Source organism: Bacillus gaemokensis, from assembly GCF_001590835.1.
Classification (GTDB): domain Bacteria; phylum Bacillota; class Bacilli; order Bacillales; family Bacillaceae_G; genus Bacillus_A; species Bacillus_A gaemokensis.
Genome location: NZ_LTAQ01000056.1, coordinates 69,316 through 124,490, shown reverse-complemented (window position 1 = coordinate 124,490; position 55,175 = coordinate 69,316). Strand labels below are relative to the sequence as shown.

The 55,175-nt window shown below is 40.3% G+C and carries 77 protein-coding genes and 1 pseudogene; 8 read left to right on the top strand and 70 right to left on the bottom strand.

Annotated elements, in window-relative coordinates; genetic code table 11:
- Positions 1–1,145: 1,145 nt before the first annotated feature.
- Together AZF08_RS30240 and AZF08_RS23790 are read right to left on the bottom strand one after the other, a co-directional pair.
- Positions 1,146–1,271, bottom strand: a complete 126-nt coding sequence (locus AZF08_RS30240; protein ID WP_153019587.1) for a DUF3961 domain-containing protein — start codon at positions 1,269–1,271, stop codon at positions 1,146–1,148.
- A complete protein-coding gene (locus tag AZF08_RS23790; protein ID WP_033677302.1) occupies positions 1,256–1,582 on the bottom strand; it encodes a hypothetical protein in 327 nt (108 codons plus the stop codon). Before AZF08_RS23790 ends, AZF08_RS30240 begins: the two co-directional genes overlap by 16 nt.
- Positions 1,583–1,756: 174 nt before the next feature.
- Between AZF08_RS23790 and AZF08_RS23785 the strand changes: the two genes are divergently transcribed.
- Together AZF08_RS23785 and AZF08_RS23780 are read left to right on the top strand one after the other, a co-directional pair.
- Entirely contained in the window at positions 1,757–1,942 is a 186-nt protein-coding gene (locus AZF08_RS23785; protein ID WP_235190097.1) for a helix-turn-helix domain-containing protein, read from the top strand.
- Between the two features lie 77 nt (positions 1,943–2,019).
- A complete protein-coding gene (locus AZF08_RS23780) occupies positions 2,020–2,346 on the top strand; it encodes a hypothetical protein (protein WP_033677306.1) in 327 nt (108 codons plus the stop codon).
- A gap of 47 nt (positions 2,347–2,393) precedes the next feature.
- Here the strand turns inward: AZF08_RS23780 and AZF08_RS23775 are convergent, their stop codons facing one another.
- The 23 genes from AZF08_RS23775 to terL all read right to left on the bottom strand — a co-directional run bounded on the left by AZF08_RS23775 (position 2,394) and on the right by terL (position 22,826).
- Positions 2,394–3,482, bottom strand: coding sequence for a peptidoglycan recognition protein family protein (locus AZF08_RS23775; protein ID WP_033677307.1), 1,089 nt, complete (start codon positions 3,480–3,482; stop codon positions 2,394–2,396).
- Positions 3,479–3,742: a BhlA/UviB family holin-like peptide gene (locus tag AZF08_RS23770; RefSeq protein WP_033677407.1), complete on the bottom strand. Its 264-nt coding sequence runs from the start codon at positions 3,740–3,742 to the stop codon at positions 3,479–3,481. The genes AZF08_RS23775 and AZF08_RS23770 overlap by 4 nt, the downstream gene beginning before the upstream one ends.
- Positions 3,743–3,760: 18 nt before the next feature.
- On the bottom strand, positions 3,761–4,006 hold the full coding sequence (locus AZF08_RS23765; RefSeq protein ID WP_033677308.1) for a hypothetical protein: 246 nt from the start codon (positions 4,004–4,006) through the stop codon (positions 3,761–3,763).
- Complete coding sequence (locus AZF08_RS23760; RefSeq protein WP_033677309.1) at positions 4,006–4,452, bottom strand: hypothetical protein; 447 nt, start codon at positions 4,450–4,452, stop codon at positions 4,006–4,008. Before AZF08_RS23760 ends, AZF08_RS23765 begins: the two co-directional genes overlap by 1 nt.
- Before the next feature lie 39 nt (positions 4,453–4,491).
- Positions 4,492–4,986 (bottom strand): hypothetical protein, encoded by a 495-nt coding sequence (locus AZF08_RS23755; RefSeq protein ID WP_033677310.1) that lies wholly within the window; start codon positions 4,984–4,986, stop codon positions 4,492–4,494.
- 77 nt (positions 4,987–5,063) lie between these two features.
- Positions 5,064–7,139 carry a phage tail spike protein gene (locus AZF08_RS23750; RefSeq protein ID WP_033677312.1) on the bottom strand — a complete coding sequence of 692 codons (2,076 nt, stop codon included), beginning with the start codon at positions 7,137–7,139 and terminating at the stop codon, positions 5,064–5,066.
- Positions 7,139–9,151, bottom strand: coding sequence for an SGNH/GDSL hydrolase family protein (locus AZF08_RS23745; RefSeq protein ID WP_033677314.1), 2,013 nt, complete (start codon positions 9,149–9,151; stop codon positions 7,139–7,141). The genes AZF08_RS23750 and AZF08_RS23745 overlap by 1 nt, the downstream gene beginning before the upstream one ends.
- A gap of 12 nt (positions 9,152–9,163) precedes the next feature.
- Complete coding sequence (locus AZF08_RS23740) at positions 9,164–9,997, bottom strand: phage tail domain-containing protein (protein ID WP_033677316.1); 834 nt, start codon at positions 9,995–9,997, stop codon at positions 9,164–9,166.
- A complete protein-coding gene (locus AZF08_RS23735; protein ID WP_082246171.1) occupies positions 9,994–13,575 on the bottom strand; it encodes a phage tail tape measure protein in 3,582 nt (1,193 codons plus the stop codon). Before AZF08_RS23735 ends, AZF08_RS23740 begins: the two co-directional genes overlap by 4 nt.
- Before the next feature lie 62 nt (positions 13,576–13,637).
- Complete coding sequence (locus tag AZF08_RS23730) at positions 13,638–13,892, bottom strand: hypothetical protein (protein WP_033677318.1); 255 nt, start codon at positions 13,890–13,892, stop codon at positions 13,638–13,640.
- An 89-nt stretch (positions 13,893–13,981) separates the two neighbouring features.
- A complete protein-coding gene (locus AZF08_RS23725) occupies positions 13,982–14,356 on the bottom strand; it encodes a tail assembly chaperone (protein ID WP_033677320.1) in 375 nt (124 codons plus the stop codon).
- 64 nt (positions 14,357–14,420) lie between these two features.
- On the bottom strand, positions 14,421–14,906 hold the full coding sequence (locus tag AZF08_RS23720; protein WP_033677321.1) for a phage major tail protein, TP901-1 family: 486 nt from the start codon (positions 14,904–14,906) through the stop codon (positions 14,421–14,423).
- Between the two features lie 12 nt (positions 14,907–14,918).
- Positions 14,919–15,332, bottom strand: a complete 414-nt coding sequence (locus AZF08_RS23715) for a hypothetical protein (protein ID WP_033677324.1) — start codon at positions 15,330–15,332, stop codon at positions 14,919–14,921.
- Between the two features lie 2 nt (positions 15,333–15,334).
- Positions 15,335–15,694, bottom strand: a complete 360-nt coding sequence (locus tag AZF08_RS23710; RefSeq protein WP_033677326.1) for a hypothetical protein — start codon at positions 15,692–15,694, stop codon at positions 15,335–15,337.
- The gene (locus tag AZF08_RS23705) at positions 15,694–16,068 is read right to left on the bottom strand and encodes a hypothetical protein (RefSeq protein WP_033677328.1); all 375 of its coding nucleotides are present in this window, start codon (positions 16,066–16,068) and stop codon (positions 15,694–15,696) included. The genes AZF08_RS23710 and AZF08_RS23705 overlap by 1 nt, the downstream gene beginning before the upstream one ends.
- A gap of 3 nt (positions 16,069–16,071) precedes the next feature.
- On the bottom strand, positions 16,072–16,878 hold the full coding sequence (locus tag AZF08_RS23700) for a phage protein (RefSeq protein ID WP_033677330.1): 807 nt from the start codon (positions 16,876–16,878) through the stop codon (positions 16,072–16,074).
- Positions 16,875–17,231, bottom strand: a complete 357-nt coding sequence (locus tag AZF08_RS23695) for a hypothetical protein (protein WP_033677332.1) — start codon at positions 17,229–17,231, stop codon at positions 16,875–16,877. The genes AZF08_RS23700 and AZF08_RS23695 overlap by 4 nt, the downstream gene beginning before the upstream one ends.
- A gap of 14 nt (positions 17,232–17,245) precedes the next feature.
- Positions 17,246–17,452 (bottom strand): hypothetical protein, encoded by a 207-nt coding sequence (locus tag AZF08_RS23690; RefSeq protein WP_033677333.1) that lies wholly within the window; start codon positions 17,450–17,452, stop codon positions 17,246–17,248.
- A complete protein-coding gene (locus AZF08_RS23685) occupies positions 17,452–18,480 on the bottom strand; it encodes a major capsid protein (protein ID WP_033677335.1) in 1,029 nt (342 codons plus the stop codon). Before AZF08_RS23685 ends, AZF08_RS23690 begins: the two co-directional genes overlap by 1 nt.
- Positions 18,481–18,543: 63 nt before the next feature.
- Positions 18,544–18,930 (bottom strand): hypothetical protein, encoded by a 387-nt coding sequence (locus AZF08_RS23680; RefSeq protein ID WP_033677336.1) that lies wholly within the window; start codon positions 18,928–18,930, stop codon positions 18,544–18,546.
- Positions 18,931–18,952: 22 nt separating this feature from the next.
- A complete protein-coding gene (locus tag AZF08_RS23675) occupies positions 18,953–19,531 on the bottom strand; it encodes a hypothetical protein (protein WP_051725886.1) in 579 nt (192 codons plus the stop codon).
- Positions 19,532–19,819: 288 nt separating this feature from the next.
- Positions 19,820–21,316 (bottom strand): phage portal protein, encoded by a 1,497-nt coding sequence (locus AZF08_RS23670; RefSeq protein WP_235604086.1) that lies wholly within the window; start codon positions 21,314–21,316, stop codon positions 19,820–19,822.
- Between the two features lie 67 nt (positions 21,317–21,383).
- Positions 21,384–22,826: a phage terminase large subunit gene (gene terL / locus AZF08_RS23665; RefSeq protein WP_051725888.1), complete on the bottom strand. Its 1,443-nt coding sequence runs from the start codon at positions 22,824–22,826 to the stop codon at positions 21,384–21,386.
- Between the two features lie 444 nt (positions 22,827–23,270).
- Here terL and AZF08_RS23660 point away from each other — a divergent pair, with 444 nt between their 5' ends.
- Positions 23,271–23,819, top strand: a complete 549-nt coding sequence (locus AZF08_RS23660) for a site-specific integrase (protein WP_033677342.1) — start codon at positions 23,271–23,273, stop codon at positions 23,817–23,819.
- A gap of 440 nt (positions 23,820–24,259) precedes the next feature.
- Here the strand turns inward: AZF08_RS23660 and AZF08_RS23655 are convergent, their stop codons facing one another.
- The 31 genes from AZF08_RS23655 to AZF08_RS23525 all read right to left on the bottom strand — a co-directional run bounded on the left by AZF08_RS23655 (position 24,260) and on the right by AZF08_RS23525 (position 44,487).
- The gene (locus AZF08_RS23655; RefSeq protein WP_033677344.1) at positions 24,260–24,664 is read right to left on the bottom strand and encodes a phBC6A51 family helix-turn-helix protein; all 405 of its coding nucleotides are present in this window, start codon (positions 24,662–24,664) and stop codon (positions 24,260–24,262) included.
- A gap of 512 nt (positions 24,665–25,176) precedes the next feature.
- Positions 25,177–25,662: a winged helix-turn-helix domain-containing protein gene (locus AZF08_RS23650; RefSeq protein ID WP_033677346.1), complete on the bottom strand. Its 486-nt coding sequence runs from the start codon at positions 25,660–25,662 to the stop codon at positions 25,177–25,179.
- Between the two features lie 61 nt (positions 25,663–25,723).
- A complete protein-coding gene (locus AZF08_RS23645) occupies positions 25,724–25,906 on the bottom strand; it encodes a hypothetical protein (protein ID WP_033677348.1) in 183 nt (60 codons plus the stop codon).
- A gap of 63 nt (positions 25,907–25,969) precedes the next feature.
- Positions 25,970–26,221, bottom strand: coding sequence for a hypothetical protein (locus AZF08_RS23640; RefSeq protein ID WP_235190098.1), 252 nt, complete (start codon positions 26,219–26,221; stop codon positions 25,970–25,972).
- Positions 26,222–26,281: 60 nt separating this feature from the next.
- Positions 26,282–28,006, bottom strand: a complete 1,725-nt coding sequence (locus AZF08_RS23635) for a hypothetical protein (RefSeq protein WP_153019585.1) — start codon at positions 28,004–28,006, stop codon at positions 26,282–26,284.
- A 365-nt stretch (positions 28,007–28,371) separates the two neighbouring features.
- Positions 28,372–28,905, bottom strand: a complete 534-nt coding sequence (locus tag AZF08_RS23630) for a hypothetical protein (RefSeq protein WP_033677354.1) — start codon at positions 28,903–28,905, stop codon at positions 28,372–28,374.
- A complete protein-coding gene (locus tag AZF08_RS23625; RefSeq protein ID WP_033677355.1) occupies positions 28,905–29,309 on the bottom strand; it encodes a sigma factor-like helix-turn-helix DNA-binding protein in 405 nt (134 codons plus the stop codon). Before AZF08_RS23625 ends, AZF08_RS23630 begins: the two co-directional genes overlap by 1 nt.
- Before the next feature lie 60 nt (positions 29,310–29,369).
- Positions 29,370–29,639, bottom strand: a complete 270-nt coding sequence (locus tag AZF08_RS23620; RefSeq protein ID WP_051725889.1) for a DNA cytosine methyltransferase — start codon at positions 29,637–29,639, stop codon at positions 29,370–29,372.
- Between the two features lie 26 nt (positions 29,640–29,665).
- Positions 29,666–29,899 carry a glutaredoxin family protein gene (locus AZF08_RS23615; protein ID WP_033677357.1) on the bottom strand — a complete coding sequence of 78 codons (234 nt, stop codon included), beginning with the start codon at positions 29,897–29,899 and terminating at the stop codon, positions 29,666–29,668.
- A gap of 2 nt (positions 29,900–29,901) precedes the next feature.
- Positions 29,902–30,057: a hypothetical protein gene (locus AZF08_RS30920; RefSeq protein ID WP_167332928.1), complete on the bottom strand. Its 156-nt coding sequence runs from the start codon at positions 30,055–30,057 to the stop codon at positions 29,902–29,904.
- 523 nt (positions 30,058–30,580) lie between these two features.
- On the bottom strand, positions 30,581–31,237 hold the full coding sequence (locus tag AZF08_RS23610) for a nucleoside/nucleotide kinase family protein (protein WP_033677358.1): 657 nt from the start codon (positions 31,235–31,237) through the stop codon (positions 30,581–30,583).
- A 1-nt stretch (position 31,238) separates the two neighbouring features.
- Positions 31,239–31,868 (bottom strand): hypothetical protein, encoded by a 630-nt coding sequence (locus AZF08_RS23605; protein WP_033677360.1) that lies wholly within the window; start codon positions 31,866–31,868, stop codon positions 31,239–31,241.
- 13 nt (positions 31,869–31,881) lie between these two features.
- Positions 31,882–32,034, bottom strand: coding sequence for a hypothetical protein (locus AZF08_RS30915; RefSeq protein WP_167332929.1), 153 nt, complete (start codon positions 32,032–32,034; stop codon positions 31,882–31,884).
- Positions 32,035–32,736, bottom strand: coding sequence for an FAD-dependent thymidylate synthase (thyX, locus tag AZF08_RS23600; RefSeq protein WP_033677362.1), 702 nt, complete (start codon positions 32,734–32,736; stop codon positions 32,035–32,037).
- Positions 32,737–33,048, bottom strand: coding sequence for a hypothetical protein (locus AZF08_RS23595; RefSeq protein ID WP_033677364.1), 312 nt, complete (start codon positions 33,046–33,048; stop codon positions 32,737–32,739).
- On the bottom strand, positions 33,048–33,485 hold the full coding sequence (locus tag AZF08_RS23590; protein WP_033677365.1) for a dUTPase: 438 nt from the start codon (positions 33,483–33,485) through the stop codon (positions 33,048–33,050). Before AZF08_RS23590 ends, AZF08_RS23595 begins: the two co-directional genes overlap by 1 nt.
- Positions 33,482–33,640, bottom strand: coding sequence for a hypothetical protein (locus tag AZF08_RS30910; protein ID WP_167332930.1), 159 nt, complete (start codon positions 33,638–33,640; stop codon positions 33,482–33,484). The genes AZF08_RS23590 and AZF08_RS30910 overlap by 4 nt, the downstream gene beginning before the upstream one ends.
- Complete coding sequence (locus AZF08_RS30595) at positions 33,637–33,807, bottom strand: hypothetical protein (protein ID WP_156029165.1); 171 nt, start codon at positions 33,805–33,807, stop codon at positions 33,637–33,639. The genes AZF08_RS30910 and AZF08_RS30595 overlap by 4 nt, the downstream gene beginning before the upstream one ends.
- Positions 33,804–34,331, bottom strand: a complete 528-nt coding sequence (locus AZF08_RS23585; RefSeq protein WP_033677367.1) for a crossover junction endodeoxyribonuclease RuvC — start codon at positions 34,329–34,331, stop codon at positions 33,804–33,806. Before AZF08_RS23585 ends, AZF08_RS30595 begins: the two co-directional genes overlap by 4 nt.
- A 2-nt stretch (positions 34,332–34,333) precedes the next feature.
- Positions 34,334–34,681: a hypothetical protein gene (locus AZF08_RS31590; protein ID WP_235190099.1), complete on the bottom strand. Its 348-nt coding sequence runs from the start codon at positions 34,679–34,681 to the stop codon at positions 34,334–34,336.
- A 692-nt stretch (positions 34,682–35,373) separates the two neighbouring features.
- Positions 35,374–35,634, bottom strand: coding sequence for a hypothetical protein (locus AZF08_RS23575; RefSeq protein ID WP_033677369.1), 261 nt, complete (start codon positions 35,632–35,634; stop codon positions 35,374–35,376).
- Between the two features lie 19 nt (positions 35,635–35,653).
- A complete protein-coding gene (locus AZF08_RS23570; RefSeq protein ID WP_051725891.1) occupies positions 35,654–36,289 on the bottom strand; it encodes a macro domain-containing protein in 636 nt (211 codons plus the stop codon).
- Positions 36,273–36,467 carry a hypothetical protein gene (locus AZF08_RS23565; protein ID WP_033677371.1) on the bottom strand — a complete coding sequence of 65 codons (195 nt, stop codon included), beginning with the start codon at positions 36,465–36,467 and terminating at the stop codon, positions 36,273–36,275. Before AZF08_RS23565 ends, AZF08_RS23570 begins: the two co-directional genes overlap by 17 nt.
- 11 nt (positions 36,468–36,478) lie before the next feature.
- Positions 36,479–36,631, bottom strand: coding sequence for a BC1881 family protein (locus AZF08_RS30235; RefSeq protein WP_033677373.1), 153 nt, complete (start codon positions 36,629–36,631; stop codon positions 36,479–36,481).
- A complete protein-coding gene (locus AZF08_RS23555; protein WP_033677375.1) occupies positions 36,628–36,813 on the bottom strand; it encodes a hypothetical protein in 186 nt (61 codons plus the stop codon). The genes AZF08_RS30235 and AZF08_RS23555 overlap by 4 nt, the downstream gene beginning before the upstream one ends.
- Positions 36,810–38,990 (bottom strand): DNA polymerase, encoded by a 2,181-nt coding sequence (locus tag AZF08_RS23550; RefSeq protein ID WP_033677377.1) that lies wholly within the window; start codon positions 38,988–38,990, stop codon positions 36,810–36,812. Before AZF08_RS23550 ends, AZF08_RS23555 begins: the two co-directional genes overlap by 4 nt.
- A gap of 172 nt (positions 38,991–39,162) precedes the next feature.
- Positions 39,163–40,608 (bottom strand): hypothetical protein, encoded by a 1,446-nt coding sequence (locus AZF08_RS23545; RefSeq protein WP_156029168.1) that lies wholly within the window; start codon positions 40,606–40,608, stop codon positions 39,163–39,165.
- A complete protein-coding gene (locus tag AZF08_RS31585; protein WP_235190100.1) occupies positions 40,580–40,792 on the bottom strand; it encodes a hypothetical protein in 213 nt (70 codons plus the stop codon). The genes AZF08_RS23545 and AZF08_RS31585 overlap by 29 nt, the downstream gene beginning before the upstream one ends.
- A 209-nt stretch (positions 40,793–41,001) precedes the next feature.
- Complete coding sequence (locus AZF08_RS23535) at positions 41,002–41,760, bottom strand: hypothetical protein (protein ID WP_033677380.1); 759 nt, start codon at positions 41,758–41,760, stop codon at positions 41,002–41,004.
- 552 nt (positions 41,761–42,312) lie between these two features.
- Complete coding sequence (locus AZF08_RS23530) at positions 42,313–42,987, bottom strand: sigma-70 family RNA polymerase sigma factor (RefSeq protein ID WP_235190101.1); 675 nt, start codon at positions 42,985–42,987, stop codon at positions 42,313–42,315.
- 282 nt (positions 42,988–43,269) lie between these two features.
- On the bottom strand, positions 43,270–44,487 hold the full coding sequence (locus AZF08_RS23525; RefSeq protein ID WP_033677384.1) for an AimR family lysis-lysogeny pheromone receptor: 1,218 nt from the start codon (positions 44,485–44,487) through the stop codon (positions 43,270–43,272).
- Positions 44,488–44,601: 114 nt separating this feature from the next.
- Here AZF08_RS23525 and AZF08_RS23520 point away from each other — a divergent pair, with 114 nt between their 5' ends.
- Together AZF08_RS23520 and AZF08_RS29265 are read left to right on the top strand one after the other, a co-directional pair.
- The gene (locus AZF08_RS23520; RefSeq protein WP_033677385.1) at positions 44,602–44,805 is read left to right on the top strand and encodes a helix-turn-helix domain-containing protein; all 204 of its coding nucleotides are present in this window, start codon (positions 44,602–44,604) and stop codon (positions 44,803–44,805) included.
- Between the two features lie 31 nt (positions 44,806–44,836).
- A complete protein-coding gene (locus AZF08_RS29265; RefSeq protein WP_082246173.1) occupies positions 44,837–45,064 on the top strand; it encodes a helix-turn-helix transcriptional regulator in 228 nt (75 codons plus the stop codon).
- A 24-nt stretch (positions 45,065–45,088) separates the two neighbouring features.
- On the opposite strand, the gene AZF08_RS32055 is transcribed toward AZF08_RS29265, so the two are convergent.
- The 4 genes from AZF08_RS32055 to AZF08_RS23500 form a co-directional block, all read right to left on the bottom strand.
- Positions 45,089–45,637 (bottom strand): toprim domain-containing protein, encoded by a 549-nt coding sequence (locus AZF08_RS32055; RefSeq protein WP_321141628.1) that lies wholly within the window; start codon positions 45,635–45,637, stop codon positions 45,089–45,091.
- Positions 45,638–46,105: 468 nt separating this feature from the next.
- Positions 46,106–46,300: a hypothetical protein gene (locus AZF08_RS23510; RefSeq protein WP_235190102.1), complete on the bottom strand. Its 195-nt coding sequence runs from the start codon at positions 46,298–46,300 to the stop codon at positions 46,106–46,108.
- A 20-nt stretch (positions 46,301–46,320) separates the two neighbouring features.
- On the bottom strand, positions 46,321–47,664 hold the full coding sequence (locus AZF08_RS23505; protein ID WP_033677389.1) for an AAA family ATPase: 1,344 nt from the start codon (positions 47,662–47,664) through the stop codon (positions 46,321–46,323).
- A 240-nt stretch (positions 47,665–47,904) separates the two neighbouring features.
- Entirely contained in the window at positions 47,905–48,183 is a 279-nt protein-coding gene (locus tag AZF08_RS23500; RefSeq protein ID WP_033677391.1) for a hypothetical protein, read from the bottom strand.
- Between the two features lie 292 nt (positions 48,184–48,475).
- Between AZF08_RS23500 and AZF08_RS23495 the strand changes: the two genes are divergently transcribed.
- Positions 48,476–48,859: a hypothetical protein gene (locus AZF08_RS23495; protein ID WP_033677392.1), complete on the top strand. Its 384-nt coding sequence runs from the start codon at positions 48,476–48,478 to the stop codon at positions 48,857–48,859.
- A gap of 160 nt (positions 48,860–49,019) precedes the next feature.
- Here the strand turns inward: AZF08_RS23495 and AZF08_RS30905 are convergent, their stop codons facing one another.
- The 10 genes from AZF08_RS30905 to AZF08_RS31580 form a co-directional block, all read right to left on the bottom strand.
- Positions 49,020–49,175, bottom strand: a complete 156-nt coding sequence (locus AZF08_RS30905; RefSeq protein ID WP_167332931.1) for a hypothetical protein — start codon at positions 49,173–49,175, stop codon at positions 49,020–49,022.
- A gap of 193 nt (positions 49,176–49,368) precedes the next feature.
- Positions 49,369–50,133 (bottom strand): P-loop NTPase family protein, encoded by a 765-nt coding sequence (locus tag AZF08_RS23485; RefSeq protein WP_033677396.1) that lies wholly within the window; start codon positions 50,131–50,133, stop codon positions 49,369–49,371.
- Positions 50,130–50,924, bottom strand: a complete 795-nt coding sequence (locus tag AZF08_RS23480; RefSeq protein ID WP_033677397.1) for a hypothetical protein — start codon at positions 50,922–50,924, stop codon at positions 50,130–50,132. The genes AZF08_RS23485 and AZF08_RS23480 overlap by 4 nt, the downstream gene beginning before the upstream one ends.
- On the bottom strand, positions 50,917–51,414 hold the full coding sequence (locus AZF08_RS23475; protein WP_033677398.1) for a hypothetical protein: 498 nt from the start codon (positions 51,412–51,414) through the stop codon (positions 50,917–50,919). The genes AZF08_RS23480 and AZF08_RS23475 overlap by 8 nt, the downstream gene beginning before the upstream one ends.
- A gap of 15 nt (positions 51,415–51,429) precedes the next feature.
- Positions 51,430–51,816, bottom strand: coding sequence for a hypothetical protein (locus AZF08_RS23470; RefSeq protein WP_051725895.1), 387 nt, complete (start codon positions 51,814–51,816; stop codon positions 51,430–51,432).
- Positions 51,813–51,986 (bottom strand): hypothetical protein, encoded by a 174-nt coding sequence (locus tag AZF08_RS30590; protein ID WP_156029171.1) that lies wholly within the window; start codon positions 51,984–51,986, stop codon positions 51,813–51,815. The genes AZF08_RS23470 and AZF08_RS30590 overlap by 4 nt, the downstream gene beginning before the upstream one ends.
- Positions 51,983–52,132: a Fur-regulated basic protein FbpA gene (gene fbpA, locus AZF08_RS29260; protein ID WP_082246174.1), complete on the bottom strand. Its 150-nt coding sequence runs from the start codon at positions 52,130–52,132 to the stop codon at positions 51,983–51,985. Before fbpA ends, AZF08_RS30590 begins: the two co-directional genes overlap by 4 nt.
- Before the next feature lie 223 nt (positions 52,133–52,355).
- Positions 52,356–52,802 carry a hypothetical protein gene (locus tag AZF08_RS23465; protein WP_153019583.1) on the bottom strand — a complete coding sequence of 149 codons (447 nt, stop codon included), beginning with the start codon at positions 52,800–52,802 and terminating at the stop codon, positions 52,356–52,358.
- Entirely contained in the window at positions 52,753–52,968 is a 216-nt protein-coding gene (locus AZF08_RS23460) for a hypothetical protein (RefSeq protein ID WP_033677401.1), read from the bottom strand. The genes AZF08_RS23465 and AZF08_RS23460 overlap by 50 nt, the downstream gene beginning before the upstream one ends.
- 246 nt (positions 52,969–53,214) lie before the next feature.
- Positions 53,215–53,553: a helix-turn-helix domain-containing protein gene (locus AZF08_RS31580; protein WP_265184970.1), complete on the bottom strand. Its 339-nt coding sequence runs from the start codon at positions 53,551–53,553 to the stop codon at positions 53,215–53,217.
- A 299-nt stretch (positions 53,554–53,852) separates the two neighbouring features.
- Between AZF08_RS31580 and AZF08_RS23450 the strand changes: the two genes are divergently transcribed.
- Together AZF08_RS23450 and AZF08_RS29255 are read left to right on the top strand one after the other, a co-directional pair.
- Positions 53,853–54,983 carry a site-specific integrase gene (locus AZF08_RS23450; protein WP_033677405.1) on the top strand — a complete coding sequence of 377 codons (1,131 nt, stop codon included), beginning with the start codon at positions 53,853–53,855 and terminating at the stop codon, positions 54,981–54,983.
- Between the two features lie 88 nt (positions 54,984–55,071).
- Positions 55,072–55,175 (top strand): annotated as a pseudogene (locus AZF08_RS29255) (DUF3900 domain-containing protein); the annotation flags it as partial.

Below are 55,175 nucleotides of genomic sequence, written 5' to 3'. Positions count from 1 at the left end.
GTGTCCCTATAACGTATAAAATTATGGCCTAATATTGAATAAAAACTTCCATATCACGGTTTATGATTAGAGCACTTTTTACTAGTGCTCTTTTATTTTACTCGAAACCATGTGTCCAATCACTGGTCACTAAAAATATACGGATACCAAAACGCCCTTATTTACGCTCTTTTATATCGCTGACCAACCGAATGTCTGACCACTTCCTTCTATTATATATTCCTTCTGTCCTCCACCTCTTATTTACCGACTGTACTCTAGCGAATACTCTCGATATTCTACGTTAACTCTCCTCCCCTTACCGTAATCCCCATTCGCTTATCCTCCTCCAATTTATCAACGTATTATCTCGTTATTTCCACTTAAAACTCACGTTAGTATTTACGGCCTCTCCCTCCACCATCTTACTGATCACTTTCGTCCTCCACTTCGCTTAGTTAGCGGTAGTCACTTCCGTCCTCCATCTATCTTAGTTAGTGGCGTTATTTTTTCATTTTATCCCTTGACTTTAAGGTCTTAAGGTTTTTATCATGCTGAAGCGAAGTTAGGAAAACGGCTGGCAGGCGGACTTGTCCCCTACGTCGCTACGTTAAAAAATAAACGAAGCGCGTAAGAGGGACAAGCGTCTACGTTTTATTTCATGGTCTTCGCCATGCCTTGCTTCGTCAGTGTTCCGTATGTATAGACCCTATTCGCCTGTCGGTCTTCACCGCCACGTCCTTTAACAATGACCTGTCCACTACACAAAGCCACCCCTGTGCGACAAGCTGAACGTGTTCCCTAACGCCGTAACGTTAATGGCTACCACCCGAGCCGTTATAGGTCGCTCTCACCTTCCCGCAACGTACGAATAGGAATACGTTGCGGGTTGCCTACTTTGTAGAAGCGTACTCTGCACTTCCTGCACGAACGTAGGCGATCCAAGCCGTTAAGCGTTTTGTGAACACATAACGGGAAACAGTTTTTAGCGTGGTTTACAGGCAATTCCACGTTCGGAAATTACCTCCGTAGCTCCTAAAAAAGACAATAGAAAACTAAGCCTCTTGAATCTCGCTTTTTAAAAACGAATGATTGCATGAGGCTAGACGGATAATTTCCGTTATTTAGTTGTCATTTAACTACGTGAATTTACGTATACAAGTCCGTTAAAGTATATAAGCAATAAACATATCGACGGTATATAATAACCCGCCTACGCCGAAAACTCCGTAATACCAAATGCGATCGGATGTCGTATCAAGACCGAAGTAGCCGTTTAGTTTTGCGAACATAGTCTCACGCCCTCATCCTCTTCATCTTCGTTCCGTAACAATTGAAACATGCTAATCGTCGTTTTGCTTATCGACTGCTTCTTAATCGATGTCCCATTGCGATATTCTAAATAAGTGAATACGTAATAATCTGATACAGTTTCAATGTAAACAACCATGTGTAAGCGTCCATTAAGTTCGAACGAGCGAGTTTTAAATAACTCTATTTTCTCGTAATCGGAAACGCTATTAATCTCATTTTGTAATTCTGCGGGTAATTCTTCGAAGGTTAAAAGTTGTGGAGCGTTAAGTAACGTTTTGAACTTTGACATTCCGTTTATCCCCTTTCACATTACTCATTACGTATGTGTAATTCGTTATTTATGATTTCATCTTACACTTGTGTAATTCGCAAGTCAATAGTTATTGACGAAATAATTACGAAACTGTAAGATGTAACTAAGGATAATTAGGACGGAGGTACTACTATGAAAGTAACGCCACGTTTGTCGGAGATTTTAGCGGAACGTAACTTACGGCAAAAGGATTTAGCGGAGATGGCTGGTACGACAGAGGCTACGATTAGTCGATTCAGTCGTCAGTCTCGATACGAAATCGAAACATTGATCCGTATCAGCAATGCGTTAGAATTGAAAATCGAAGATTTATTCGTTGTGGAGGACGCTGAATAAGGCGTTCTTTTTTATTGGAGAAATTTACTGTTTATTTTGATATACTTGACGTAGGGAAATTATGGGGAGGTTTTACTATGGAGTTACGAAAAACCGCGGACGGTCAATCGTTTATAATTGAGGTAGAACGTGAGAAATCATCTAATACTAAACGTGCTATGCGCTTAATATCGATGCTATTAGGTATCGGTGGGTTTTTACTTTCGATGGTACTATTTATTACTATAATAGGAATTATCGTTGCTATTCCGTTAGCCGTTACGTCAATTGGACTGATTGCTGCATCACTAGGGTATCAGCGGGTAGAATGTCCGAACTGTAATCGAAAACAGGTAATTAAGAAAGGTATCGGAAGTTACCAGTGCGGTAGTTGTAAGAAGAATACACTAATTGAATGGAAATAAACAAAAAAAAAATCGACCGCCCGTAATAAGCGGTCTTTTTCGTCATGTTATCGTACATTCACATACGCATCACTAGCCGTAATGTAGAACGTATTTCCTTTCGAATTGTGCACTTTATATTGCGGTGAACCATTTACGTCAACTTTTCCATCGATAGTAAAGCCGAGACCAATGTCAACAGTACCGGCTAGGTATGATTTATCCCACGTTGCTTTCGTATAGAAATTCAAGTCGTCCACTTTCGATACTACACGTTTGTCTACTACGCTATCGCTTACAGGCGCACTTCCGTTATCATAACGAATATAAGACGAATCGTATTTCACCCACTGGTCGTTACCTAAGCATAGCCATTTACCGTTATGTCCGTTTACTTCGCCCCATACTTGGTATGCTTCCGGTTTATTTAACTTACGTAGTTTAGAGTAGTCAGCGCCTGGGCCTTTGCGTAAGTTAACGTTTGTTCCGTCGATGTATGCAACGCCATTAGTTGGTTTAACTTCGGCAGGCACTTCCGGCTTAGGTTCCGTCGGTTTTACTACGATAGGAGCTTCGTTATCATCGTACGCGCGTTTCACGTCAGCACGTAATTGGGCGATAGATACACCGTGAGAAGCTAAGTATGCGCGTGGGTCTTCGTGATCTGTTCCGCCTAGTTTCTTCGTTACATCTTCGTGAGTCCATAGCCCTTGTTCGACTGATAAGCCGTTATCCTTTAGAATCTTCGCTAGTAGTTTAACGTATCGTTCGTATGAAGATTTAAACTTTGCTGGGTCTTTCGACTCAGATAATTCAACGTGAACGAATCGTTTATTCGCATATTGCCCTGCGCCGTAAGCGATGTATTTCGTATCGGCGATTTGAATCGTTTCGTTCCAATCCGTTGCAAAATGAACGAATGCGTTGTGCCAAGTTCTAGCTTCATAGTTTCGAATATTAATAGCGGGTGCTTCCGGAGTAGCTGTCGAGTGAGCTACGACACCCTCGTATGCGCCGACTCCGTAACGATATGACTGTTTCGGTAAATCTGGAATAAGCATACGGTTAATCGAATCCGCTAAAGCACCGCCCATGAACGAAAAAAAGACTACCATTACGGTAGCCATCGAGATTAATAGTTTTGTAATACGTTTCATTTTACGTCCTCCTTCGTATTTAAAATCTGTTTGATTTCCGTTACATCTTTCGATAACGAACCGAAGGCTTTCGCTTGCTCTTCAATTACCTCCTGGTTCTTCTCGATAACCGCTTGTAATTTACCTTCGCGCTTTTCATTTTCAACACGTTGCTTTTCTTCACGCTCCTTATTCTCTTTACGTGAATCGAAAAGTAGCCAAACAAAAAGGACTGCTAAGAGTCCTTGTGATATCGCTAATTTAAAGATTTCTTCCGGCATAAACATCGTCGCCCTCCTTTAAATAAATTCGTGATGTGCAGTGTGATCGTGTTTAGGAATTGTTATCGGGTAGCTACTTGATGTTTGAACCGAGCCACCGCCGCTTGTCGTTGAATACACCGTACTACTTTCGCTCGTTGTCGATACAGGACCGTAGGACTTACCGCCACAATCACGGATTAAACGAAACTTGTACCAATCTACAAACTTAGTGATTTCTTCCGTCGTACCTTCGAGTTGAATTTCACCGATTGTACATTTCATTAGCTAGCCACCTCCGTAGATGTTTCCGTCGTACCGCTTCCGTCCGGATTCTCTTCTACTGGCGGAGGAGTTGGTTCGGTCGGTTCGACTTTTACCGGAACAATTTGCTTGATATCTAAACGTGAAAAGATATAATCGCCAATTACAACCGTGATTGTATTCGAGCTATTTAACTGCTCGTTAATATATACGGGATCGTAATCGTCAGTTGTAATCTCGAATATTTTACCGTCACTTGTACGAACTTCAATCTTACGCGCGCCTACTCCGTTCTCTTTTTGAGGTAATACGCATTTAATATCGAGACGCGAATAAATTAAATCACCGATAAGAACGGTCACCAAATCCTTGTTATTAATTTGTCCGTTAAGTAAATCAGCATCGTACGATTCCATTTGCACGAGCCTTTTAGCACCGCTTTTCGCATAAATTTCAATTGTTTGCATTAGACGCCCTCCTCGGAAAAAATAAAAAAGAGAAACGAATTATTTCGCTTCCCTTAGTTTCTTCGCTTCTTCAATTTTCGTTTTTGCGCCGTCAATATTAACGGCTTTCATATCATTAACAGCTTCAGACATTTTATCGAAATATTCTTTTTGGTCTGGCTTTTGTTTCTTCACTTCAGCGATAAATAGATGAACATATTCCGCTGATCTAGGTAAATCCTCTTGTTTATGTTTATTTTCACGTGTTATTTCTTTAGTTATATACTCCTCTATAGCATTGGCATCTGACCATAGGTAGACTGTTTCGCCTTTGTTCTGCCAATCTTTAATAATATCGCGAGAAGCAAAACGCCAAGGATATGTTTCGGACTTTAAATCAACTGTCCTTTTCGTAGGCGCTTCCCTTGTTTCACTTGTCGAACTAGTACTTTCGACTTTTGACTCAGTTTTATCAGCGGCTTTATCCTCGCTACATGCTACTAAACTACCTACCGATAATGTAAACGCTAGTGTAAGAATCAGACGTTTTTTCATCCCCCGAACCCCTCATTCACTTTTTCCTACATTTTACCACACCTCCTTTCTTTTGAATATTAATAGTTTAGAATATTTTAGAAAGTTCCTCCGATTTGAGACGAAATAAAAAGACGTGAAATGATATTCGCATTTACACGTCCTAATTTATCTGGATATATTTCTACCGTGTGCCATTGTCCTCGATTGATTTTGCCGCTATTATCTTTCGATAGGTACGGAATCAAGTTAATATTTTGCGCTGAAATAGAATCGCCTGGAACTGGATTCCCGTCTACTAATATTGTTACCTTACTCGGACGTTCTGATAGTTTGTAAATACCGTGCTCAATGGCGTGAACATGGTCGGGCAATGTTAGCGTATGTTGGTGGTCTTTAATCTCCACTACATGTTGGTGATCTTTAATTTCGATATCATGTTGATGCGGGGATAAGTTAATATCATGTTGATGTGGAGATAAGTTAATATCATGTTGATGTGGATTCAATTGCACTTCATGGGCATGAGAGGGCAGTTGGACTGAGTGACTGTGCGGCGCCATAGTTATCGTATGGTCATGATTGAATTGATCTTCGAATATTGTCTCGTGGCGATGGTTGTCTAAATCGCCTCCGGTTGAAGGAGTCGTCTCAATGCGTAATGTACCAAAAATCTTAGATGCAGTGGTTTGCGTTGTACCTCCGCCTGCACTAGAAGTATAACTACCTTGCCCACCACTCGTCGTACTAGTAACTGTACCTCCGCCTGCACTCGTACTACTTACTACCCCACCGCCTGCACTCGTACTACTTACTACTCCGCCACCTGCACTCGTACTCGTAACTACAGCCCCCCCTGCGCTCGTACTTGTAACTTCTGCACCCCCTGCCGAACTAGAAACGGTAGTCGCTCCGCCGCCTTCTGTAGCTCGTCCGTACGTACGAAATTCTTCGGTCTCATACGTTAACTCTAACGTATTTACGTTCACTAAATCGTCCGGTAAAAAGAACATAATTTTCGCTGGATTCTCCGGATCACAGTTATCGCAATAGTTATGCGAGTCAATTCCCGTACTTCCCTGCGCATACACTTCGTTAACCTGCTGCCGTTTCTCAATATCCGCTTGCGTCGTCCCTAAGTCATCCGTCTTATTAGCAATATCGAACGTCACATCTAACGGATTTCCAGTTACATCGCCCTTACCTTTACGCATGACCCTTACGTCTTCTAGAATACCGAGTTCTTCGTCATGTACTCGTACTAGTTTACCTATTTCGTATTTTTCTAGTTTATATGGATCGATAAGCTCGTAATCTACTGCTTGGACTTCGTATGTTATTTTCGGTACACATCGCTCGTCCAATAACGCTTTAGCCGAATCATATAGAGATTGCGCGACAGTAAAACGACGGTCAGCCCAAATGTATTTATGCATGCCGTACTTTTCGATAATATTCGCCGGCGCTTCGATGTAGTGCTGACCGGTAGGGTTTACGTCCTTAATCGTTAATTGGTTAACGCCTTCTCCGTAACCCAACGGATAGATGCGAGTCATAATATTCGAAGGGTCGACGTTCTTTTTAATACCTCGTAAGTTCTTACGGTAACGAATTTCACCGGTTATTTCATCGCTTGCTCGTACTAAATTAAGCGTCCACGGATAAGTCGTATCGTCCCACGTCCATTGGTACGACTCATTAAACGGTTTCGGGATACTTAGCAACGGACCGAGCAACGTATTTTCGTTCTCCCAACCGTAATGGAAATACCGCGTGAAGTCGACTTGACCGAGTTTCCACCGTTTAGTCTCTTGCTTCGATAGGATATACTCGAGTACTTGTACCGTCGTATGATTCGAAAGCTGGTGATAACCAAAAAGCACGTCGTCCAATAGCGTGGACAAGACGTGCTCACAGTTATATCGTATGGTTCGCTCCTCTTCGTTTCGTTCAGTGGCATTCGGCATAATACGAAACATACCGATGCGTTTATCCTGGTCGAATATTTCAACGAAGTCTAGTTCGACGATTTCTAGCCGTTTCTCGTCGTCAAAGGGTAAAGAAAAAGCAGCGTCCCAAGTTTCGTTGAGTCGCTGCTCGTAAGAGATTTTATATGCGTTTTCTAAGTACGCTTTTAGGCGTAATTGTTTATCGTATAGTTTTATGTGTTTCATTATGCATTAGTAACTCCTTCCCTTAACAATGTTAAACCAAGTCCCTTCGCTACAAGTTCAAACATTAATTCGTACCCTGGATCATTAGGATGTAGTTTATCGAAAAGAAAGGAATCAACAGTTGTTCCTGTGTTAACCGCATGTTCCATGAAACCTTTATAATTCGAAATATAATCCATCTTGAATTCTTTTGTTACTTGATGAATAGCTCGATCCACATCGTCCATTTTAAAATTTCTAACAGATTCCATATCATTTTCTACTCCGACAGGGTTAGCTGACATAACAATTACATCTTTTCCTAAAGAGCGAATGTACTTAATTAGCTCTCTATGGTAACTTTTCGTTACGGCTGTTGTTTTGAAATTATGACGGTCATTTGTACCGATTTGCATAATAACAACACTGTCAGTTGATTCAATTAACTGGTCCCTTTGTTGGTATAGATATTGCGAATGTTTACCACTAATTCCAAAATTGATAACATCTGCCGTCTTAGGTATCTTTAACCCTTGAATATAGATTGAATTGCCGGATGCACTAGCGTTTTTTCGGTTTGTTTCACGAATTTCCACTAAATGATCACCTAATGTTAATCCAATAACTTGTTTTTCTACATTGTCGGCATATGTGCCATACGTATCTAATTCTCCCCACTTCACACCATCAACATAGATGTCCATAATACCGCCACCACCAACAGTCGCATGATAAATACTGAAATGGTCACCGTAGAAATTAAACTGAATGCCGTTATTTGTGGTTGTATTAGAGAAGAAAGCTTGCCATTTAAATGTTGCAGCGTTATTTTCTACAATTTGATGTGTTGCTGCTAAGAAAGTAATATTCGGATCGTTTACCGAGACATCGAATTCACGATTGTACTCAGCTAAAACATGATCCCTGAGCATATTAGCCCAACAAACTGCGGTTGTTACGTTTGTTTTATACCCGGTATTACCAATAGGTTTATCTGTAGCGCTATATCCTGTGCCACATAACCCTGCCGTAATGGAGTCTCCAATTAACTTAATGATTGTTCGAACAAATGGGTTATTCAAGTGTTTGTGAATGATTTCCTTAATTGTTAGGATCTCGCCCATTTCTCCTATTACCTTAATAAAGCTTGTATTTTTCCCTAGAGGAACATTGTTGTAATAATAAAATAATAGCCTTTTATTCTTAAATTTAGCCTTGTCGTTATACACTTCAAACGAGACTGTATAAGGAGATTTTGTTATATCTACCACAAATGCATATAATCTTGCGTCAGAAGGGAGATCAACGTAAAGATTTGTCCCTGTTTGATTTAAATTAAAAATATCGTTACCCATCGTAGAAAATGCATTGGGTTTAATAATTAGCTTTTTACTCTTCAAATCAACTGTAATTTTATCTTTTTCTATAATCGTCGTCTCATACATATTGATACGAGTGTAATCTAATGTATCCGAGGCGATATTTTGATTTGTAACAGGTATTTTTCTATCAGTTAGATAGTTGTAATTATCATCATCGCTAATGAATGTAATAAATTCGTAGTTTTGACCATACACTTTCTTTCCATAAAAACGAGCGATTGATAATTCATTATCTCCTGCTGAAGTATATGGCTTACAACTTAGTTCGCTTGTTATATGGTTATAAACTAATAAATGTAATATACCGTCATTACTTGAATCCGGTAATGATAATTCAATTTGTGACGGCGATATATTAAATGCGTATTTTTCAATAGAGATATAACAATTCTTTAGAACTGTGATTTTTCTAGTTTTATAATTAACCTCAATATAGTTTCGATTGAGTACTTGAGCCTCAGGAACATACATTTTTTCAAAGTTCACAGCATTGTCAGCAATACGACTCCGTGGCGTTGGTTGCATTGCTGTATTAGAGTTACGAATTGCTTGGTTTATCTTCGGATAACCTTCCCGTAACTTGTCCGTTGGTAACAGTTCCTGTGCCGGTGTAAAATTCGTGTCTATGTTCAATTCAGGCGCATCAGCCATATTCGTCACCACCTATATATATTTTGCGCGGAATTTCAATGCAATGTTGACGTTTAGGTTTGAACCGCCTATGCTCACTGCATTTGCGCCTGGTACTAGTTCTAGTTTTTCTAAGTTTCCTTGCATTTGAAATAAGTAGTTTTTTCCGTCCTTCATTACGGAATAACGCTCCGCATCTATTACGAATGAAGAGTTCGTAAAACTACCAATTAAAAAACGCTCACCGTTTAAAGTGAGCGCTAGATTCTCCGCACTGCCCGAAATTTCTACGATTGGGCGTACGATTAGTGAACCAACATTATCTATACTAATCGTTTGCGGAGATGTAACTACGTAACTAGAATCGCCAATCCCTAGTAAAATATCTGACATAAAAGTTACTACGTCGCTTCCCCACAATACATCGTCCGTACTCTCCGAAGTAGAATAAGCGTGTGGATCATACGCTTTTAACGGCAAAGAAAAAAGCCCGAAATGGGCTATCCTTTCAATCGGCACTCTGCCGTTATATTCCACGTAATAAAACTTGTCCGGCTCGGATTCAAACCGGAGTTTCACTCGTTTTGGTCTTCCGTAACCATCGATAAACAACTTTTTAAACTCTCGTATTTGATACGCTAAATCCGTATATGTTTCTTGCCTATCAAAAGCGCACTTCAATTCGAACTCTAACGGTTGTAAATATGAACCGAAGTTATATGCGCCGTGTCTACCTGGTATCACTACGCTATTCTCACGGACGTCAGGAAAGAGAGGTTCGTCCGAATCTAGTAGCGCCATAACTCCGATGTCTTGTAGTTTCACGTCGTCAATAAATACGCCGCTTTCTACCGTTTCTAATTTCATCGAATCCCCTTCCTTCTTTTCGTCGCTTCTGTTAGTCCGTGTAATTCGCGTGCAACGCCTTTAATATCGCTATCATTACGAACATTAAACACTGCGCCTTCAAACATACGCTCAAAGTTAACTGTTTGTCCGCCTTGGTCGTATTGATTATTCCGTTGAGGCTTAGCCCCCTCGTTAACAATACGATATTCCAATTGATTCGCTGGTCCGACTTGTAATCTACGTCTCGCTAAACTATTAACTTCCGTTTTCGTTAAACCTTCGAAACGTTCCATTTGCTTACCGATGTCTCTTACAGCGCCTTGAATTGATTCCGGTATGTGCGTAATCCAATCGTTAAGGTAATCGCCGTCTTCGAAAATAGCGTTAAAATAGTTAGCGAGTGGGTTGTCGCCTTTAAACTGGAATAACTCCGAAGGTGCAATCGTTTCGTATCTCGGGCTCGCCGCCGCCGCGATTTTCTCCGTTGCTTTTCCAACCGCTCCAACCATACTTTCTATACCGTTGACTAACCCTTCTCCAATGTATACACCGTAGTCGCGGAAAACACGTGACGGTGAGTGAATCGACATTATACTTGTAAATTTTTCCTTAATACCGCTTCCGAGCTCTTTCATCTTGCTCCATACCGAACTGAACATTGAACCGATACCATTAATCAAACCTTTAATAATATTTGCGCCGATATCAAATAAGTTGACTTCTTTAAGCGTATCTATTATCTTTCTACCTAGTTCTAGCGCGGCACTACCTAGCGATCCTAAAAGTGATAGAATACCTTTGATTAGCGCTTCTATTAATTTAACGCCTGCTTCTAGTAATTTCGGTAAATTCTTAATCAATTCGCCGACTAGCGTTACAATTAATTTAAGTCCCGCTGCTATTAACTGAGGAATTATCTTGAATATACCGGCTATTAACGCCATTAGAATTCTCACACCAGCTTCGATAATTTTCGGTAAATTAGCAATCAATGTTTCTGCGACTTTAACAATTAACGTCAGGGCTGCGTTAATTAACTGAGGTAATACTTTAGCGATACCGTCGATTAGCGCCATTAGAATTTTAACGCCTGCGTCGATAATTGCCGGTAAATTCGCTAGAATCGTTTCAGCAACTTTCGTTATTAAACTAACTGCTAAGTCGATAAGTTGAGGCAACGTTTGGATAATACCGTTAATCAGTGTCGTCAATACCGTAATACCAGCCTGAATAATCGCTGGTAAATTCGCTGTAATCGCATCTATCAGCGTTGTAATTACCGTGATAATAGCTAGTGCAATCATTGGGAGAGCTTGTGTGATTCCGGTGATTAATGTAGTCAGTAAATTAATACCCATTTCGATTAGCTGCGGTAAAAACGTCATGATTCCGTTAATAATCGTCTGAATAATTGTTATGGCTACTGGGATTAACGTAGGTATCATTTGCATAATTCCTTGAATCAACGTAAGAATTAGCTGTAGACCCGTCTCGATAATCGTAGGTAGTACTTGTACAATCCCGGTAATTATCGCTTGTAAAATTTGCATACCGGCTTCGATAAGGATCGGTAGATTCACTGCAATCGACTGCATTACCGTATTGATTACGCCGACCATCGCTTCTAGTATCGAAGGTGCCGCTTGGACTAGACCGTTAACGAGAGACATAATAATCTGCGAGCCTACTTCGATTAGTTGTGGTAGAGTCGTAGTTAAAAATCCCTTTATAGAATTAAACACGTTCGTAATAGCCTCTACGATAATTCCTTTATTTGCGTTAAGATGTTCGGCTATTGCCGGTAAGAAACGAGACACTGAAATAATAATGCCGGGGATGCCACCGATAATAGCGGCTGCAATAGACGGACCGATTGTTTTAAAAATCTCACCTAGTTGACTGAAGTCTCCGGAAAAAGCTGCCATAATAGCCGATTTCAAACGATTAAAACCTGCGACTACTGCATCGATTGCTGGACCTGCGAAATTCATGAACGCGGATGATAATTCGGTCACTTTCGATTTTATGGAGTCCCAAGCGCTATTGACTCCGTTACGAAATGCTTCGTTTCGTTTATACAATTGGACTAATGCGATTCCCATTGCTGACAATGCCATGATGACTATGCCGATAGGACCCGTTAGGAATGCGAAAGCTGCTCGTAAGCCAACCATTGCTGCGCTCGCTATCTTCGCAACTACTGCGCTTCTTCCTAACCAACCGACTAGTTTACCGATCATAATAATACCGCCACCGATAGAATTAATCATAATACCTAACACCGTACCGAAAATTAAGAACGCTGTTGTGAAAGCTACCGTAGCTGCTATCGCGGTCTGTACAGGTTGAGGTAATCCCGTAAAAGCGTTCGCTAATTTTTCAATACCTCCTGCAACCGCAGTAATGGCTGGCGCTAAAGCATCCGTAAACGCGCGTGCTGCTACGTCTAATGCGGATTCCATCTTCGACATCGCACCCGCCCAACCTTCAAGCATCGAATCTGCCGCCTTTTTCGAAGCTCCATCAGATTTAACGAGTGACTGCGTTAATTTATCGATTTTCTCCGGTCCTGCGGATACAAGCGCCATCATACCTGAAACGGCTTCCGTACCGAAGATTGTCGCTAATGCTGCGCCTTTTTGAGCGCTCGTCATTCCTTCCATGCCTTTTTGTAATTCGCCAATAATTTGAGATAGCGACTTCATGTTACCAGCGCTATCAGTAGTAGTGACTCCAAGCTCTTCCAACATATTAGCGGCTGCTCTTGGTGGTTTAACCAAACGTAACATTGCCGACCTTAAAGCCGTACCGGCCGTCTCTCCCTTAATACCTGCGTTAGACATAATTCCGACTGAAGCTGCTAATTCTTCCATTCCGATACCTAACTGTGCTGCCGGACCTGCCGCGTACTTAAAGGCGTATTGCATATCGTACACACCCGCTGCCGTCGCGTTGGCCGCTTGTGCTAACACGTCCGCCACGTGACCGCTATCTTTCGCCTCCATGCTGAACGCATTTAATGCGGAAGTAATTGTATCGGCTACCATTCCGAGATCTTCTCCGGAAGCTGCTGCCGCTGATAAAACGCCAGGTAATGCGTCAGTTGCCTGCGCCGCTTCGAATCCTTTCGCACCAAGTTCGGCGTAGGCAGCAGCTACTTCGCCTGTTGAATACACGGAAGTCTTCGCCATCTCTAAAATATCGGATTTTACCTGGTTATATGCCCCACCGGTAAGTACCGCTGCTTTGCGAGTTTGAGATTCGAATTCACGAGAGTCTTGAATCATTCTTCCTAATGCGAATCCCGAAGCGGCTGCGGCAGGTGCGAATGCGTTCTGCATCGTTTGACCTGTCTGCTGTACTCTATTCCCCATCTCCTGCACTCGATTTCCTACATTCTGAAACGTAGATTGCCAGGAGCTCATGTTTGGCGGAGGTGGTGGCGTCACATGTTGGAGTTGGCTGTTTAATTGTTGTACATGTTGCCCAGCGCTCTGAACGGCTGAATTCCAACCGCTCATATTAGGCGCTGGTATGTTTATCGGCTGACTGACTGTTTGATGAAAATTACGCCAAAGTTGTGTCGCTTGTGTCAAATTACTCCTTAACGACGATATATCCGCTAATAACTGTACTTCTACACGATTTTGACTAATAGTTATTCACCGTCCTTTCCGTTCTGACTTCGTAATGCTCGTTCGATGTCGTCAAATAGAGCTTCATTAGCGTGTATCTTTTCGGTGATACGCTCACGTTCTTTTTCTTTCGCATCTATCATCTGAGCATTTTCAGGACGTTTATATATGTCGTCTAAAGACTTAACTTTCTCGCTTTGGGCATTTCGGTTAAATAACGCTTGGATACTAGCAATCTCGTAAGTATCTAAAAGACGCTCATGATATCCGGTAAGCATGATGTGATATTCTTTGATGCTTAATCGTTTTGCTCGTAACGCATCCATACCAAAATACCGAAAGCAATCGGCTTTTAAGTCGTCGACGTTTATTCGTACAGGCTCTCGAATGATTTCTTCTGTTCCTCCGTCATGCTCGCCAGTAACTTGTTCACTGTTTTCTGGAAGAAAAAACTATTGAGAACAACCGCCTTATTAAACTTTAGAACGTCATCGAATGACAATTCTTCAGATGCTAACTGACGTTTAATTTCTTCCTCAACGTCTTTTCTCGTAATTCCTTGTTCTGTGTGAATCAATGCGTAATAAATAACAGATACGAAATCGCCAATTTTCCCTTGCATCGCTTTCTGAACGAATTCAAAAGGGCCGCCATTTTCATCGATTAATTCAATCGCCTCTAATCCGTATTTAAGTTCGTACTCTTTTCCTTTTACTTCAAAACGCGTATATAATTTAGCCATATATAAAACCCTCCGTTATTTTTATTTTCGAAATTAAAAAGACGAGCAATTAAGCTCGTCCTATTTATGCGCTAGGTTTATCTGCAATATCTCCGTTTGGTGCTCCTGGTGGAACTGTTGCGACCGTTCCTACTGATAACGCGCCATTTAATTTCGCTTCAATAGAATACTTCGAGAATTCTTCGTTCTCATGCGATAACTCAACGCTACTTAGCATGAAAGTTCCGCTTTTTGCTTTAAAGGATGTTGTTGTAGCACTACGCAATGAAACCTCGTGAATTTTAACAAGTTTCTTATTCGTAATTGCTTCCTCGATATAATCTAACGCCTCGTCGCCCTCTGTACTAACGCCCTCGATAGATACTGCTTGTGTTACATCTCCGTAGTCACTACCGGATTTATCCTTCGTTTTTAACTCGATTTCGCCCGCTTCAATAGAACGTGAGCCTGACGTTTGGTTAAACAAGCGAACTGTTTTACTTGCGCCTTCTGTTTGTGGAATATCGATAAGGTACAACGTTTCTTTACCTTTAAACTCTGGTGATGGCATTTATATTCCTCCCTAGTTTTGTATAGTTATCGTGATAAAACTGCGATGTTTCGCCGTTATTTGTGTCCCGTCTTCTTGCGGAATTGGTTCGAACGATGAAACTTCCGCATATAAAAAACCGACTAGCGTAGGCGCTTTCGAACTTGTGTCGTACAAGTCGATAGGTCGCCTTTCTAGTCGGTCGATGATTCTATCTTGTAATTCATTTCGGTTAGATACTGTATCGGAATAAACTCCGATTTGTATTAGGTGGTTTCGTACGTAATTGTCTTTCGAATACCTGTCGATAGTTCCCGTTAAAGATTCAATCGTCAGAAACGGCTTTGCTTTTCCCATTAAAGAAACGCCGTCATATACCCAAGTAGTAGGTGCGAACTCCTCTAACGATTTTCTGAGAGAGTACATTACGTCATTTACTGTATACATCGTTATAAACCTCTCGCCGTTCGTTTCACTGTTTTCGCTAAATCGGATACTAACGGCTGCTCGCCTTCGAACATAGTCTTACGCATGAAACCTTTTTTCGTTTTGTGCGTGTATTCTTGAACGGCTGCATATTCAACAGGCGATCCATAAGACCAACCGGTTTGGTCACCGTTGAAGGCTTTTACGCTTGGTGGAATACTTCCCGCTAAAAGTCCATTATCAAAGGGCGCTCTATTCGAAGCTGTGTTCGCTTGTAATCTAGCGTGCTTCTCTACTGTATTCGCAACCGGTGTTTTATATCGATCAGGATTGGTCATACGGTAAATATCTTCCATACCTTTTATCCTTGCGCCAATCTTCATTAAATCACCCTCTTTACGACTATTTCACGACGGTTGATTCCGCCTAAACCTCGTTCGTCTATTAGCATAACTACGTATTTAATGCTGTTTCTTTCGAGGTATTCGACGTTATTCAAATCTATATCAAGGCGAAAAGTAACGAGCGCTTCACCTTCTTTTACGTCAGTACCCGCGAATTTCACGTTATCTTCAAGCGTGAATTTCTTCCAAACGACCTGTACCGTCTCTTTCGTACTCTCACCGCCAATTACTTCGCCCGTGATCGGATCTTCTTCCGTAATACCTTTTCGCCATAGAGTAATAGATTCACGGCGATGTTGCTCGATTAATTCACGGTTAGCTTTGATTTCTTCGATGTCTTTTTCGGTTAACACTCGTTATACCTCCTCGCCGATAATGTAATTTAAACGAGATGAGCACTGCGGATGCGGATTTATCAGTCGAGCTAGTAAACTTTCCGGAATCTTTTTCGGATATCTACCAGGACCTAAACCGTACTCATCTCGTCTAGCTAACTTGTAACACATATGCTTTGAGTGGTAGCGATGGCGATGTCCGTTATCGATTATCTTGTAACCTGTAACAATATCACTCTCGTTACCGTTATAGATTGTGGCTGCTCGGTGTGTATTGTTGCTCTCTGTAATTGCTACACGTTCGATTTTCCATTTCTCATTATCGTGTACTTCTCGTATTTTCTGAGAGATTGAACTAATGCTTTCACCTTTGAGTACAGCCGGTCGTATAACCTTCGCTAACTCTGCACGCATGTCACCTGCTAGATTCCACACTCGGTCAGACAGTATTAAACCATCATCCCCTACTCGTTTAATCATATCTTTCACAACGTGCTTATTTACGGAGTCTACAGCCGTTACGTTAAGAGGCGTTTCAACAAGTTTGGAAGTCGTCCATTTCGACGTATCTTTTATCATTTTTTCGAATGACGCTCCCGCTTGCTTGCGGAACTCCTTTTCGTAATGGTCTAAATCCCGTAATAAAGCGTTTAGTCTACCTCGTTTAATTACACCGTCTTTTTGATAGTCGTTAATTAAATCCAATAAAAAAAGACGGATCAGCATAATCGCCGTAACCGTCTCTTCTACTTGCTTTTCGTTCTCTTTTTCGTATTGCTTCGATATTTCATCGAGTGCTTCGTCAAATTCGTTTTGTAACTCGCTCATGGGCGATCAACTCGCTTTGCAATTCGAAAGGTAGAACCTGTACCGTCGTATTCCGTTCGTTTGCTGCGCCATAGATCATAATAGTGTTGCGCCAAGTCACGGTAATTCTTCGATACACTAGATTTATCTACGCTTTCTTCGCCATCTGTATATTTAAACGATGATGCTTCGCTTGTTGCTTTCGCCATTAAATCCACATAGCGATAATAAAACGTAACTAATTGTGCTTGTTTATCGTTAAGAACGGTTAGCGACGAAAAGCCATTCGCGATTAATGCTTCTTCGAATAACAAATCGTCGGCTTGCAACCGTTGTTTCAGTTCTTCTACGCTAATAAAACCTTCCGTCGCCATAGCCGTCACTCCTTTTATTCTTCCTTAGGTTTCGTACTACGCTTGCGTGTAGCGGGCTTTTTCGGTGCTGACTCACCTTTTTCACCCATAACTGCTTGCGTTTCAATAATTTCGACGTAGCCAATCGACGCTAAATATAACGCTGATTTTCCGTCGATTTCGATTTGTGAGCCGATACCGTGACCATCCACGATACCGCCCACTACTTTTACGTTAGTCATTAACCTACCGCTACGTCAGCGTGGAATAATAACGATGGTTTTTCTACGATTGGGAAACCTGCTGCCGCTACACGAAGTACAGATTCGATTGGCTCGAATTTATCGTAAGCTCGTAAGTCGATTCCTGGTTTGTAGTCGTTTTCTACCGTTGGGCCATATACGAAATTACCTAGACCTTCTGAAACGAATACCACACGATATTTAGGCATGAACTCAATTACTTCGTCTAGTCCTGTGTAAACGTTACGTACTGTAACCTTACGTTGTTCTACGATTTGAACTGGCGGTAACCCATAACCTGCTAAAACATCGTTAACTTCAGCAACTGATACACGTGTAACGCCATCTTTTGCTACACCGCGAGCTTCAGCGATGATACCTGCGTTCTTTTGTAACAACGCTTGTGTTTCACGAGACATAAGAATAACATCGGCTTTTTTACCGTTTGTATCAAGATATTTATCGTTCCATTCAATTAAGTTACCTAAAGCGTCAGCACTTGGATCAGTCCATGCGTTTGTTCCGGTTAAAGCAACTTTATGATCAGATGGAATACCGTAATCAACTACGATTTTCACTCCGTTTTTGTTGTAATCGAATTTACCTTTTGTCACAGCTTCTAATTTCGCGATATCAACACGACGTTGTAATGCTTTTACTAAGTCAGCGCCCTTAACGATTAATTTATCAATCATCGCTTTATGTTCAGCGTCAGAACGTGATTGATTTAACGCTAATAATTCCTCTTCCGTTGCGATATATTTAAGACCCATTTTTGCTAGTTCGCCCATTTTAGAAGCAACTGCATCACGGTCAACTACAGGTGGTTCTGCGCCGTATCCAATCATTGCCGCGATATGGTTTGTTTTCTTAATTACGTCGTAAGCAAATGTAGTCGAAAAGATTTGATCATTCGGTAAGAAACGATCCGCTAATGTTGGAGCGTCTAATTTTTCCTTCTCTAATGCGTCAACCAATCCGCGAAGTGCCGGTTTTTTAAATTCCTTTAATTCTGCAATACCTGCCATTTATATTCCTCCTCAATTTTCCGTTAAAATTCATAATAAAAAGCCGCTATATTAGCGACCTGGTTAAATATGTCTTACATACCGAATTAATGTTGTTGCTTTCTTAAATGCATCTGTTACTCCTACAAGTTTCGCCTCATATACCGAACCGCGTACGATTACTTGACCGACTACTCCATCGCTTTTACCATCGCAATCCCAATCGATGTCGAGAATCGCAAACTCATCGAATCCTGATTCAAGAGTACCTGCTGTTGTTTCTTTATACGGCTCAAACTTACCTGTAGTTTTATTACGGGCAATAGCCGTACCACATTCAACGTATTTTGCACCGAATTTAGTAGCGTCTAATGTCGCTCCTCCTTCGATATATTGCAAGTGCTCACTCGCTAAAATGTTCTTACCGCTTTTAAACGGTTGTTCTGTAAATTTCGGTGTGTAAATTGGCATTAATATTCCTCCTCATTTTTCCTTATAATTTACCGTTGGCTTTTAATCTCGCGTATAATTCGCGGCCAACATCTGCTAAATCCTTCGGTTCTGGGTTATCTCTTTTCGAATTACCAGGCGAAGGATCAACGCCACTTCCTAAAGGTAAAACTGCTAATTTTACGGACTCTAACGACTGCTTTAAGTCTTCGTCCGATTCGCCTTTTAACAGGTCTTTAATTAAAACGATTTGCTCCGGTGCATAACCAGCGCTTACTAAAATCGTTTCTTTCTTAGCTTCTAACGCTTTTCCTTTTTCTTCGTTTAATTGTTGTTGTAAGTTTTCATATAATTTCTTAAATTGTTCTTTCTCCTCTAATTCCTTACGTTCCGCCTCTTGACGTTCTTTTGCCGCCTTTTCATCAGCTTCTGCTTTCGCTTTTGCTAATGCCTCGCCAATCAACCGCTGAACATCTTCGTCAGTATGTGTTGCCGTTGGTGGCTCAGGTGGAGTTGGCGGGTCTTGTGGGTCGCCAGGATTAGGGTCAGAAAAGAATTGTAAGAAGCCGTATTCCGAATTTGCTTTCGGAATAATAAACTTACTCGGTTTATCTATATTCATTTATTTGTTACCTCCATTTTTGTGCGAAATAAAAAACGCCCCTAAGGACGTTACTCATGAAGCGATTTTATTTAGGAAAGAGCCCATCCGGTGCCAGGATCTTTAGAGTTTAGTGGACTTATTCCAGTCCCGGGATCGCATGAAAATTCAGGATTCCATCCTCCTGGATCGTGTACACCCGGCTCGCGTGTGTATGTAGTAATAGTTAACATAAAACCCCTCCAATGTAATATATTCACTTCCAACATATCACATTAAGAACATTAGTTCCACAGATAACTTTTATTACTATTCACTACCTCCGTATGGATCAGTTTGTTGTATTCGTCGTTGTTGTTCGTTTGATATCTCTTGTTTTTTAGCCGTAATGTTCTCTACACCTAAACGATTCATCGCACCAGCAATAGATTCAAAGCCTGCGGTCGTTTCTTCCGTTAACAATTCGACTAACTCTTTACGGTTATCTGGTAAAGGAAGTACGAATCGAATCTCATTGTCGTAATTTTCGCCGATAGCTTTCACGATTTGGCGGTCGTATCCGAATTTAGGTCGGTCAACCCTCGCCTGTAAGTAACGAATTGTCTTTTCGTGTAATTCCTCTAAGCGTGGACCCCACGATAACCAATGTTCTTCGGTTTCTTGAATAATGTCGTGAAACAGTACGTGTAATGTCTCGCTATTTAATCCCCCGAAGTTCATTTCGGACGGTACAATCTGCGGTAACGATGTGATTTCGTGTAATGCACCTTTTACCCTTGCGTATTGATCCTTAAACGCTTCTTTCCAACGGAAACCGCCTTCGACTTTCTTAATATCAGGTGTTACTCCGTCCATTCCGCCTTTTGCTTCGATAACAGCACCAGGAGCAATTTGTAATTTATCTGCTGTTCCGTCCGGTACGTTTAATAAAGCGGTCATCGAAAACATTTCGAATTTAAGCGAGTCAAGTGCGTCTTCGTTCATTCGATTTAATACGTCAGTTTGCTCTTTCATATCGTCAACTTCCGTATTATCTGCGTCAGATGCGCTCAAATCGTTAACTGGAAATAGTACCACCGGAAGGAAGTCGATACCCATTGCCGTTTTAGGCTGAATTTCCTTGATAACTTTCAGCGTTTTATCATAATAAGCTTCTTCGAGGTAGCATTGCCCTTCTTCGAGACTAAACGTTTGTTTGTAGATAACTTCCTCGTTATTTAGACGTTTAAAGTTAACAAAGTGTACCGCCTCTAGCTCATCGTAATCATCGTCCGAATAAATCGGTATTACTTCGGTGTCTGGACGGAAAACCCACTTGATTTTACCGTTCGTTGGATTAAAGGCGATTTTACAAGCGACTCTACCGACGATTAAGCGATCACGTGCGGCTTGAATTAACTTTTCACGCATCTTATTTTCTTTCCAAAGCTTGTATAATAACTTTTCGTAATCATTTGCACGTTGATTTTCAATCGTTTGCGCTTCGGATGGTTTATAATCCATACGTAACATTTCTTCGATTGAATCGATTTGCATTGGCGATACGGAAATACCGTGTTTGCCCGCCATTTGCCAACGTGCTTTCTCGTTAATTAGAACTTTAAAGTAATTCGTGGCGTATCGGGTTGGGTCGTAATCCAATCCGTCAGGTCTAGGCAAGTCTCTAGCTTTTACGAGTTGTCCTGTATTCGGATCAATGTGTTGTTTACCATCGTAATACTCGTAGTAACGAATCTGTCGGTTAATGCGATGCCACGTTTCTTTTCCGATAGCTTGCTGCCACGGCGAAAATAAAAGCTCGTCCATATTATTTGGATTAAGTATGTTGTAATCTGCCATAGGTAGATTCATCGGTTACCTCCTCTCTAATTTTCTAACGCATTCGTTTTGCTAACGTCCTTACTACTGCCGTACTGTTACCGGCTGCTGAAACGGCCATTTCTAAACTATCTGGTAAATCATCGTGCATGTTCGTTCCGTAGTACTGAAATTGTTCGAGTAATAACGAATGTCTTCTATCAAATTGGATTTCTCCGTTTTCTATTCGTGGTAATAAAGCTTCTAAACGTAATTCCTTACGAGAACGTTGCTTAATTTTTACTAATCGTGTGTTTGCCGGATACCCTAACGAAATTAATCGTTTTTGAAGCATATCGGCAAAGAACTCTTGTGCGGCCTGTGCTTCGACGGCAATTACATCTGGTCGAAAGTGTAGTACTTTATCGACGATTACTTTCATGAACTTGTCGGGGTGTAATCGTTCGCCATACGAATCGATAACGTAGATTGTATCCGTCTCTTTATGCTTGGCTACGATTGAAATTGCGGAATAATCACCGCGTTCTTTTCCCATCGCCAAATCAACTCCGACGGAAACGAAATATTCACCACTAAGGAAGTTACGGTTTATTTGTTTATCATTCCAGTAGTTGAAATTATCGGGATTGAATACCATAACTTCTTCGTCGATAGGATTATTTTGTAACTCAGTGTTAAACGCCTTACTGCCGTTGTCCCATTTGAATTTCATCAGCTTAAATACCGGCTGTACTTCTTCCCAAAGGACTTCGGCGCCTTCTATCATTTCGTCATGATTAGCGGTGAAGTACAGTTCAGCGTCTCTTGCTCTCGCTTTGTTCTCTCGGTCTTTATAAATACTTTCACATTCCGCCCATAAATCTTGTCTTGTAGGTGGTGTGATTAACGCTCTATATTTACGAGATTCAAAGTCAGAACGTCGCTCCATAATATCGATTAAAAGTGACTGCGGATGAACCGTCGTACCCATAAATACGATTGCTGTCCGTTTCCCTTCCGGATCACCTAACGGAATTACTACCTGAGCGAACCAATCTTTCAACTCCTGACGTAATTGAGCCGTGTTGGTATTACGCTTATCTTCTAGGTCATCACATACGATTAAATCCGGACGTTTACCGTTCCAGTTTCGGCCACGTAGTGCTTGTCCAGTAGAAGCCGCTTGTACTAACGTTAACAGCTTTTTATCGTCTTTCCCTTTCGGTTCCCAAGCGATGAACTCGGAAGTGTTGTCGCGAGGGTTCATTTGTTGCTTCGTATGTAACAACGGTCCGAAATCACGTCGTAGCTTATCGTTGGACTGTAACTGTAGCTTAATCCACTCTAAGTTAGCGCTAGATACCGAAGGAGTTTCCGAGATTAGGATGATGTAGGCTCTTTTCCGGTAACAAATCTCATGAATCGGAAAGGCCTTCGATAAGTAAGAAGATTTTGCATGCGAACGTGGTGCCGCGACTGCGACCCGCTTGTTTATCTCGTCGTTAGATACTACGTTCATAATGTCGCATATCTCTTCGTGGAAATGCGGCGCATATTCCGTAATGTTATCTAAGTTAAAACTATCCGGTACTTGAAATTCTGGTATCCAGTTACCGGTGTTGTCTTTATTTCGATTCTCACCGAAGTAATTGTAAGCGAAGAAAAGTAAGTCCGTTTCTCCTCGGTTTATATCTTGGAGACGGTTAAACTCGTGGATATACGTTTTCAGCTCGAGTTTTTCATCGTCAGTAAGTTTGTGTCTATTACGTACTCTAGGTACGATGTATTTCCGTAATTGATTGATTTTTTCTATTCGTTCTTTTCTATCGAACCATTCTTCGTTGATCCATGCGATATTAACCGTCTCCTTCCCTAATTTTTAATTGACTATGGAAAAATTAACCGTTATACTGAAAGTAACAAAACGAGATAACGTTACATTAAATAACTGGAGGTAATACTTATGGCTGGCATAGTTCAACCCATTCGTTCAAAACGAGATATCGATAAAATGAAAAAGGCGCTAGCTGGAAAACCGCGCGACTTACTGCTTTTCATATTCGGAATTAATTCAGCGTTACGTATTTCCGACATATTAAAGTTAAAAGTCGGAGATGTACGAGGAAAGGAATCTATTACGGTTAAAGAAACGAAGACTCGCAAGTCTAAGCGTTTCCGTCTAAACGATTCCGTTAAAAAAGCCGTCGTGGAATTAGTCCCAACAACGGCTGACGATAACGATTGGTTATTCCCGTCACGTAAGGGCGACAAGGCAATCTCTCGTGTTCAAGCATATCGAATTTTAAATACTGCGGCTGATCGTGCCGGTCTTAATATCGAAATAGGTACGCATACGCTAAGAAAAACATTTGCTTTTCACGCATATAAGAACGGTACTGATTTATCGCTATTACAAACGATATTAAATCACTCAAGCCAACGTGAAACACTCGTTTACCTTTGTATCGAACAGAAGCAAATTGACGATGTGTATATCGAAATAAACCTCTAAGGACTGCGTCTTGACGACGTGGTCTTTTTCGTTTTACACTTACGTAAAGTCAAACGTTATTTTTGATGCGCGGATTTCTCTCGCACCTGGCGAAAATATTTTATTTTTTACCGCCCCCGGGCTTTTTTTATTACGTATATTTCATACATTTTTTCGAATATGTAATGTAACAGAATCATCTTTTGTTACATTCAATTACGATTCAAAACGTTATTATATCAACGTTTATCGAAATATTATCGTTCATTTAATCGACAGTTATTTTATGCATTCGTTATATCAACGTTTGTAGCGTTCATTACATCGGTATACATTGCATAAGAACATGCATAAACTGTACGAAAAGTTTCGAGGGAACGTCCGTCTAGAGCGAGCGACTGATAACGTGGGAAGTATTGAGAAGTAAACGTGTCGAGTTTCTTCCTATTATATAGTACGTATTATTCCGCCTTCCCATCGTCATCTATCCTCGCTTCAAACGATGCAATCTCGTTATCTAATTCTTCATAGTTAATCTCGCCTGTCTTAGCCTTCGTTTCTACCTCTACCTTATCGGTAAGCATACCGTTAATTTGTAACGCTAACTTCGCCATAGCCGCATTACCATCTCGTATAGCAATCTCGGATAGTGAGGCGATTAACTCCGGTAGCTTATCCTGACTATTACGTACCATTTCCTTCTTTAACTCACGTTCGAATAACGGGTCCTTACGCCACTCCTGTAAAGTACGTCTAGTAACTCCACACTCATTCGCTATCTCTTCGTATGTCTTACCGTCTCTATTCGGTAAAGCCAGCCATTTAATAGCGGTTAAGTGTTCCGTGTTTAATCGTTTTAACGCCACGTATTACGTCCTCCTTTCCGTTTAATTAACCTTCGCCTTTATATATCGTTCTGCAATTATCGTTAGTACAAATAATCTCGTAAGCACCGTATTCAACACCGCTTGCTATTACGTCCTTACCTCCGCATATATTACAGGTTAATCGTTCTAACTCCGCTTTCTTTATACGCTCCTCTTCTTCATAAGTCATTAACGCAATGCACCTCCGTACTATAATAATCCGTCCCACCAATACAGTTATGGTTTATCTTTATTACTATTTAGCGGAGTATCTTTTATATAAGTACTTTATCGACTATATAAGATAGTAATTCTTTTCGATAGAAAAGGATTACCGGTAAGTATGAACGTTAGTGAATACTTACCGAATATCTCTTGTTCTTTTAATCTCTTAATAGTAAATCTTTATAGTAAGTCTATGTAGTAAATATATATACGGAGTAAAAAGTACACACTCAATGGGTAAAAATTACTCATTCAATGTGTAATAATTACTCATTGGATTAATCGTATTACAAATACGCTATGATATCGATGTTGTCTACACTACTATCCTGACTATCTTCGTATCTAGCCTTTCTTTCGTAACGTTCTTTAACGTCTTTCCCCGTTGTCACTTCCGCTTTCTGACGTTTTTCCCACGCTTGTGGAAATCTCGAATAGAATTCTCGTTCATCTTCTATCGGCTTAAGTAACGTATAAGTATCGTTTGTACTACCACCACGTTTACTTACTTCGATAAGTTCAGCGTCTTCTAATACACTAATATGTTTACCGACTGTTTTTCTCGACATATTCAACGCCAATCCAATCTGATCATGTGTAGGAAACGCGTAACCATATTGCGGATTATACATAGCGATAATGTATCCGTACACTAATACGACGTTACCGTTAAATCCAGGTAAGTACGTATAGTGACGCATTACAACCGTAGGTATAGCTGTGAATCCTTTCGATAAATCAAACGGTAGTGCACGTTGTTTTTCGTTTTCCATATTCAATTCCTCCATATAAAATATATTCGATATAACCAAACTACTTAACGTACTAAAAAAGCTACTTAGGCTTATTCGCTGCCCAAGTAGCTAGTGCATCGTCTAATTCTGGCGAACTCTTATACTGCCAAAACTTACGTAATGTATTTTCGTTTAATGCCATGCAGATATAACGTACACCACGCTCTCGCAAGAATACGTGTAGCGCTGGCGAATAACAATAGAAGTACTCTTTGTTTTCCATATATAAAACCTCCGATAAATTAAAGTAAAATAGAAAAAGACGGTCGCAATGACCGCCTTAATTTTAATTGAAATATTCGCTTGTTTTAACGGCACGACTCGTAAGTCCGTCGGTTAATATATCTTCAAATTCGTAATTGTAATCGTCTGCCTCTTCGTATGTATCGAACGTTAATACTTCAGCGCTACCTTCTTCGCAAAGTAAGTATACCTTACCGTCTGCAGCGTCTTTGATTTCGATCGCATAATTATCTACCATACTATCGTCTCCTCTTCGATTATAATACGTAAAAAAGACGCCCTTGATGGACGTCATTTAATAGGATACAAAATGATATAATAATTAGTAGTTAAACGATAGATAAACATCTGTAAACTATAATAAATTGACCAACAAACCAAATTCTTCATTAATTTTCTGATTTGCTTCCACTTGTTTATTTTTCAAAAGATTTTTATCATATTCAGCAAAAAATAGCTTTATTACTTTACTCAACTCCTGATTAGAGAAAACAATATCCTCCAAATTAATTCTTTTCTTCTTAATCATAATAGTTTGTTTAATAATGTTTAGAATTTCTCCATTTCTCGCCGTCAAATAAACCCCACTATATAAATTATTCGTTCCTATCCCCATTGTCTGCCTTATAATATAACAATAATATTTAATTTTCTGCTCATCTAATTCGATTATTTTAGATAATACCAATACTAAATATTCTCCGATAAGTTTCTTATCCTTTTCATCTTCCTTAGTTCTTATATATAAAGTCGCCAACTTAGAAGCAACTATCAAACAAGCCAGGTATATTGAATTATTATTATAATCATTTAAGAAATACAGTAATCTCCCTTTCTTCTCTTCCTGTATCAATAATAACAACAAATCACTTAGTGGAATCCCTACTAAATATACATCTTCATTATATTTTTTAAGTTCTCTACGGACCTCAAAATATTTTATCTCAGGTGGGAAGTATTCCGCTATACCCCACGGCATCATTCTAATTTTTTCGAAGTACTCATAAATTTTCCTTGATTTTTCTAAGTCAGTAAAATTTTTATTTTTATCAATCAGATTATAACAATCTCTCATAAAATTACCATATAAAGGTTTTAAATAAAGCATACTTTTCGTTTCCCCTAATTTTCCTAATCGTGTGTAGGAGAAATCATTGTTAAATCTGAAGTAACCATATCCCATTGTAACTTCTATAGAATTTAATATTAATTCTTCACTCTGTTCAATGGTTACTTTACTATCTGTCGCAGAAATACTTGTCAAGATTTGCTCTAGGATTTTGTTGATTCGAAATGAAGATAAATAAACTTCGTGTCTAATGAACAGACTAATCATTCTATTGTATTGATTAAGGGCTTCTGTATATAGTCCCTTTTTTACTAACTCTTCAATAGCTGAAACCCACATTAATATGATATCAGGTTTGCTTGAGATTTCAGTATAGTTTTCTTGAACTTTACTTTTATAGTTTATCAATGATAAATTCGCTATTCTCTCGTATATGTAAAAGTTTCTACGATATTCTATATCTCCTTTTAGAATTTTTTCTATAGCATCTTCATTTAAATCAAATAGATACTCTGAAAATTCTTCCTGCACCCCTATCTTCATTCTCGGTTTACGTACTATCTTTATATTTTCAGTGTAATACATACTAGCAACCTTATTAACACTTAGCGTTTGGCTGTTGGAATAAAGGATAATTTTGATAACAAACAAACTTAACAAAAACAAAGTTATTAGAAACACATTAAAAATTACACTAGAAGAACTGTCGGTAATATATATCCAAATATTAGTAAACAAAAGACAAAATACAGAAATACTTATAAATATAATATTCCCTAAAACAGACTTAGCAAAGGCAATTTTATAAATAGAAATCCCAAAAACTTTTTCTTTTTTAAGATTGGTTATTAATGAAAACAAAGACAAAATAAGAAAGGTTGTGCTGATTTGTGAAAACAAAAATTGTCGATTTAGTGTTTCATCAGATATAGTAGGTATTAGACTCAAAATTCCCTCTAACCATTCCCAATTCAAAACCCTGAATTTTTGTAATAATATCGTAGTTATCAATACGACTATTCCTATTTCTATATATCTGACAAAGGTAAACAAAGAATAGGTTATTGGGTATCTTATCTTCCTCTCCACCTTAAAATATACTTTTCGAAAAAAGTTTTTTATGTCTCTCATCTTGCGCTTTATTTTTTGATACTTCCCCAGTTTATATCCCTCTCTCTCTTTATAGAAAAACACTTGATCTGATGTTCAAATCCAGTATTCACCTAGAATTTATCATGTTATTTAATTAGGATAATATTGTATTTTTTATTTTAAGTCTTATTTTGTCGTTTGTCCATAAAAGCTGATGTAATCAAAAAAAGACCGCAATATAAGCGGTCCTGTGCATTTTTTCTGTTGCCGTCCTTGAGGCTACTTTACAATTCCCCCCTAACAACATAATTCATAATAGGCTGTATCCGTGTAAACTCCCTGTACTTCGCCACACGTTCCTTATTCCTTGACTTTGTGGTATCACTTCGTAACATTTCATTAATCGTACGCTTTCTTCGTCTAGGTATACCGTGGTTAATCGAATCAGCCGCTAAACCAAAAGCCGCCTTTAACGGAACTTCACTGCCATTCCCCTTCCGCTGACGAGTACCTTCCTGCCTACGTTGTATTTGCGTATCACTCATAATCGGATATTCATTGTTCCGTACTTTCATTCGATCTGTATCGTGCAACTCCTCGTATAGCAACAAGTCTGCTAATCGCTCGAGTTGTTTTGATTCTGGTCGTTCTCCCACCACTTCCACATAAGCGTCTGTAAGCGATTTAATTTCTTCTGCACGTACATCTCTATTACTAATCGCGCCAGAATCACTTTCTCGGTGAGTGGTAATTAGCGTATTTACGTACGTTATGAACTGCGTTTTGTAATCTCCGTTTGTATCGAATTTATAACCCATTAAGCGACCGCCTTTCTTTCGGTACTTACTACCGTTAGTTTATAGCCTTCATCTGACCAGGCCCATCGTTCGAATACTGCCGCTATCTTTTGCGCTAACAACCGCTTATACAAATTAACCGTAGGTGCCGTTATACCTAACGAGATTGCCACGTCCCGCTGTTTCATATCTTCGAAATATACTAATCGCAAGACTTGACGCTGCCTATCCGTCAAGTCCGCGTTTGCAACGGCCGTCTCCATATCCATTAGTACATCCGATGCAGCATAATCACCGTTAAACCTACGCTCTTGCATATACGGTAAATGCCGTAGTAGTAAGTCGATTGACTTCGGATTATCCAATGCGTAATTATGTTCAATACGGCGGTGTGCCGCTTCATTATCGTATTTGCTGACGCCCATTTACTCACGCTCCTCTTTCCGTCACATAACGACTGCCTATCTCGTTATGTGCTAAGTATTTCAATAAGCGACTGCCAATCGCTTACCCGCTACTGAGAACGCTTGACAAGGAAACCCACCGACCAAAACGTCATGATCCGGGACATCTCCCGCTGCGACCTTCGTCACGTCACCGACTGTTTTATGTCCGTAAAGCACTTCGTAAGCTTGATTTGCGAATTTATCAATCTCGGAGGACATAACGCATTTTCCTCCGAGTTTATCCATCGCTTGTTCAAATCCGCCCACGCCGCTAAACAACGATACGTATCTAAATGTGTTATTCGTCATAGAATCGCTCCCTTTATTCGATATAATTAAAGACCAAGTTCTTCAGCAAATTCCCCCATATCAAATCCGACTAATTCCTTACCGCTAGGAAATACGGTTACAGGTGCGCTCATGTAACCTTTGTCTGCCATCCAGGCTACATGCGATGGGTCTTCGTCGATATTGCGAGTTTCATAGGTTACTCCTGCGGCGTTTAGTGCCCATTTTACTTGATCACAGTTTGGACAAGCATTTTTTGTGTAAATGATTACGTTAGTCATTTCTATTCCCCCATTACGTTCGACTTGTGCTCATTTCTCTTTTGTTCAATAGTCATCGTTTTACCACCTAAATAACGCTTCGCTTTCTTTATAAACGTAATGAGGCCCTTTGTCGTTCCTTCATACCTTAACGATTGTTTCCATCTATAATGACGCATCTCTATTCCTCCTTATCTTTTGCCTTACACGTCTATATACAAGTAAGAGTCTCAATCTCCACAACATTTATTCAAGTTTTGCAATAATAGTCATACTACTTATTTACGAAAAGACAATCATCTAATTGGTGCGGAATTCAATAGACTATAAAAAAGTTAATTTAAACCAAGGAGTGATATATATATGTTTCGTCGTCCAACTTGCATGGAAGCTTGTTTAAATAGTGGTCAAGATTATTTTAGCTGCTATATATGGTGTGACCCACCCGCTTCAGTTCCTACCTATCCCCACTTAATGCCAACCGCTTATCAAGCACCCACAGTACCTTACGGCTTAAGTCAAGCACCCACAGTACCTTACGGCTTAAGTCAAGCAACACCTTACAGTTCACACCTATATCCGTTTCATACCTACGGTGGTGGGATGCCTGACCGTTGGGAATGTTATCGTCGATGTAGAAGAAGTGGAGGAAGTGCTGCGAGCTGTTGCTATTACTGCGAAATCTGTTAACAGCTACACCTCCTAATTATGGTGGATACCTTTTGGCGCAAATTCTATAACTGACTTCAAATCGCTAAAAGCATCCGCCATAATCTCCCTATTACTAACCGTCCGCACTCCGATATCTCGCATAATCGCATCAAACTGACCGTACATCTCGCTGATACTCCCAACGTTATTAATCTCGTAATCTACCTCGAAAGTATCAATATGACTTTCGGTTTCATGTGTCAGGTCAGCCTCGGTAAATACATCTCCCGCACTACGTGCCCTACCAATACGTAAGTCATCCGATGCGTTTACTCGGATAATTACAAAACCTTCGTCCCTTAAACGCTGATATTCATTCGGTTGTCTCACTCCGTTTACTAGCACTTTCGACTTGTGATTCACTTTATTTAGCGAATCCTCGAAACAATACTCGTGTACTTTTGCCATCGTCAACTTCACCCAAATATCCGGATCAATCTCACGTAACCACTGACCGAACTTTTGATAGTAAGCACGCGGTTTCGGGTCGCGTGGGATGTGTGGAAACAATCGATGGAACTCGTCCTTTAATACCGCTGAAAAGTCGAACTCCTTAAAGCCGTATAGCATCCAGGCGTAATGCGATAACTCCGTTTTACCACTTCGGGCTTTGCCCGTAATAGCGATTTTCTTAGCGTTACATAACAAATCACACACGCCCTTTCGTAAAAGATTCAACGATTGCTTTAGCAGATTCGATATCTAAAACGTTGATGTTAGCGATATTAATCGTGATATTCTGCGGTGCTCTCGTTGCCGTTAACTCGTCTATCTTTCCGTCAAGGAATACGATATCTTCACGTACTAAATCTAATTGTTCGTCTAGGGCGTTTACACCGCCGACAGCTTTCGACGCATCACTTCTAGCGGATTCAGCCATTTGTGAGAACGTTATGATATTTCGGTGGTTTTCTTCTGTACGTTCTGCTAGGCGTGTTAGTTTCGTTTTAATATCGTCCAGTATGTCAGATAAATAAGGTAAAGGAGCAGGCGTTTCGCTTTCAATAGGTTCGACGATTACGAATTCGCCAATTTTAAGACAATTATCCCTACCTTCCTTATCGACGAACCTTACTGCATTTACGTCTTCAGGATCATAGCTAAGAATCCTAGTAAGTGTATGAACTTCACCCTCTTCGTAACCCTCCCCATCTTCCCAAGCGTCAACAATTAACACCGTATCTCCAACCACCGGATATTTCGTTAACTCGCGATATCTCTTTCCGTCAACCTCGTAGATATTTCCGTCTTTACTTTCGATTTTAGTTATCTCTGCCATATTAACGTCCTCCTTAGTTAATTAGGTATAAAACACTTAACACTAACGATGGTGAGAAAAGCACTATCGTTGTAATTCGTACTGCTAGTTCGTATTTTTCATTCGTTGTTACCGCCACAATAAACATTAATGAAATTGCGATAACTATCCATGCTAATACAGTCATTTATTTGCCCTCCACGGTTACTAACTCGTCAATACTTACTGGAAATACATCTTTCGTTAATTCCAAAACAGCTTTCGCATATGCTTGGATTTCAACTTGTGCATCGTGCGCTAACCGTTGATTAAGGAAATGAACAACTGATTGTAAACTAGCAGTCCAGTAATAACGTACGTACATTCCGTAAGCTGGTAGGAATAATCGGGCCTGTTCGGCGCAAATCCCTTCGTTAAGTGCTTGGCTATATAGTTGTTCTCCTTTTTCGATATATTCCTCAAGATACTCAGTGAAGTATGATCGCGAATCATCTGCTGATATTGTTTCCCCGCTTCCCTGCTTACTGTTCTCAGGTGCTAAACGCCACTCATCAATATTAGGTACATAAAACGTCGGCTCTTCCGTTACATAACGTCTGCTAGATTCGTTCCAGGCATCCATCGTATGATCACTACCGACGATATACTTCCAATGTTGGCGTGCTACCATTAACGGAGCATAAATTTCGAACTGTAACGTAGCATGTCGAAACGGTGACGTATGTCCTTCTCTCGCTAAGAATTTGATTAAACGGATGTCCTTATCGGTCAATTCAGTTGATTCCTTGTCGTAGCTAACACGCGCACTATTTACGACAGATAAGTCACATCCCATTGTATCTACTAATCTAACGTAACCTTTGTCTAGTACATTAATAAGCATCTCCATCTACTCACTCTCCACTTTAGTTTTCAATTCGTCCCTAATCCGTTCATATTCCGCTTGTTTATTCTGTAGTTTAATATCTAATATTTCGGCCTCTTCTTCTGTTCTACACTTACGGAATCTACTGTACATTTCCGATATCTCGTCCTGTAACTGACGCATTTTCCTATTCGAATAGTAACTTACGTATTCTTCCTTGCACTTCGGACAAATAAAGTAATGTTTATCTATTCGATTAGGTAATCGTTTTTGGCGAAAAATCACTGTAAATATATGACCGCATTTCTCACATCGTGATTTAACGAGATTTCCCATCACTTAACGCCTCCATTTTCGAAATCAAATGCGAGTTGTCCTGATATACCTACATGATCAGTACCGTTAGCCCAATCGATACCTACCTCGTAACCTTCCTTTGTACTCGTCCCATCCTGCCTTGCGTGATTCTCTCGATTCTTCTCTAAGTAAATACGATAAATATCTTCTGCTGATAAACCGCATTTAAGCGAAAGACTAATCAAGAAATGCCACATGTCGATTACTTCGCCTTGTAACGCTTCCTTATCGATTGGTTTCTCGTTCTTCCACCACTTCCAATTTACTTCGCGTCTAATTTCGTCTATCTCACTTTCCATTGCAAGCGTGATACCTACGACCCATTCATCGAGTGATTTTTCGATGTTTCTTTCGGAGATAATTCGATTATCTAAATCGGATTGTAATGCGAATAATTCGCTTAATTTGTCGGTCATTGTGCGTCCTCCCTTTGCTTACGTAAGAATTCTTCGATTAATCTAATACGTTGTTCAAATCTTTTTCTCGCGGACTTAATAGGAAATGGCCCGACTCCTTTGTTCGTTAGTGACGGTGAAAATACGATTCCTAGTCGGTGGAGTACGTATTTCATTTCGTTTCCCTCTTTGTAAACATTCGTACTGTAAACGAACACCATATACCTAGGAAAATACCAAACGTAATTGTTTCCCAGCTTTTAAATCCGTGCTCAATTTGCAAATGACTAACGAGCATTATAAGTACCATTGCGGAAATAGCTGCTTTAACTAAACCTTTCATTCCGTTTCCTCCTTCGGATTTTCCTTCGTAATAATTTCCTTATCAATTAAATACGCTAGCCCTATCGCACACGCATCGCTTTCATCACTTGTCTTAAACTCGCCCCACTCAACGTACTTCCTCACGCCAGCCTCGACCTCTTCCTTTTCCGCTCGTCCCTTACCGAGTAGTTTCTTCTTAACAGAAGCCTGTCCGATGCTATCGTCTACCTTTAAACCGAAATCATTTAACGCACGATCCACCGCATTCCAAGCGCTAAATACCGTATAGTTCGTATGTGGTATTTTGCTAGCGAATCCCTCCCGGACTATCAAATCGTAGGGCGCGTGCTTGCGAATGAACAAGTGCACCCATGCTTCGATGTGTTTAGTTCGGAGTGCGATTGGTTCAGTCGATTTTGTCTTAACGTGTGATACGTCGACTAACTTAGGTTTACCATTGATTACATCGATTACTGCAATACCTGGGCAACCGAGCGATGTGTCGATAGCAAGAGTGCGAAAGGTTTTTTTACTTCGAGCCATCGTTACATTCCCTCCCGTACTTTATCGATAAACTCCAACGCACCGATATACGGAGCTTTCTTCGTATCCGATAAACTCGAACGTTTCACTCGACTGATCTTCGTTTTGATTTCCTCGTACTCTTCGTCACTTAGCGACTGAGCACACGCTGTCTTGAAGTTGTTAAACATCCAGTGCTCGATATCTAGTTTCGGAGGTTGCTTCGTCTTAACGGCCGCTACGATACTAGCAAACTTGTCCAATACTTCGTTACGCATGTCGTCTGTTACCGCAATACCGAACGCCCTAAAATCCGGATATTTCATGTAATCCTCTTCGCTCATATTCCATGCTTTCTTCGATGCGTTCATGTAAAGTACGATGTAGTAATCTAAGTCGTACATTAACGAGTAGCATGTAACTTGTTTGACGTGATCGGCGCCAGGTTCGCGCAGTGAATATTCAGAAGTTCTGCTATACGATGTCTGTTTCGATTTTATTTCGAGTCCGACGCGTGTAACCACGCCATTCTCATCGGTATATTCTAGGATTCCGTCACATGTGCCGATTAATGAAAAGCGTTGACCATTATGTTCGATTACCTTTCGTGTTTTAACGAAATCCTCAAACGCTGGATATCCGTCATTTGTACGTTCAATTTTGAAACGTGGTTTCTCACCGGTGAACTTTTCGTAGTGTCGTTCCGCTAGTAAAATATCACGCTGTACTGCATCGCCCACTGACGTGCCAAGAAATTGCCATCTTCGTTGCCACGGTTTGACTTCGGCTTGATCGCGCGGACTTCGTAACGCCTTTTCGTAAAGCTCCCTCGGACAGGAGTTAGCTGACGAAGGAGAGAAATACGGAAGACTGCGATAGTCTAAATAGCCGCCTTTGCTTAATACTTTCGCGTAGCTTTCGTGGAGCCAGACGTCTAAAGGCGTGTCGTAAGGCTCCGTATATGAATGCCACGTTTCGAGGAAGTTACGGAATTCCTCTGCGATTTCATAAGCGAATGTTTCTTGCGTGTTCTGACGTAGTAATTGCGCTGCGTTAGTTTTCGTTACAATAAGTCATCAGCTACCTTTCGAAGAGTATACGTTGTATTCATGGTAGAAATAGTAATCATCTTACCGCTATCCGTTTTATCGATGTATTGAACTACCGATGTCACTAAAACATAACCACTTGTATCAGCGTATGGTAGAATCGCTCCGTGTCCTTTTTTCAGCGTGTGTATAGTAATTTGTTTACCAAGACGAGCTAAATCGTCTTCTTTCTTACCTTTATAACGTTCTATATTAGTAATCTTATAAACAGCCAATTTAACGCCTCCTATTAAATTAAATTTTCCATAATTCACTCGAAGCCATTCTTTCATAAGCGAACTGAACATCGATCTTTTTCGGTCGTAACATAAAATGCCTATATGCCGCTTCCATTTGTCTCGCTACTTCGGTAGGAGAGCCTCCTCCTGTACCTGCGCCAAGAGCCGGACAGGCTACCGTTTTCACATCGAGGTTCTTCTCGATTTCATTTAACATAGCCTTCATAGCGAAGAACATATTCATCGTTTTTGAGATATCACGTGGCAATCTCATTGTAGGTGTATGAGCCAAGTAAGGAATACGTTCATGATTCGTCTCTACAATAAAGCTTGTACCCACTGGCTGTTCTCCCATGAAATTATCGATTATATGCTGCCGTACTCTATCTTCTAAATCCTTACCGAAGTAATCGATAATAAGCTGATCCATACCACCGTCCATTAAACCGAATGAATTGGCGGGACTTACTAAGCAATCGACTTGATCTAACGACTCGAACCTTCCGTAGTACACCGAAACGTTTTCCCAGCGTTCAAACCTAGATTGAAACGCGTCATACATTTCGCTTGTTACCGCAAGTAGTGTAAGTTTCTTTTCGTTTGCTGACTCCGGAGTGTATAAATCTAACGGTCCCCTAAAGAGTTTTATCACCTTTTAGCACCTCCTTTAGTTCTTTATATCGATGTCCATCAACGAAAGCTCCGAACGCTAGTATTGAGGCACCTAGTAGTGCAAGTTTGTAATTGCCGTCCTTTAAATCGAGTAATGTATAGACGAAAATTCCTCCCGAAAGGAAAATGCTTAAAGTGTACCATCTTAACGATTTCATACCGTTCACTCCTAGTCTTGATTTATTAAAACGATTGCCGGACCGTTAACCACAATCCCTCCGACCTCTATCTTTTCGTAAGGCTCGACCTGGACGGTGATTACGCCTTGTCGTCGTTCTAATTCCTCGCTTAATTCTTTTGTAGATACTTGCGTTAGGTTCATTTAGTTACCCCACTATCTAAACTAATGTCATCTAATGAAGTCCAATATTCTTCACCACCAGATTCACGTACTCGAACGTCTACTCCGTGCGAGCCCTCTTGTGCATCTACTACCGTAAAACTTTTAGTAATTGTCCCTGTATCACCGATTAAATCTTCTCTTTTCTTAATTTGTGATCTCATTCCGTTTCCTCCTCTTCGTTAAACCACTTTTCGATACTCACTTTTTCTAACCATCGTTCTGGATTTATCTCAACGTCACATCTGACGGGAACTAATAATTCAACTGCGTTTTCCATCGTAGTTTTTAATTCGAATAATGCTTCCTTCGAAATATCTCTCGGACACTCAAATAATAATTCGTCATGTACCTGGAGTAATATATCTACGTTATATTTCGGTAAAACATTCTGTAAATCTACGATTGCTTTCTTTAAAATCGAACCGGCTGACGCTTGTATCGGAAAGTTACCTGCCATACGATCTGCACGGAAATGTAAGAAACGATCTTTCGACTTGTACTCGGTGTGTAACCGACGTTTCCTACCGAAAATATCCGTAATATACCCTTGCTTACGGGCCAATAGTTTCTGCTCGTCCATATATCGTTGAATCCCTTTGTAACCTTTGAAGTAGTTATCAATAATTGTTTGCGCTTCAGTTCTCGTAATACCTAACGTATCGGCTAACCCTTTGTCGCTCATTCCGTATACAATACCGAAGTTAACTACCTTAGCTTGCTTACGAAATTTCTGTTCCGGTGAACCGTCTGTATCTTTATTTGCTTCGATATCCTCATACGTATATTTACCGTTACTAATCATCGCTGCCGTAGTCGAGTGAATATCGCGTCCTTCCTTGAACGCCTTGATTAGTTCCGGTTCTTGTGCCATATGCGCTAATACGCGTAATTCAATTTGCGAGTAATCTATAGAAACGAGTATTTTACATGCACTCGATGTAAACAGGTGGCGTATCTCAGGACGCTTTGCGGGAATTTGCTGGGTGTTTGGCGATTTGCATGTGAACCGTCCTGTCGCCGCTCCGTACGTGTTATGCCACGGATGTATTTTGTTATCGTGTTTGATTTCTTTCGGTAACTTTTGTGTAAATGCTTCACGTAGTTTACTGACGCCTCGATAATCGAGAATCTTAGAAATTACAGGATGTTTCCCTTTCAACTTCTTCAACGCTTTGACGCCTGTTGATCCGTTTTCTATATCCGGTAACTTTAAATCTACGAATAATTTTTTCTTCAATTGCACTGGTGAACCTAAGTTAATTTCTTCGTCAAATAATTCGTATATCTCATGCTGTATTTCCGCTTCCTCTTCAGCCAGTTGTTCGTCTAATACATTCGCTTTTTCTTCATCGAAGTTGATACCGATCAAATCCGACTTAATAAACTGCCTACATACGGGCATCTCTATGTTAAAAACGAGCGACTTAATTTCTTGTAAATCCTCTCGTTTGTCAAACCACTCCATAATCCAATCGTAAAGTTTCAAGGTTTTTTCCGTATCTCCCGCTGCGTACACTAACGCTACATCTAACGGAATCTGATTAAACGGAGTTTTACCGAATAACTCATCGAAATTATCGCTAGGCTGACGTAACCAATCCGTTATTAAATCCTTTAACCTATGGTTTCGATTTTCGTCTAATGCCATTGCCATAATACGTGTATCTGCATGTAAATTATCGATTAAGTTTATTCCGTAACGCTGCATAAACCATTTACAGTCAAAAGGTGCGTTGTGCATTACGGTTTTCACTTGCTCCAATACAGGTTTAACGTATTTCAATAAAACATCTTCGCTTAAATTCGGGCCTTCTTCGTGATTCAACGGTACATAGTAATTGTGACTTCTCGTTGTTACCGAAAAGCCAGCGACTTCACCTTTCCATGGGTCTAACGCTCCGTTATCCTCTCCGAATGTCTCACAGTCAAATCCGACTAAATCGGACATTTTCATATCGTCTAACATTTGCTTTAATACTTTGCCATCGATAACTAATACGTAATTATCCGGTGTAGCCAACACCATTTCACGTATCTTATCTTCTCTCTTATGAGCATGTAACGTTTTCCATAATCGTAAAGCTTCCGCCTTACTAAAACGTTTAGCGAGGTCGGAAGGGCTACGACCAATTTCGCCCTTCTTCATCGCTTCTTTTACTTCCGCAAGTCTCTGCCTATCAGACTCACTGTTCTTCATCGATAGAATCCGTTGCCACGCGTCTTCCATCGTTTCGGTCGCCTTTGCCTTTCGCTCGACCGCTTTTTCCACTCGTTCTTTTACCGCCGCTTCGTCCTCAGCACCTGGTATTTTTAAGTTTAACGTTAATTTCGGCGTCATAACTTACCGCCCCGTTTCCTTACAATTTAATCGGTAATAAAAACTCGTTACTATTTCATGGTGTTCGTCCGCCCACCCTTCGAAACAACGCTTATCGCAAAACGAATTACCTTCGCGATCATCATAAACGAATTCTTTACGGTTGAGTACGGCGCTACAATTTTCGCAAACCCTACTCAAATCTCTCAGCCGCCTCTGTTACAGGCGCTTGATTAAATAAAGATTCCGATGGAGCAATTAGTACTAAGTCACTTGCCTTTTCAGTACAGATACCATGGTTTCTTTCTCCAAAATCAACATAATAACGAGGTTCAGAAGGAGAAGAATGTTTTTCATTAAGTCCTAAAACTTTCCCTATTAGTAAATCGCGATATGCTAAATGTACAGTATCGCCGTTACGTAATTCACCAACCTCACGACCGATAGCCGCCCACTTAAGTCGCTCCGCTTCTTTCTCCTCACGCTCTGCCTTCGCTTTCTTTTCTTCCTCAGCTTCACGAGCGATGTGTTCCGCTTCTTCTGCCGTTAGTGGTTCGAGGTCGCATCTTCGAACGTACCAATAATCAGATTTGTCAAGATAAAACGATTTGAAGAATTCCGTACCATCTGTATTCGAATCTTTCGCGCCTAATTTAACAACTGTGCCGATTTCAAAATCGTGGTTATTCGAACGCCCAATAACCCTCGCAAAGTCGCCTTCTTTCAATAATGCTTGCTTAGCTTCGAGGACTTCTGCGTCGGTTGCTCGTACTAGCTCATGTTCGAAGAAATAATCACACCCAATACGCTTCCCGCTTAGATATTCACCTCTGATGCGATTTGATCCGTAATCAACAATATCGTAAATACGAACTACGTCACCCTCATTAAATCCGTGTGTATCTTCTTCTACTACCTTCGCATAATCGCCGACTTTTAGAGGTTCTTCCTTTGGTTCAGTCGCCGCTTTTACTTCGGCTTCTGTAGCACGTACTACATCGGATTCGTATAGCCATTCATAACGATCGCTAGATAGTTGCTCTCCTTTGTACGGAAGAATTGAAGAATCCGTATGAATAATTTTAACGATTTCTCCTTCTTCGAATACATCGCAAGTATCGACAATTACCTTCGCGTAATCATCAACCTGTAAACAGGACTGTACCGGCTCGCTTGCGTCCTCTACTTCGACCGTTTCTGCGGGATTATCTTTCGTTGAGACATCTACCTGTTCCGCCTGCATCTCTTGCAACTTACGCGTAATCTTTTCTAAGTCAGACGGAGTACCTTCGAGTTTAGTTCCGTCAGGTAAAGTGATTTTAACTACGCCTTCCGCATCGGTTAGTTTGTCGTTAGTAATTGCGTGGGATTTGCGGAATACATCAAACTTACTTGATCCGATAATAGGATTATCTCCAACATCGTCAATAACTGCTTTTTTACTATCGTGAATAACTTTGTAAAATGCACCGACTGTAAAATCCGAATAAGAATGCGTACATTTAAGTAAATTTCCGATTTCTGTTTCTTCATCAAACTGTCCGACTAACGCGTAAACAAACCCATTATATTCCACCGTATTTCCATTAACCACTTTAATTCCGTCTAATTTAGCCATGTTTAATTTCCTCCGTTTCATTATCCTCATTATTAGTTACCGCCGTTAACTCAATCCAACGCTGACTCGCCGAAGTCTCAGTCGCCCAATACTCACGTTGTCCGTTACATTCGAACATGTATACTCGGTCGCCTTCGACCCCTGCAATATAATCGCAATCTTCAGACGTATAAGCCTCGCCATTTCCCTTTGTTGCTCGTACCACTAAAGCATCGTCTCGGTCGTGGCGTATGCGAATCGTTTTTACCTGTATCGTGTACCACTGTTTATTAATCGGATCACGCGCTACTAAGTCGTAAACCTCCGGGATGAACGAACTCGCTACTTCCCAACCGAGGTTTAAGAGCGCGAGGGCTACTCGTAATTCCGAGCAACCGCCCTTAATTGTTGTTTCGTGTGCCATATACGCCCTCCTTAGAACGGTAGTTCGTCTTCCGTAATTTCGATTGGTGTGCCTTCGTTGCTTGATTTTGATGTACTTGGTAATTTCGATTTATCAATCGCATCATCTTCCGCATCTTGTAATAACGTAACAACGTCGCTTTCCTCACGGAAGTTTGCTAAGTCTTCGTAACCAAATTCCGTACCGATAAACGTTTTCGCCTTTTCGATTTGCTCGTCCGTTGCTTCCCCTGATTCAAGCGAATACGATTTATCGACTTGTTTAATGTGTACCGCTTCGCCTACCAACGAGTAGTCTGGATTAAATTTACGACCCATCTTTTCAGCTTTGTCGTAGTCAGCAATGATATTGTTGATATGGAACTCAGCCGTATCGATCACGCGGTAAGTTTCATACTCTAGGTCGTACACTGGAATCATTGCGTACATCTTACGTTTCGCACCGACTTTGCACGACGGACATTCAGATTTACCTGGCTTGAAGTATTGCGTAATATCTGCGTTAATGGCTTTCGGTGAATGTAAGCATGAATGCTTTCGGAAACGGTGGATCGTACGTTTACCATCGAATGTTTTGTCTTCGTGTACAAAGTAGAAATACCATTCGTCCGGTTCAGCTAGTAAGATGAACGTGCGACCTTCCGCATTTACTTCACCGTGTTTTCCCATTCGTACGTATCTCGTTACGCCTTCTGGAAAATCGTTGTTACCTCCGTTTTGATTAGCTTCACGTTGTTCCTCACGCTTTTTTAACGTTTCTCTAATGCCCATTGAAACAACTCCTTCGTTTATTATTCGAGCTTGGGTAAGTCCCACGCCCGTATTACGCAACTGACTTCAATTACGCAATACCGACGCGGGGGATACATCGGTAGAAAAGATAAAGTTTTGTTTGAACGAAAAGCATCGTACCGTAATGCCAGACGCCCATATGACGCCACTACCCGTTGTTCATATTCAGGGGAAATACGCAGGTAATGACGTTATATCGACGTGCATCTATAAACAGCGTTATATTATCTTTTAATATCCGGATAAAACGTATTATGTAGTATAATGTCGATGGAATTTACAAAGAATTGATTTGTACGCACTTCCGTAATACGTTATAATAAAAATGAGGTCCTACCATTGGACTTCCATTTAACGTAAAGTAAGTTAAGTTAACTTGCCTAACGTTAAACAAAACCATTGCAATTGATCGACCTGCCAAGTCGGTTATTTGTAAGTACAAAGGGGCTATTTAACACCCCTCCGTACAACAAACATAATGTGCTATTATGGATTTTCTATATGCAATGCCTAAGCATATAGAACGTATTATTACGCAAGTAAGTAATCTCGGTAATCACCGAATTGCTTCTCGTCGAAACGCTTTGCCAAGCGTCCGAGCTTGCGGATTACTGTCGAGTGATGTAAGCCTAACTTTTTTCCGATTGTCGTCGGCGTTGGCTTATTACTCACTAAAAACGTCTCAACGATTGTCGTCGTTGTTTCGTCAATGACCTTGTCCGGGTCTACGAGGAAGTCGATCAGTTGTCGCTGGTCGGCTTCTTTCTTTTTTATAACGTGATCTTCTAAATCGTAATCGTCAGCGAGAGTTTCGAACATTGCCGTGTTCTCTTCTCCATCGCTTTCTGGTCCGTCATATAACTCGTACTTTCGCCTAGTACGTAACTTTCGTAATAATGAACTGTACTCATTTTTCAATGATACTGTGAATAGTTTTACGAAATCGCCGCCAGCGTTATTCCGTAAATTATTCAATACTTTCTGAATTACATCGTGGAACAATCCGGTTATATCGTGTTCTGTTGCCATGTATGTACTCGTACTCCAATACCGTAGCTTGTCCCGATATATCTCCGATAAACTAGTGTACAAATCCGTGAATGCATAACCATCACCGGTTCTGAGATAATCGTTTGCCTTTTCGTTAATATTCAATTTTTGTTCGTCTTTCACTTTCAATTCCCCCTTACAATAACTATGACGCACAAGCGGCCAAGCCCGCGCACATTTTTTTTAATATTTTTTAAAGAAAATTTTTTGTTTATTACCAATGTTCAAAGTATAGCATGTTACATTGGAATATTTAGCAAAGTACACTAAGTACTGGAATTTATACTTTGTATACTTTCGTAAACATTTTAATAAACAAAAAGAAAGAGCGATCAATAAGACCGCCCTTAGTAATTTTATTTAATTAATAATCAACCGCCTGGTCTAGTTTCTTGTGCTTTATATTGTTGATTACTCCCTTGTGCATCTGCAAATCCATTAAGCGCAAATACCCCCAGAGCTAGAGTTAAAACTGCGGAAACTCCTAATAAAACTTTTTTCAAATTGAATCTCTCCCTTTGTATGATTAGATTTAAAGTTAGTTAGCATCTGCGTCATCATGGAACGATCGCCTCTGTCGTATATTTCCTTAGCCACTAGACTAGAGAAATAGAAGTTCGAATTCGAAAAGAATCTTTGAAAGCGCTCGTATAACTCAGGGATTGAATTTTGATTGCAAGCTTGGTACATCAAAAGAAAATCTCTTTCTCCCCTTTCTTCTATGTAATCGTCAATCATTTTTCCGTTTAATCGATTATTCTGATACATCACAAGTCTCGCATCTGAATCCATCCCAAGTGGTACTCCTAGGTAAATTTTAACATAATCTAGGTTATCTCTTGTTTGGATAATCAAATCTTTTACTCCGACAGTTTTAGCGATATCGTGACTCTTCTGAAGATACTCTAAACATTTCTCTTCATCCTCAGTCAAGTACGTCATCCCTACATAATATGACGCATCAGATACAGTTTTCGCGCAGATATTAGCATTAATTATTAAAAAAGAGTAATGTCTCGATAATTCTAGCTCGTTTCTATGTAAATAAACTGGCGCTAATATTTCCGCTAGTCTATGCAAATAACATTCTTTAATAAATAATTTACGACTATCACTTAGATTTTTTATCATTTCTTCTACTTCTAAAGCCAAATCCAACATAAGATGAATTTTTTTCTGTGCAAAATAATTGTAGCACTTGAGTATATTAACTAAAATCACAAGGGTATTATCTTCAATGTTATCAATCTTTTTTAAATTTCCGATTATTTCATGACCGTCTATGTCATAATTCATGTATCTATAAATCACATTATATACATTCACATAATCTCCGATTATACCTGTTTCTTTTTTATGTAGCTTTAAAAGCTTTTTAAGCAAAGAGACATTTCTTGTAATTGCTGCATACTCCAAGCTTTGCTGAATCGATTCGGCTGAATCTAGCTGTAAACACCATTTATCCATCTTCTCACGTTGTTTATCAGGAAAGAAGTAATAGGAGAGTCTCAAGAGTTTTCTAAATCCTATGGTTCCATCCTTTTTGAATTTAGACATACACTGCTTGGATGCTTCTATTTTTTCTCCGACTGCTGAAAATGTTATATCGTCTCTATCATTTATAATATCGCATATCTCTCTATGAAACCCCGGCACTTGAAAACCCTCCTATGCTGTATAAGAAAATTTTGGTATAATATAATTATAATTCCAATGTTTACTTTTGTAAACGCACAATAGGTTGAGAAACTTTTTTAAGGACGTGTTAAAATGATTGACTACTCTCCGTTACATGAGACGCTAAAAGAAAAAGAAATGGTAATTAGTGATCTCCGCGGTAAAATTTTAAACGCAAGAACCATTGCGAATATTAACAAAGGAATGTCTGTAAATTTAAGTACAATAGAAGAAATTTGTCTACATCTAGACGTACCTATAGAAAAAGTAGTTAAAATTGTGAGCAATCAAGGGTAATAGTTTCTAAGCCTCCGATTTAGGAAAGGAGGTGATTACATCGTTTAAAGTCGGAAGGTGCCGTATTCCCGAACTATGTAAGAAAAACAGTATTACACAAGCTGATCTCGCTAGGAAAGTCGGTATCGTACCGCAATCCATAACGGATTATGTCAGCCTGCGTAATTTACCGAATGTAGAACGAGCGCGCAACATCGCTTCTATACTACATTGTGACATCGAGGATTTATACGAATGGGAAGATGGGAGTACGGATTAACATCTAATTAACGGGAAGGTCTTATTACTTCCCCCGACCATCACTACGTGAATTCACGTATAATAATTTTAATCGAACTGGCTCCGCATTATCAACTACGGATCGTAAAGAATTTACCCCTTCCTTTACCAACGCCTCATTTGCATCGTTAAATCCGTTTATATAACCGTTCGTCAACCGTATTTTACCGTTTAAATATTTCTCAAGTTCTCTCCGAAGTTTCTCGCCTGCCGGGTCGTTATCCGCCACGATAACAAGTTCTTCTATTGGCGACTTCAATATTTGTTCCGCCTTACGCTCATTAAACGACGAGCCTCCGTTTGCCAATCCGAAAACTCCTGCCGTCATAAACGACACCGCATCTATCTCCGCCTCACAATATACTGCACGTTTTATGTTCCGTTTGTAAGCAAGGTGTAAACCGTATATTAAATCTCCTATTGGCTTTCCGTCCTTTTCGTACCAAAACGCTTTGCCGCGCGTTTTTCGATACTTAATATTCGCCAATCTACCATTTGTATCAAACCACGGAATTACCACCGCCTGCCTAAAGCGGTCGTAACCGATCTTCATCTGCCGTTGTACTTCCTCGCTAATGCCTCGTTGTTCTAAGTATGGATGTCTAAACGCGTACTCTTGCAACCGACCAAAATCGAGGGCCTTGCGACCGGTGTCAATCCGGAGTTTCGTTGGTTTTAGTACGAGGTTGTCGTAAGTGTAACTAGTGCCGTACGATTCTAACAAATACTCTTCCGTTTCTTCATACGTTTCATTTCGCAAGTAGGATATCAGTTGGGTAAAGTTGCCACTTTCCCATTCTGCATCGAATGCGCCTGAGTCTTTCCACGTACCTGCGTAATCTCCGTCTAGGTTGACGAAGAAACTCGGTGTATGTTCGAATCGGAACGGACTTGCAGCAATCAGCTTATCAGATGACCATCGTTCATTAGTCCAGGAATGCTGTCTGAGTTCGTACTCGATATCAACGTTTACGTCTTGTCCGCGAATCTTAATCGTTGGCATGTTGTCACCTCTTTCGTTTTAAGTCTCATCGTATTCGATTTCATCAAGAATGGATTGATATGCGGATAACTTTCCTTCCCAGTATCCTAAGGTATGTCCGCCAAAATAATTATGAGTTTCGTTTGGGTTATCTCCGTGCGTTTCTTTTATTGCAATGGCTCTATTTCTTGCGTGGCGTATTCTTTTTGATAAGAATTCTTTTATATCCTCCATCCTCTATCAACTCCCTTGTTTTAAAATACGCTAGTAAATTGTTTCGCTGCCTGTTCGCCAGTTTCCATTTCCTTAATCACGCCAATCTGCGGCATATAAATAATCTCGGCTGATTCACCTTCGCCGCCGTCACGGCCTTTATTAATACCGATCATACCTCGTCCTTGCTTGGCGTCAGTATCCACGGCTATCAGTAACGCTGCATCCTCTAATAACGCTTTCGTTTTCTTTACCTCGCTACGTTTCGGTAATCGCAATTCACGATTGCCGTCGTCATCTTCACCATTATCTACTTCATCCGCTTGTGTAATAGCGAACATTACTACGCCTGTCTTACCTGCTAATCGACGGAGCGCTTTCGAAGTTGCCGCTGCGTCCCCACCCGCCGTCTTTGACGTATTTGTCTCATAGTCGAGATAATAGAACGGATCAACTATAACGACATCAGCTTTCGTCTCTGTTATATCTACTTCTAACTGACGTAAGTCTCTTCGATGGAAGTCGTCATCATCTACACCTCGGACGATAATGTTACCTGGTAAGATTTCGTTTATGTTCGCTAGGAACGCTTTAAATCCAGCTTCGAACTCTTCGGATAACTTACCATGTCGGATTTCTTTCGAATCAAACCCCGCTTCTAAATTTACGCCATCTAACTCTGCTACCGTCGCACCGATACGGCTAGATATCGAAGTATATAACCGGACCATTCCTTCGTACCATCCCATCTCCATTAGCCAGATGAGTACGTTCGCACCTTGAAACGCCATTTCTACGCCCTCTTCGATAGTCGTTGCGGATTTACCTCGACCTGACTTTCCGTAGATTGTGTAAACGTTCGAGCTTACGTAACCGCCAATCGCTTTATTAATGAAAGGAAAACGAGAGTGCCAGATACGATATGATTCGCCTTTTTTACGACGTTCGTATTCCTCTAGAAACTTATTCGCATCAGCCTTCAAACTTGTTCCCACTTTATCACGAACGTTTGTTCTAGTTATAACCCCGTCTACTTTTTCTCGCAACCATTCTAGGAAACTATTTCCGTCTTTTTCCTCAAATTGGGTAGGCGCCTCGTTTTGTAAAAGTTCCATCACTTCGATCTTGGCGGAATAAGATTTCACCTGTTTCGTTAAATACTCGAAACTATCCTCGACTTGTGGGACGTAAGTAAAGCCGTCGACTTCTGCTACTAACGTTCGGAAGTCTGGCGTTTTCCCTCGATTCGTCTCTACGTAATCTTTAATAAAACGGTACGCTTTACGCTCCGCCTCTGTAACAAAATCTCGTTCTGTTACATGGTTAAGCTGAACGGGGTTAGCGGTATCTATTACTTTCGATAAAAGCATTTCTCCGTAGTTCATTAACTACACCTCCACTATAGCATCTGTTGATTAATTTGTATTTAGTTCTCATTAAACTTACTTATTTGACTACTATGTGTTTTGTTCAGAAACTTAAACTTAGGTCATTTTTCATTCAGTTATCAAGGAGCGTTTGTGTTTATAAGTGTATCGTAAAAAATTCTGCATTCAAAATTCTCATACAAACCGTTACGTTACATAACACATACTTATTAATTTTAACGGTCGGCACACTTAATTTCACACTCCTCTAATCGCCCGCATTCTATCCGCCATCTTTCGCTTCTGATCCTCGCTATACTGACGTATTTTCTTCATACTTACTTGCTTTTCGTCTAACGTACATTTCACCGCTAGGGTAGAATCGCCATCCTTTTCGATAACAGTAACGTTTTCCTCTCCGACCAAAGCTATTAATTTACGAATGTGTTTAGGAACGCAAGAATATGCGCTCCATTCCTTCGTTTCGTTATCGAAAGTCAATACCGTTTCTTGTTCTTTCGTTGAATATGCGTTCATTTTGTAGCCTCACTTTCTTCTAAAAGGATTATTTTGTGGAGTTTTCTTCCCTACTTTCCAAAAAATATTTTGACTTCTTCACCGCTTCATATCTTATTTTGACTTCCACCAATCCTCTTGAACTAGCATCATCCTTATCTCAAAAATAAACCTTTTTATTCCTTTACCTCCATCGACTCCCATTAATTAACAATAATATGCAAAATTGCATATTATTTTTCGTTGACCAAATATTGCCATTCGTGTTAACCTAATATTTGTATATAACATTTATTTGGGGAGGATATGCAACATGAAAAAATTTGGACAATCCGTGTTAGCCGCAGGTATTTTATGCAGTGGCCTACTATTCGGTACTTCTGACGCATTTGCAATGGGATCAAAAGGTAGTATTAGTTTCAGTACAGATGCTAATACTTATTCAAGAAATGCCACATCTATTGATGTATCTGGACAAGCTCCTCCAGGAGGATGCGTTCTTGAGTTAGTAAGCAAAGGTGGCGACGTTGTTAAACGTATAGATGTAGACGCTGGTATCAATGGCAAATGGTTTAACGAAAGTTTCTATCTAAACGGCGTTTCTGCAGGTCAATATGATGTTGTAGCTAATGGAGCTTGGGGATCTGAAAGAACATATCATGGAGAACTTACAGCATACATAACTGTAAATAGATAATCTGTCAAAAGGCACTTATGAAAGTGCCTTTTTTTTACGCACCCCACACACAACATGCAACTTTCTTACCACTTTTTCAACGTTCAATACCTTGTCCAAAGCTCATTTATATTTCTTTTTTTCTCTATAAAATTCAAATTTGGTCTTAATTCACATCCGATTACTCTGTCTCCTTCAATACTACGTTATAAAGCCCGGTCGTCACTCCAACAATAAACATCGTCCCAAGCGTTTCGACGTTGCTAAGTCCGCAAAAATAACCAAGCCAAAACGTTAAGGGTAGATACATACAGGTACCGATAATAATCTCTTTCACTCTGATTCCTCCTAAGCGATTCCTAACAGTTTTAAAACTACGAAGCCTACTCCGATACTAACCACTATGAATACGAGCGATACCAACAAGGCATCTCTAACGTCTTCGTCAGTCAGTAGTGCGTAAACCAAGAAAAGTACGAAAAGTACAGGCGCTCCAATAAAGAAACTCGTTCCTATAACGTCTCCCACACTCATCTACGCATCCCCCTTTTCGATTCGCCCTCGAACGGCAACACCACGCACAAATCTCGCACTCTATCGTACAGCCTACGATCAAACACGCTTTCCAACTCGTCGATAGAAATGTTCGAAGTGTACACCGTTGGTAATCCGTTCGTTACCCGATGGTTAATAACCGCATGTAAATCACCTCGAAATGCTTCGGTTGCACTCCGTACTCCAATATCGTCCAGCACTGCGAAAGGTGCCGTCTTTGCGTTACTCATACGACGGTAATATTCTTTTGCGGATTTCTCCGCGACCTCTTTCGGTATGTTCGAGCGGTTAAATTCGTTGAATAACGTTTGAAAATGATTTACGTCTAGAAAGAACGCTGGTATCTGCAACGGCTGCAATCCGTTTTGTAAACTACCAATATAGTGATATATTAACCACTCGTTGGTCACAGCCGATGCTGTCGTTGTTTTTCCTGTTCCTGGTTCATCGGAATATAGGTATAAAGATTTAATTTTACTTGTAACATCTTGTACTTCTGTAGAACCGAACTGCCGTTTAAAGGTCCCTATATATGCGTCTATTGACTTGTAAACCTTTGGTTGTGACTCTCGAACAGGAGAGTTTTTCGCTGTAATAAACTTGTACTCATCTGGTAAACTAGTTGTAAATGAACGACCACTTTTTCCATTCGTGCCGTGAACCGCAATATAAGACGAACAGTATTTATTGCACGAATCGCTTTTGTAAAGTGAACAGTAGTCAGCGAGTATACATTTCATGACATTACCTCGCTTTCTGTTTCTAAATTTTCTAATGTACGAGGATTTTCATGACACCAGTACACATAGTCTCGATATTCCTGAACTGTCTTACCGTTAACGAATGCCAACCATTCGATAAGAAAGTTAAATTTCTCGTACGATAATTCAAAACGTTGCCTATTCGTTTTGAACCAATCGAAAATGTTTTTATCGCCTTTTGATTCATTTAAGTCACCACGTAACGGAATCATATTCCCGTATACTGTACCACCATGACCTATAGATATCGGTATTACGTGATCCCAATGAAAGTCTGTCGAGTCTGTTAAAACACATCTATTTCTGAAATGTGTTAACACTTTTTCTACATGCTCGATTGTGAAATCGCTAGGTAACGCCTTTTTTCTGGCAGACCGACGATGTCTTGTTAGTACATATTTTTCTGGGTTGTGCTGTCTCCATTTACGAGTAATCCCTGCAACTTTTCCCTTGTTTTCTTCGTAGTACTTACGGTAATATTCCTTATTTTCTTCGCGCCACTTTCGATGACTATCCAACTTTCTTTCTTTATTTTCTATATACCAATTAGAACTTACTTCCCTTTTACATAGCCTGCAAGCTGAAGTTTTACCTCCAACCCCTCTCGTATCTGTACCAAAACCACCATCTAACGGTTTCCACTCGCCACACTTCGTACACTCTTTTCCGACAACCACTTCACCATCAATAACTCGTTCCTCTAACGTTACCTTCTTACGTTTCCTCGGCTTCCGAAACTCCTGCGTCTTCGCCACGCCAGCCTTACTCATTTACTAGCGCCTCCTTACGGTAATGCTCCGTTACAGCATCGACATCCTCACCTGCCATAATTGCACCACACTTACGTAGTTCTAATCCGTATGGACAATGTCGATAACAACGACCCTCAACGTCTTCTAGCTTGTTTAGATTATTAAACGGACAGTCCCAACAATGGGTATCTAGTAATTTAATAGATTCATTACGTGCGACTTCACGTTCTTCCCTCGAATACTTACGTTTTGGAAACTTAAGCTCTTCTTCTCTCGGTAATTTATTTCGTTCAGAAGTTACTTTTCCTGTTCGTTCTCTTCCACAGTAGACACAACCACATCCTCTTCTTAATGAGGCATAAGAAATTCGAGTTTCTTGATCCGGATGATGCGGACATTTAAAGTGCATTCTCTGCATATCATTTTCGTACTCGGTTTCTAATAACTCATATCCCCTTTTTTCAAACTTCGCTTTCACTTGCTCAAACGATAATTTAAGACGTACCATTCGTTTCCCCTCCGTTTATAAATAGTTAATTATTTCCTCCGTACTAACTTCCGGCTGTGCCGCTTGCCTTTGTAATTTCGCTTCTTCCCTGCGTAACTCATCGAGCACTCTCGGCAATAACCGCCCTCGCATATACGAATACATAAACGCAAAGTTTAATCCGGGATACTCCCGCGTCGGCTTATAGTCGGCGAAACATGCGTCAATGAATCGTTTTAAAACTTCCTGGTTATATTCCGCAAGTGACATCTTCAACATACGACCTTCCATCGCATAACTTCGAGTGACATAAGGAATTTTATAACGCTCCTCATGTACGTGCTTTAGGTACTCACGGAATGTTGTTACGTTCCACTTTTCGATTGGTAGGTTGCGGAAATCTTTCGTTGATATGCGGGTCATTCGGTGCCACTCCCTTTCGTAAGCCCATCCTGACATTTATTCATTTCTCCTAACGCCCACTCTACGTGTTTATTTCCGCGGTCTATTTCCGCTTGTACCTCCTCTTTTGTATGAGATACGATAAACATGTACGCTATCTGACGCTCAATCATTTCGATAATGTCTTTCATTTCGTCCCCTCCTCGTCAAATAATTGCGCATGTAATTCCTCGTTAGACGCCTGCCATAAGTCCCGTCCGTCTTCCGTTTTGAATATGTTCCGGCGGATTAGCGCCTCGATGTAGATTTCTTTCAGTAATAAATCGTGTAGCTGCATTCGATTGTTTGTTAGTCCTCCATTTTATTTCTCAACACACACCACATGGTATAAACGACCTAAATTTGTTAATATATAGGTAATCTCCAGATGGGAACTATGCCAAGAGACCTGCTTATTGCGGGTCTTTTCCCGTTATAAAACGCTAACCCTACCGATAACACCCCTCGTTATATACATTCGTATGTTCCTAGATTTTTGTCTGTCTATTTGACCGTAAAATTTACGTTAGTGGTTTCTTTTTGCTGACGATACCATCCGCGAGTATTTCGAAGTCACCATCGAGTTTTCGAATGTGGTACTTACGATCATCTAAGCGTTTTCTCTTTTCGTAAATAGTTAGCATCTGTTCCTTCGTTTTGGCTTTCGTTTCCTTTAGCGAGTCTAGTACTAGCTTAAGTTCCTCCCAGTGATCTTTTATCGTACGTCGTTCCAAACGGACTTCTTTAAGCTTTTTCGCTAAGTGATAGCCTCGTACAGAGCTGAACGTTTCTAACTCAACGATATAAAGCAAGTCTATTTGAACGAGTTCTATATGTTTTAATTGACGATCAACTTCGTTAAATACCGCTTCTAACAGGACTATCTCCTTGTTGAGATTCGCTAGAAGGCGTTGTAACCTACCTGCCGTTATATCTTTCATCGTAAACACCTCCATGCGCTGATTCATTACTGAAATTTCCGATGATCCATTGCGATATAAATAGTACATCCTTTCCTTCGACTATTCCGCGATATTTACAAACATCTCCGTTATAGAAAGCGATATGTATGTCTTCACCAACCTTTTGGATACTACAAGCAGTTCCGATGTCACAGATATACTCTTCTTCCATTTTTAATCCTCCTTTTATCCAAAACCTTACAACTTCGCTTACGCTCGTTGTATCTCATCATCTATTAGCGGCGTTCTTTTATATAAGTAATTACCGCCGAATATATTAATAATGGAAGGATATTTCGATAGAAATAGACTTCAAGGTTTTGGCTCTTAATCTTTTTCTTGTTAAAAGATAGTTCTTGTTAAGAGTTAGTTCTTGTTAGTGTGAACTACAACCATGTGTGGAAGGCGCCATATGTGGTCACACGTCACATGGACGTATAGATTCTGGCTCGTTACCGAATATCGTTAGCTGACTAATCGGTAGAATCGTATAAACCGTATTCTCCCATTGCTGTGTACGCTCGTGTCTGCGTCTCTCCTTGACGACTAAAGGCTTTCCATCCCAACGATACTCACATAGCTTTTTGATGCGTCTGTTGGCGCTCTCACGGCTTATATTGAGACGCTTCGCTATCATGTCTTGCGTTGGGTAACATTCGCCATCTTCGTCCATGAATGACGCTAGTACGCAAAGTGTCGTCCATCTTTCCGGACCTAAGTCCGCTATTAAACCGGAGTGTACTGCGTCGACATACATCTTTAGAAAGATTCGTGTCTCTCGCTTTCCACTCGTAATTGAATATTCCGTTTGGGCTTCGATTGATACTAAGTTGCTATTTTCGTTCACCCGTTTCCACCTCCGTGTAATGCCTTGTGATTGCCTTATACTATATAGGACGCATCACTTTGTAAGTTCGCACACTTTTTTCGAAAAAAAAATAAATAATTTACGTTTTTCTACTTTTTCCACCCCTATACAATTTGTGTCCCGCAGTTTAAAATACAAGTTATGGAAGGTTATTTTTCAATATTTAGGCCTCTATGGAGGTTTTAATTGTGAAAGGTAGCGTATTAAAAGATAAACAAAGAGGGCATTGGTATTTTTCTTTCGATTTAGGAAAAGATCCTTTTACCGGAAAAAGGAGACAAATAAAACGACGTGGATTTAAAACAGAGAAAGAAGCTGAAGAAGCGTTAATTAAGCTACAAGCGGAGATGTTAAACGACGAGTTTCTTGACCTATCGCAAATGACTTACTCTAAGTATCTTGATGAATGGTTCGAGGAGAGACGTATCTACCTTCAGAAATCTACTTATGAAATCCATTCAATCTATTGCGCGAATGTAATAAAACCGAGGTTAGGTCATTTCAAGTTACAAAAAATAGAACCTATCCACATTCAAAAGTTTGTAAATAATTTAGCAAATGAAACAGCCTACTCTTCGCACACTATTCACCTAGTCTTTCGAATAGTCAGCGCATCTCTCAAGAAAGCAAAGACGATGAAGCTTATAAAAGATAATCCGGCTACAGGTACTACTCTACCAAGACGACAGCGGAAAGAAATGAATGTGTGGACATTAGAGCAAGTAAACTATTTCATACGTGAATCTAAACACGTAAATCGTCTAACGCGTTGTTATACTGCTTGTGTAATGGCGTTATTAACAGGCATGCGACAAGGTGAAATAATGGGGTTACGGTGGAAAGATATTGATTTCGAAAAAAACGTAATTTATATTCGACAAACACTAACTCAGTCGGCGGAAATAAAATCCGGTGCTAAGAATTCTTCTAGTGTACGCTCTATCCATATCCCGGACAAACTCGTTAGCGAACTGAAGACGCATCGAAAAATGATCTTAGAGGAACGTTTATATCACGGTCGAGACTACGAAGATAATGACTTGGTGATTTGTACACGTATGGGCAAGCCGATGATTCCTCGTAATTTACGTAAGGAATTTTACAATCTAACGGAGAAACTTGGATTGCCAAAGATACGTTTTCACGATTTACGACATACTCACGCTACATTATTAATACAGCAAAACGTAAACGTTAAATTAATTGCTGATCGGTTAGGCCATTCGGATATCGAAACGACCCTCAATACGTACAGTCACGTATTACCTGATATGCAAAAATCTGTATCGGAACAACTCGATAAAATCACTAATATATAAGCGATTTGTGTCCCGATTTGTGTCCCACGCTTATCATTACGTCTTACAGCCGTTAAAAATACGTGAATTCACGTAACGATATATGTAAGTGCCAGAAGAAGGCATCGTCGAAGCCGGTGAACTAAAAATCCACCAAGCATCACACGCCCGCTACTTCGAAGACTTCTTAAAATTCGTAGAATACGAGCGTTC

Bases quoted from the DNA above. Each gene is read 5' to 3' on its own strand.
- AZF08_RS30590 (WP_156029171.1), bottom strand. From the start codon at position 51,986: ATGAAAGACATTATCGAAATGATTGAGCGTCAGATAGCGTACATGTTT.
- AZF08_RS30240 (WP_153019587.1), bottom strand. From the start codon at position 1,271: ATGTTCGCAAAACTAAACGGCTACTTCGGTCTTGATACGACATCCGAT.
- AZF08_RS23625 (WP_033677355.1), bottom strand. From the start codon at position 29,309: ATGGGCGTCAGCAAATACGATAATGAAGCGGCACACCGCCGTATTGAA.
- AZF08_RS23775 (WP_033677307.1), bottom strand. From the start codon at position 3,482: ATGAAACGTATTACAAAACTATTAATCTCGATGGCTACCGTAATGGTA.
- AZF08_RS23755 (WP_033677310.1), bottom strand. From the start codon at position 4,986: ATGAAAAAACGTCTGATTCTTACACTAGCGTTTACATTATCGGTAGGT.
- AZF08_RS23745 (WP_033677314.1), bottom strand. From the start codon at position 9,151: ATGGCTGATGCGCCTGAATTGAACATAGACACGAATTTTACACCGGCA.
- AZF08_RS23685 (WP_033677335.1), bottom strand. From the start codon at position 18,480: ATGGCAGGTATTGCAGAATTAAAGGAATTTAAAAAACCGGCACTTCGC.
- AZF08_RS23730 (WP_033677318.1), bottom strand. From the start codon at position 13,892: ATGCTTACCGGATATCATGAGCGTCTTTTAGATACTTACGAGATTGCT.
- AZF08_RS23465 (WP_153019583.1), bottom strand. From the start codon at position 52,802: ATGAATCAGCGCATGGAGGTGTTTACGATGAAAGATATAACGGCAGGT.
- AZF08_RS23680 (WP_033677336.1), bottom strand. From the start codon at position 18,930: ATGCCAATTTACACACCGAAATTTACAGAACAACCGTTTAAAAGCGGT.
- AZF08_RS23640 (WP_235190098.1), bottom strand. From the start codon at position 26,221: ATGACGTCCATCAAGGGCGTCTTTTTTACGTATTATAATCGAAGAGGA.
- AZF08_RS23645 (WP_033677348.1), bottom strand. From the start codon at position 25,906: ATGGAAAACAAAGAGTACTTCTATTGTTATTCGCCAGCGCTACACGTA.
- AZF08_RS23510 (WP_235190102.1), bottom strand. From the start codon at position 46,300: ATGGAGGATATAAAAGAATTCTTATCAAAAAGAATACGCCACGCAAGA.
- AZF08_RS23480 (WP_033677397.1), bottom strand. From the start codon at position 50,924: ATGAGTAAGGCTGGCGTGGCGAAGACGCAGGAGTTTCGGAAGCCGAGG.
- AZF08_RS23690 (WP_033677333.1), bottom strand. From the start codon at position 17,452: ATGACTAACGTAAAAGTAGTGGGCGGTATCGTGGATGGTCACGGTATC.
- AZF08_RS23605 (WP_033677360.1), bottom strand. From the start codon at position 31,868: ATGGCAGAGATAACTAAAATCGAAAGTAAAGACGGAAATATCTACGAG.
- AZF08_RS30595 (WP_156029165.1), bottom strand. From the start codon at position 33,807: ATGAAAGGTTTAGTTAAAGCAGCTATTTCCGCAATGGTACTTATAATG.
- AZF08_RS23615 (WP_033677357.1), bottom strand. From the start codon at position 29,899: ATGACTAACGTAATCATTTACACAAAAAATGCTTGTCCAAACTGTGAT.
- AZF08_RS23660 (WP_033677342.1), top strand. From the start codon at position 23,271: ATGGCTGGCATAGTTCAACCCATTCGTTCAAAACGAGATATCGATAAA.
- AZF08_RS23710 (WP_033677326.1), bottom strand. From the start codon at position 15,694: ATGAAGATTGGCGCAAGGATAAAAGGTATGGAAGATATTTACCGTATG.
- AZF08_RS23715 (WP_033677324.1), bottom strand. From the start codon at position 15,332: ATGTATACAGTAAATGACGTAATGTACTCTCTCAGAAAATCGTTAGAG.
- AZF08_RS30235 (WP_033677373.1), bottom strand. From the start codon at position 36,631: ATGAACCTAACGCAAGTATCTACAAAAGAATTAAGCGAGGAATTAGAA.
- AZF08_RS23590 (WP_033677365.1), bottom strand. From the start codon at position 33,485: ATGACCGACAAATTAAGCGAATTATTCGCATTACAATCCGATTTAGAT.
- AZF08_RS23565 (WP_033677371.1), bottom strand. From the start codon at position 36,467: ATGAAATCGTTAAGATGGTACACTTTAAGCATTTTCCTTTCGGGAGGA.
- AZF08_RS23725 (WP_033677320.1), bottom strand. From the start codon at position 14,356: ATGGCTAAATTATATACGCGTTTTGAAGTAAAAGGAAAAGAGTACGAA.
- AZF08_RS23620 (WP_051725889.1), bottom strand. From the start codon at position 29,639: ATGACGAATAACACATTTAGATACGTATCGTTGTTTAGCGGCGTGGGC.
- thyX (WP_033677362.1), bottom strand. From the start codon at position 32,736: ATGGAGATGCTTATTAATGTACTAGACAAAGGTTACGTTAGATTAGTA.
- AZF08_RS23770 (WP_033677407.1), bottom strand. From the start codon at position 3,742: ATGCCGGAAGAAATCTTTAAATTAGCGATATCACAAGGACTCTTAGCA.
- AZF08_RS23670 (WP_235604086.1), bottom strand. From the start codon at position 21,316: ATGGACGAGCTTTTATTTTCGCCGTGGCAGCAAGCTATCGGAAAAGAA.
- AZF08_RS23720 (WP_033677321.1), bottom strand. From the start codon at position 14,906: ATGCCATCACCAGAGTTTAAAGGTAAAGAAACGTTGTACCTTATCGAT.
- AZF08_RS23460 (WP_033677401.1), bottom strand. From the start codon at position 52,968: ATGGAAGAAGAGTATATCTGTGACATCGGAACTGCTTGTAGTATCCAA.
- AZF08_RS23545 (WP_156029168.1), bottom strand. From the start codon at position 40,608: ATGAAACGGAGGAAATTAAACATGGCTAAATTAGACGGAATTAAAGTG.
- AZF08_RS23470 (WP_051725895.1), bottom strand. From the start codon at position 51,816: ATGACCCGCATATCAACGAAAGATTTCCGCAACCTACCAATCGAAAAG.
- AZF08_RS23630 (WP_033677354.1), bottom strand. From the start codon at position 28,905: ATGGGTTATAAATTCGATACAAACGGAGATTACAAAACGCAGTTCATA.
- AZF08_RS23550 (WP_033677377.1), bottom strand. From the start codon at position 38,990: ATGACGCCGAAATTAACGTTAAACTTAAAAATACCAGGTGCTGAGGAC.
- AZF08_RS23740 (WP_033677316.1), bottom strand. From the start codon at position 9,997: ATGAAATTAGAAACGGTAGAAAGCGGCGTATTTATTGACGACGTGAAA.
- AZF08_RS23760 (WP_033677309.1), bottom strand. From the start codon at position 4,452: ATGCAAACAATTGAAATTTATGCGAAAAGCGGTGCTAAAAGGCTCGTG.
- AZF08_RS30910 (WP_167332930.1), bottom strand. From the start codon at position 33,640: ATGAAATACGTACTCCACCGACTAGGAATCGTATTTTCACCGTCACTA.
- AZF08_RS23475 (WP_033677398.1), bottom strand. From the start codon at position 51,414: ATGGTACGTCTTAAATTATCGTTTGAGCAAGTGAAAGCGAAGTTTGAA.
- AZF08_RS30915 (WP_167332929.1), bottom strand. From the start codon at position 32,034: ATGACTGTATTAGCATGGATAGTTATCGCAATTTCATTAATGTTTATT.
- AZF08_RS32055 (WP_321141628.1), bottom strand. From the start codon at position 45,637: ATGAAGATCGGTTACGACCGCTTTAGGCAGGCGGTGGTAATTCCGTGG.
- AZF08_RS23485 (WP_033677396.1), bottom strand. From the start codon at position 50,133: ATGAAATGTATACTCGCTGACTACTGTTCACTTTACAAAAGCGATTCG.
- AZF08_RS23790 (WP_033677302.1), bottom strand. From the start codon at position 1,582: ATGTCAAAGTTCAAAACGTTACTTAACGCTCCACAACTTTTAACCTTC.
- AZF08_RS23595 (WP_033677364.1), bottom strand. From the start codon at position 33,048: ATGGGAAATCTCGTTAAATCACGATGTGAGAAATGCGGTCATATATTT.
- AZF08_RS31580 (WP_265184970.1), bottom strand. From the start codon at position 53,553: ATGTATGTCGACGCAGTACACTCCGGTTTAATAGCGGACTTAGGTCCG.
- AZF08_RS23535 (WP_033677380.1), bottom strand. From the start codon at position 41,760: ATGGGCATTAGAGAAACGTTAAAAAAGCGTGAGGAACAACGTGAAGCT.
- AZF08_RS23505 (WP_033677389.1), bottom strand. From the start codon at position 47,664: ATGAACTACGGAGAAATGCTTTTATCGAAAGTAATAGATACCGCTAAC.
- AZF08_RS23555 (WP_033677375.1), bottom strand. From the start codon at position 36,813: ATGAGATCACAAATTAAGAAAAGAGAAGATTTAATCGGTGATACAGGG.
- AZF08_RS23675 (WP_051725886.1), bottom strand. From the start codon at position 19,531: ATGAATATAGATAAACCGAGTAAGTTTATTATTCCGAAAGCAAATTCG.
- fbpA (WP_082246174.1), bottom strand. From the start codon at position 52,132: ATGCAGCTACACGATTTATTACTGAAAGAAATCTACATCGAGGCGCTA.
- AZF08_RS23700 (WP_033677330.1), bottom strand. From the start codon at position 16,878: ATGAGCGAGTTACAAAACGAATTTGACGAAGCACTCGATGAAATATCG.
- AZF08_RS23695 (WP_033677332.1), bottom strand. From the start codon at position 17,231: ATGGCGACGGAAGGTTTTATTAGCGTAGAAGAACTGAAACAACGGTTG.
- AZF08_RS23585 (WP_033677367.1), bottom strand. From the start codon at position 34,331: ATGGCTCGAAGTAAAAAAACCTTTCGCACTCTTGCTATCGACACATCG.
- AZF08_RS23650 (WP_033677346.1), bottom strand. From the start codon at position 25,662: ATGGAAAACGAAAAACAACGTGCACTACCGTTTGATTTATCGAAAGGA.
- AZF08_RS31590 (WP_235190099.1), bottom strand. From the start codon at position 34,681: ATGAACGCATCGAAGAAAGCATGGAATATGAGCGAAGAGGATTACATG.
- AZF08_RS23520 (WP_033677385.1), top strand. From the start codon at position 44,602: ATGATTGACTACTCTCCGTTACATGAGACGCTAAAAGAAAAAGAAATG.
- AZF08_RS23750 (WP_033677312.1), bottom strand. From the start codon at position 7,139: ATGAAACACATAAAACTATACGATAAACAATTACGCCTAAAAGCGTAC.
- AZF08_RS23500 (WP_033677391.1), bottom strand. From the start codon at position 48,183: ATGAACGCATATTCAACGAAAGAACAAGAAACGGTATTGACTTTCGAT.
- terL (WP_051725888.1), bottom strand. From the start codon at position 22,826: ATGAACGTAGTATCTAACGACGAGATAAACAAGCGGGTCGCAGTCGCG.
- AZF08_RS23765 (WP_033677308.1), bottom strand. From the start codon at position 4,006: ATGAAATGTACAATCGGTGAAATTCAACTCGAAGGTACGACGGAAGAA.
- AZF08_RS23495 (WP_033677392.1), top strand. From the start codon at position 48,476: ATGAAAAAATTTGGACAATCCGTGTTAGCCGCAGGTATTTTATGCAGT.
- AZF08_RS23780 (WP_033677306.1), top strand. From the start codon at position 2,020: ATGGAGTTACGAAAAACCGCGGACGGTCAATCGTTTATAATTGAGGTA.
- AZF08_RS30920 (WP_167332928.1), bottom strand. From the start codon at position 30,057: ATGCGTCATTATAGATGGAAACAATCGTTAAGGTATGAAGGAACGACA.